The sequence below is a fragment of the Haloarcula sp. NS06 genome (assembly GCF_051122755.1).
GTDB lineage: Archaea > Halobacteriota > Halobacteria > Halobacteriales > Haloarculaceae > Haloarcula.
This window is the reverse complement of sequence record NZ_CP184843.1, coordinates 57,672-114,651: the sequence shown is the minus strand read 5'-3', so window position 1 is coordinate 114,651 and position 56,980 is coordinate 57,672. Positions and strand designations below refer to the sequence as shown.

At 56.9% G+C, this 56,980-nt stretch carries 55 protein-coding genes and 11 pseudogenes (2 of these 66 only partly in view); 31 read left to right on the top strand and 35 right to left on the bottom strand.

Annotated features, from left to right (window positions below):
* The 6 genes from ACODNH_RS02975 to ACODNH_RS02950 all read right to left on the bottom strand — a co-directional run.
* Positions 1-754, bottom strand: partial view of a hypothetical protein gene (locus tag ACODNH_RS02975; RefSeq protein ID WP_119712816.1) — the 5' end (the start) only. The gene continues 983 nt to the left of window position 1, outside the view; the window shows 754 of its 1,737 coding nt (coding positions 1-754); its start codon is at positions 752-754; its stop codon lies off the left edge, out of view.
* Between the two features lie 28 nt (positions 755-782).
* Positions 783-1,205: a hypothetical protein gene (locus tag ACODNH_RS02970; RefSeq protein WP_119712815.1), complete on the bottom strand. Its 423-nt coding sequence runs from the start codon at positions 1,203-1,205 to the stop codon at positions 783-785.
* A 6-nt stretch (positions 1,206-1,211) separates the two neighbouring features.
* Entirely contained in the window at positions 1,212-1,460 is a 249-nt protein-coding gene (locus ACODNH_RS02965) for a hypothetical protein (protein ID WP_049987855.1), read from the bottom strand.
* Positions 1,461-1,662: 202 nt separating this feature from the next.
* The gene (gene xseB, locus ACODNH_RS02960) at positions 1,663-1,845 is read right to left on the bottom strand and encodes an exodeoxyribonuclease VII small subunit (protein ID WP_119712814.1); all 183 of its coding nucleotides are present in this window, start codon (positions 1,843-1,845) and stop codon (positions 1,663-1,665) included.
* Between the two features lie 2 nt (positions 1,846-1,847).
* Entirely contained in the window at positions 1,848-2,900 is a 1,053-nt protein-coding gene (gene xseA, locus ACODNH_RS02955) for an exodeoxyribonuclease VII large subunit (RefSeq protein WP_119712813.1), read from the bottom strand.
* A gap of 76 nt (positions 2,901-2,976) precedes the next feature.
* The gene (locus tag ACODNH_RS02950; RefSeq protein ID WP_004048632.1) at positions 2,977-3,144 is read right to left on the bottom strand and encodes a DNA-binding protein; all 168 of its coding nucleotides are present in this window, start codon (positions 3,142-3,144) and stop codon (positions 2,977-2,979) included.
* Positions 3,145-3,280: 136 nt separating this feature from the next.
* Here ACODNH_RS02950 and ACODNH_RS02945 point away from each other — a divergent pair, with 136 nt between their 5' ends.
* Positions 3,281-3,577 (top strand): PadR family transcriptional regulator, encoded by a 297-nt coding sequence (locus ACODNH_RS02945; RefSeq protein ID WP_119712811.1) that lies wholly within the window; start codon positions 3,281-3,283, stop codon positions 3,575-3,577.
* Positions 3,578-3,630: 53 nt separating this feature from the next.
* A complete protein-coding gene (locus tag ACODNH_RS02940; RefSeq protein ID WP_434530236.1) occupies positions 3,631-4,518 on the top strand; it encodes a hypothetical protein in 888 nt (295 codons plus the stop codon).
* A gap of 321 nt (positions 4,519-4,839) precedes the next feature.
* On the opposite strand, the gene ACODNH_RS02935 is transcribed toward ACODNH_RS02940, so the two are convergent.
* The 5 genes from ACODNH_RS02935 to ACODNH_RS02915 all read right to left on the bottom strand — a co-directional run bounded on the left by ACODNH_RS02935 (position 4,840) and on the right by ACODNH_RS02915 (position 8,760).
* Positions 4,840-7,122 (bottom strand): copper-translocating P-type ATPase, encoded by a 2,283-nt coding sequence (locus ACODNH_RS02935; protein ID WP_434530235.1) that lies wholly within the window; start codon positions 7,120-7,122, stop codon positions 4,840-4,842.
* 131 nt (positions 7,123-7,253) lie between these two features.
* A complete protein-coding gene (locus ACODNH_RS02930; RefSeq protein WP_004594582.1) occupies positions 7,254-7,451 on the bottom strand; it encodes a heavy-metal-associated domain-containing protein in 198 nt (65 codons plus the stop codon).
* A gap of 147 nt (positions 7,452-7,598) precedes the next feature.
* Positions 7,599-7,994 carry a hypothetical protein gene (locus ACODNH_RS02925; RefSeq protein WP_004594583.1) on the bottom strand — a complete coding sequence of 132 codons (396 nt, stop codon included), beginning with the start codon at positions 7,992-7,994 and terminating at the stop codon, positions 7,599-7,601.
* 43 nt (positions 7,995-8,037) lie between these two features.
* The gene (locus tag ACODNH_RS02920) at positions 8,038-8,406 is read right to left on the bottom strand and encodes a DUF7521 family protein (RefSeq protein ID WP_434530312.1); all 369 of its coding nucleotides are present in this window, start codon (positions 8,404-8,406) and stop codon (positions 8,038-8,040) included.
* A gap of 3 nt (positions 8,407-8,409) precedes the next feature.
* Positions 8,410-8,760, bottom strand: coding sequence for an ArsR/SmtB family transcription factor (locus ACODNH_RS02915; protein WP_095638028.1), 351 nt, complete (start codon positions 8,758-8,760; stop codon positions 8,410-8,412).
* Positions 8,761-8,874: 114 nt separating this feature from the next.
* Here ACODNH_RS02915 and ACODNH_RS02910 point away from each other — a divergent pair, with 114 nt between their 5' ends.
* Entirely contained in the window at positions 8,875-9,435 is a 561-nt protein-coding gene (locus ACODNH_RS02910) for a DoxX family protein (protein WP_095638029.1), read from the top strand.
* 30 nt (positions 9,436-9,465) lie between these two features.
* A complete protein-coding gene (locus ACODNH_RS02905; RefSeq protein ID WP_049986209.1) occupies positions 9,466-9,864 on the top strand; it encodes an SHOCT domain-containing protein in 399 nt (132 codons plus the stop codon).
* Between the two features lie 11 nt (positions 9,865-9,875).
* Here the strand turns inward: ACODNH_RS02905 and ACODNH_RS02900 are convergent, their stop codons facing one another.
* Entirely contained in the window at positions 9,876-10,325 is a 450-nt protein-coding gene (locus ACODNH_RS02900; protein WP_095638030.1) for a universal stress protein, read from the bottom strand.
* A 184-nt stretch (positions 10,326-10,509) separates the two neighbouring features.
* On the opposite strand from ACODNH_RS02900, the gene ACODNH_RS02895 reads away from it, so the two are divergent.
* A complete protein-coding gene (locus ACODNH_RS02895; RefSeq protein ID WP_004594590.1) occupies positions 10,510-11,010 on the top strand; it encodes a CBS domain-containing protein in 501 nt (166 codons plus the stop codon).
* Positions 11,011-11,078: 68 nt separating this feature from the next.
* Here the strand turns inward: ACODNH_RS02895 and acnA are convergent.
* Both acnA and ACODNH_RS02885 read right to left on the bottom strand, forming a co-directional pair.
* Positions 11,079-13,861, bottom strand: a pseudogene (gene acnA / locus ACODNH_RS02890) (aconitate hydratase AcnA).
* 71 nt (positions 13,862-13,932) lie between these two features.
* A complete protein-coding gene (locus ACODNH_RS02885) occupies positions 13,933-14,130 on the bottom strand; it encodes a heavy-metal-associated domain-containing protein (protein ID WP_049938510.1) in 198 nt (65 codons plus the stop codon).
* A gap of 134 nt (positions 14,131-14,264) precedes the next feature.
* On the opposite strand from ACODNH_RS02885, the gene ACODNH_RS02880 reads away from it, so the two are divergent.
* The 7 genes from ACODNH_RS02880 to ACODNH_RS02850 all read left to right on the top strand — a co-directional run bounded on the left by ACODNH_RS02880 (position 14,265) and on the right by ACODNH_RS02850 (position 21,207).
* Positions 14,265-14,855, top strand: coding sequence for an AsnC family transcriptional regulator (locus tag ACODNH_RS02880; protein WP_049986206.1), 591 nt, complete (start codon positions 14,265-14,267; stop codon positions 14,853-14,855).
* A gap of 94 nt (positions 14,856-14,949) precedes the next feature.
* Positions 14,950-17,556, top strand: coding sequence for a heavy metal translocating P-type ATPase (locus ACODNH_RS02875; RefSeq protein WP_004594598.1), 2,607 nt, complete (start codon positions 14,950-14,952; stop codon positions 17,554-17,556).
* 17 nt (positions 17,557-17,573) lie between these two features.
* Complete coding sequence (locus ACODNH_RS02870) at positions 17,574-17,798, top strand: DUF7123 family protein (RefSeq protein ID WP_004594599.1); 225 nt, start codon at positions 17,574-17,576, stop codon at positions 17,796-17,798.
* The gene (locus ACODNH_RS02865) at positions 17,795-18,796 is read left to right on the top strand and encodes a DUF63 family protein (protein ID WP_004594600.1); all 1,002 of its coding nucleotides are present in this window, start codon (positions 17,795-17,797) and stop codon (positions 18,794-18,796) included. The genes ACODNH_RS02870 and ACODNH_RS02865 overlap by 4 nt, the downstream gene beginning before the upstream one ends.
* Positions 18,797-18,824: 28 nt before the next feature.
* Complete coding sequence (locus ACODNH_RS02860) at positions 18,825-20,000, top strand: NAD(P)/FAD-dependent oxidoreductase (RefSeq protein ID WP_434530311.1); 1,176 nt, start codon at positions 18,825-18,827, stop codon at positions 19,998-20,000.
* Positions 20,001-20,319: 319 nt separating this feature from the next.
* The gene (locus tag ACODNH_RS02855; protein ID WP_004594602.1) at positions 20,320-20,853 is read left to right on the top strand and encodes a DoxX family protein; all 534 of its coding nucleotides are present in this window, start codon (positions 20,320-20,322) and stop codon (positions 20,851-20,853) included.
* Positions 20,854-20,859: 6 nt separating this feature from the next.
* Positions 20,860-21,207, top strand: a complete 348-nt coding sequence (locus ACODNH_RS02850; protein ID WP_434530310.1) for a hypothetical protein — start codon at positions 20,860-20,862, stop codon at positions 21,205-21,207.
* A 205-nt stretch (positions 21,208-21,412) separates the two neighbouring features.
* Here ACODNH_RS02850 and ACODNH_RS02845 read toward each other — a convergent pair whose 3' ends face one another.
* Complete coding sequence (locus tag ACODNH_RS02845; RefSeq protein WP_434530309.1) at positions 21,413-22,411, bottom strand: universal stress protein; 999 nt, start codon at positions 22,409-22,411, stop codon at positions 21,413-21,415.
* A gap of 456 nt (positions 22,412-22,867) precedes the next feature.
* Here ACODNH_RS02845 and ACODNH_RS02840 point away from each other — a divergent pair, with 456 nt between their 5' ends.
* From ACODNH_RS02840 to ACODNH_RS02805, 8 genes are all read left to right on the top strand, one after another.
* Positions 22,868-23,362: a DUF411 domain-containing protein gene (locus tag ACODNH_RS02840; RefSeq protein ID WP_004594605.1), complete on the top strand. Its 495-nt coding sequence runs from the start codon at positions 22,868-22,870 to the stop codon at positions 23,360-23,362.
* Positions 23,363-23,414: 52 nt separating this feature from the next.
* On the top strand, positions 23,415-23,786 hold the full coding sequence (locus ACODNH_RS02835) for a hypothetical protein (protein WP_004594606.1): 372 nt from the start codon (positions 23,415-23,417) through the stop codon (positions 23,784-23,786).
* Between the two features lie 135 nt (positions 23,787-23,921).
* Entirely contained in the window at positions 23,922-24,674 is a 753-nt protein-coding gene (locus ACODNH_RS02830) for a class I SAM-dependent methyltransferase (RefSeq protein ID WP_244621435.1), read from the top strand.
* 349 nt (positions 24,675-25,023) lie between these two features.
* Positions 25,024-25,164: a YHS domain-containing protein gene (locus tag ACODNH_RS02825; protein ID WP_011222411.1), complete on the top strand. Its 141-nt coding sequence runs from the start codon at positions 25,024-25,026 to the stop codon at positions 25,162-25,164.
* A gap of 59 nt (positions 25,165-25,223) precedes the next feature.
* On the top strand, positions 25,224-25,826 hold the full coding sequence (locus tag ACODNH_RS02820; RefSeq protein WP_434530308.1) for an AsnC family transcriptional regulator: 603 nt from the start codon (positions 25,224-25,226) through the stop codon (positions 25,824-25,826).
* 216 nt (positions 25,827-26,042) lie between these two features.
* Positions 26,043-26,666, top strand: a complete 624-nt coding sequence (locus tag ACODNH_RS02815) for an ABC transporter ATP-binding protein (RefSeq protein WP_004594610.1) — start codon at positions 26,043-26,045, stop codon at positions 26,664-26,666.
* 209 nt (positions 26,667-26,875) lie between these two features.
* Positions 26,876-27,397 (top strand): ABC transporter permease, encoded by a 522-nt coding sequence (locus ACODNH_RS02810; RefSeq protein ID WP_244515092.1) that lies wholly within the window; start codon positions 26,876-26,878, stop codon positions 27,395-27,397.
* On the top strand, positions 27,394-28,146 hold the full coding sequence (locus tag ACODNH_RS02805) for an ABC transporter permease (RefSeq protein WP_004594612.1): 753 nt from the start codon (positions 27,394-27,396) through the stop codon (positions 28,144-28,146). Before ACODNH_RS02810 ends, ACODNH_RS02805 begins: the two co-directional genes overlap by 4 nt.
* Before the next feature lie 284 nt (positions 28,147-28,430).
* Here the strand turns inward: ACODNH_RS02805 and ACODNH_RS02800 are convergent, their stop codons facing one another.
* The 8 genes from ACODNH_RS02800 to ACODNH_RS02765 form a co-directional block, all read right to left on the bottom strand.
* Positions 28,431-29,177 (bottom strand): plastocyanin/azurin family copper-binding protein, encoded by a 747-nt coding sequence (locus tag ACODNH_RS02800; RefSeq protein WP_004594613.1) that lies wholly within the window; start codon positions 29,175-29,177, stop codon positions 28,431-28,433.
* A 19-nt stretch (positions 29,178-29,196) separates the two neighbouring features.
* Positions 29,197-29,505, bottom strand: a complete 309-nt coding sequence (locus ACODNH_RS02795) for a thioredoxin family protein (RefSeq protein ID WP_004594614.1) — start codon at positions 29,503-29,505, stop codon at positions 29,197-29,199.
* Positions 29,506-29,628: 123 nt separating this feature from the next.
* Complete coding sequence (locus ACODNH_RS02790; RefSeq protein ID WP_434530307.1) at positions 29,629-29,982, bottom strand: SHOCT domain-containing protein; 354 nt, start codon at positions 29,980-29,982, stop codon at positions 29,629-29,631.
* Between the two features lie 3 nt (positions 29,983-29,985).
* Positions 29,986-30,402, bottom strand: a complete 417-nt coding sequence (locus ACODNH_RS02785) for a DUF302 domain-containing protein (RefSeq protein WP_004594616.1) — start codon at positions 30,400-30,402, stop codon at positions 29,986-29,988.
* A gap of 95 nt (positions 30,403-30,497) precedes the next feature.
* Positions 30,498-30,851: an SHOCT domain-containing protein gene (locus tag ACODNH_RS02780; RefSeq protein ID WP_004594617.1), complete on the bottom strand. Its 354-nt coding sequence runs from the start codon at positions 30,849-30,851 to the stop codon at positions 30,498-30,500.
* Positions 30,852-30,908: 57 nt separating this feature from the next.
* Positions 30,909-31,229, bottom strand: a complete 321-nt coding sequence (locus ACODNH_RS02775; protein ID WP_004594618.1) for a hypothetical protein — start codon at positions 31,227-31,229, stop codon at positions 30,909-30,911.
* Positions 31,230-31,397: 168 nt separating this feature from the next.
* Positions 31,398-31,997 carry a helix-turn-helix transcriptional regulator gene (locus ACODNH_RS02770; RefSeq protein WP_011222408.1) on the bottom strand — a complete coding sequence of 200 codons (600 nt, stop codon included), beginning with the start codon at positions 31,995-31,997 and terminating at the stop codon, positions 31,398-31,400.
* Between the two features lie 125 nt (positions 31,998-32,122).
* Positions 32,123-33,517: a permease gene (locus tag ACODNH_RS02765; protein WP_004594620.1), complete on the bottom strand. Its 1,395-nt coding sequence runs from the start codon at positions 33,515-33,517 to the stop codon at positions 32,123-32,125.
* 328 nt (positions 33,518-33,845) lie between these two features.
* Between ACODNH_RS02765 and ACODNH_RS02760 the strand changes: the two are divergent.
* A pseudogene (locus ACODNH_RS02760) lies at positions 33,846-35,312 on the top strand (amidohydrolase family protein).
* Positions 35,313-35,340: 28 nt separating this feature from the next.
* Here ACODNH_RS02760 and ACODNH_RS02755 read toward each other — a convergent pair.
* Entirely contained in the window at positions 35,341-35,865 is a 525-nt protein-coding gene (locus ACODNH_RS02755) for an ArsR/SmtB family transcription factor (RefSeq protein WP_004048660.1), read from the bottom strand.
* Positions 35,866-36,066: 201 nt separating this feature from the next.
* Between ACODNH_RS02755 and ACODNH_RS02750 the strand changes: the two are divergent.
* From ACODNH_RS02750 to ACODNH_RS02740, 3 genes and pseudogenes are all read left to right on the top strand, one after another.
* Positions 36,067-36,282: pseudogene (locus ACODNH_RS02750) on the top strand (heavy-metal-associated domain-containing protein).
* A gap of 4 nt (positions 36,283-36,286) precedes the next feature.
* Positions 36,287-38,204: pseudogene (locus tag ACODNH_RS02745) on the top strand (heavy metal translocating P-type ATPase).
* Positions 38,205-38,232: 28 nt separating this feature from the next.
* A complete protein-coding gene (locus ACODNH_RS02740) occupies positions 38,233-38,886 on the top strand; it encodes a hypothetical protein (protein ID WP_434530306.1) in 654 nt (217 codons plus the stop codon).
* A gap of 32 nt (positions 38,887-38,918) precedes the next feature.
* On the opposite strand, the pseudogene ACODNH_RS02735 reads toward ACODNH_RS02740, so the two are convergent.
* Positions 38,919-39,821 (bottom strand): annotated as a pseudogene (locus ACODNH_RS02735) (site-specific integrase); the annotation flags it as partial.
* Between the two features lie 149 nt (positions 39,822-39,970).
* Between ACODNH_RS02735 and ACODNH_RS02730 the strand changes: the two are divergent.
* The 3 genes from ACODNH_RS02730 to ACODNH_RS02720 all read left to right on the top strand — a co-directional run bounded on the left by ACODNH_RS02730 (position 39,971) and on the right by ACODNH_RS02720 (position 42,326).
* On the top strand, positions 39,971-40,435 hold the full coding sequence (locus ACODNH_RS02730; protein ID WP_434530305.1) for a hypothetical protein: 465 nt from the start codon (positions 39,971-39,973) through the stop codon (positions 40,433-40,435).
* 472 nt (positions 40,436-40,907) lie between these two features.
* Positions 40,908-41,459, top strand: a complete 552-nt coding sequence (locus tag ACODNH_RS02725; protein ID WP_434530304.1) for a hypothetical protein — start codon at positions 40,908-40,910, stop codon at positions 41,457-41,459.
* A gap of 396 nt (positions 41,460-41,855) precedes the next feature.
* Positions 41,856-42,326, top strand: coding sequence for a hypothetical protein (locus ACODNH_RS02720; RefSeq protein WP_434530303.1), 471 nt, complete (start codon positions 41,856-41,858; stop codon positions 42,324-42,326).
* 215 nt (positions 42,327-42,541) lie between these two features.
* On the opposite strand, the gene ACODNH_RS02715 is transcribed toward ACODNH_RS02720, so the two are convergent.
* Entirely contained in the window at positions 42,542-42,901 is a 360-nt protein-coding gene (locus ACODNH_RS02715; protein ID WP_434530302.1) for a hypothetical protein, read from the bottom strand.
* Between the two features lie 284 nt (positions 42,902-43,185).
* Positions 43,186-43,554, bottom strand: a complete 369-nt coding sequence (locus tag ACODNH_RS02710; protein ID WP_434530301.1) for a hypothetical protein — start codon at positions 43,552-43,554, stop codon at positions 43,186-43,188.
* 1,867 nt (positions 43,555-45,421) lie between these two features.
* Between ACODNH_RS02710 and ACODNH_RS02705 the strand changes: the two are divergent.
* Both ACODNH_RS02705 and ACODNH_RS02700 read left to right on the top strand, forming a co-directional pair.
* Positions 45,422-46,248 (top strand): annotated as a pseudogene (locus ACODNH_RS02705) (IS5 family transposase).
* 19 nt (positions 46,249-46,267) lie between these two features.
* A pseudogene (locus ACODNH_RS02700) lies at positions 46,268-47,937 on the top strand (transposase).
* 257 nt (positions 47,938-48,194) lie between these two features.
* On the opposite strand, the gene ACODNH_RS02695 reads toward ACODNH_RS02700, so the two are convergent.
* The 4 genes from ACODNH_RS02695 to ACODNH_RS02680 form a co-directional block, all read right to left on the bottom strand.
* The gene (locus ACODNH_RS02695; protein ID WP_434530300.1) at positions 48,195-48,395 is read right to left on the bottom strand and encodes a hypothetical protein; all 201 of its coding nucleotides are present in this window, start codon (positions 48,393-48,395) and stop codon (positions 48,195-48,197) included.
* Between the two features lie 19 nt (positions 48,396-48,414).
* Complete coding sequence (locus ACODNH_RS02690; RefSeq protein WP_434530299.1) at positions 48,415-49,368, bottom strand: Fic family protein; 954 nt, start codon at positions 49,366-49,368, stop codon at positions 48,415-48,417.
* A gap of 1,199 nt (positions 49,369-50,567) precedes the next feature.
* Positions 50,568-51,200, bottom strand: coding sequence for a hypothetical protein (locus ACODNH_RS02685; protein WP_434530298.1), 633 nt, complete (start codon positions 51,198-51,200; stop codon positions 50,568-50,570).
* A 158-nt stretch (positions 51,201-51,358) separates the two neighbouring features.
* Positions 51,359-51,868 carry a hypothetical protein gene (locus ACODNH_RS02680; protein ID WP_434530297.1) on the bottom strand — a complete coding sequence of 170 codons (510 nt, stop codon included), beginning with the start codon at positions 51,866-51,868 and terminating at the stop codon, positions 51,359-51,361.
* Between the two features lie 270 nt (positions 51,869-52,138).
* Here ACODNH_RS02680 and ACODNH_RS02675 point away from each other — a divergent pair.
* Positions 52,139-53,816: pseudogene (locus ACODNH_RS02675) on the top strand (transposase).
* Between the two features lie 189 nt (positions 53,817-54,005).
* On the opposite strand, the pseudogene ACODNH_RS02670 reads toward ACODNH_RS02675, so the two are convergent.
* Together ACODNH_RS02670 and ACODNH_RS02665 are read right to left on the bottom strand one after the other, a co-directional pair.
* Positions 54,006-54,308, bottom strand: a pseudogene (locus tag ACODNH_RS02670) (PadR family transcriptional regulator); the annotation flags it as partial.
* Between the two features lie 104 nt (positions 54,309-54,412).
* Positions 54,413-55,138 (bottom strand): hypothetical protein, encoded by a 726-nt coding sequence (locus ACODNH_RS02665; RefSeq protein WP_434530296.1) that lies wholly within the window; start codon positions 55,136-55,138, stop codon positions 54,413-54,415.
* A 192-nt stretch (positions 55,139-55,330) separates the two neighbouring features.
* On the opposite strand from ACODNH_RS02665, the gene ACODNH_RS02660 reads away from it, so the two are divergent.
* On the top strand, positions 55,331-55,819 hold the full coding sequence (locus tag ACODNH_RS02660) for an ArsR family transcriptional regulator (protein WP_434530295.1): 489 nt from the start codon (positions 55,331-55,333) through the stop codon (positions 55,817-55,819).
* Positions 55,820-55,882: 63 nt separating this feature from the next.
* Here the strand turns inward: ACODNH_RS02660 and ACODNH_RS02655 are convergent.
* Both ACODNH_RS02655 and ACODNH_RS02650 read right to left on the bottom strand, forming a co-directional pair.
* Positions 55,883-56,714: pseudogene (locus ACODNH_RS02655) on the bottom strand (type IV toxin-antitoxin system AbiEi family antitoxin domain-containing protein).
* A gap of 122 nt (positions 56,715-56,836) precedes the next feature.
* Positions 56,837-56,980, bottom strand: a pseudogene (locus ACODNH_RS02650) (IS1595 family transposase); its annotated part runs 668 nt beyond the window's last position; the annotation flags it as partial.

Here is a 56,980-nt window from a genome sequence, read left to right as displayed (position 1 = left end):
GCGATTCGGTTCGGTACGTGACCTCGACATCGGTCTCGTCGCCTCGGTCGATTCGCGTGGTCTTCTTCAACCGGACGCTGATCTCGGCTTCAAGCGTGAGGTTTGCACTCCAGTCATCCTCGATCTGGTAGTCGAGGGCCGGCGTGTGCGAGCCGTCGCGCTCGACGATGGTTTCGCCGTCCTTCTGCAATCGAACCTCCTCGACCTCGTTGCTCGTGAGCGACCACTCGATCGTCGTGTTCCCCGAAGAGCTTCCGTTCGGGACGCGAACGCGATAGTCGACGAACCCCCGCATCGTGCCGTTCGGCGCGATATAGAGCGGTGTGTCACCCGACTCCAAGTGACCTCGCGTCGACGGCTGTACTGCGAACACCGTGGCGTGGGCGTCCTCGATAAACACGCCATCTTCGAGCGACGCGTGGCGCGGATGCACGGACGTATCCGACCCACCGGCTTCGAGATCAGCGAAATCGTTTCGCGTCCACGTTGCAGCTGTCGCCGGCGGGCGCGTGAACGTGATGTCCGTCCCGTTTGCGAGCTGGTGCATCGCGGTCCGGCTCTCGCCGTAGCGCTGCTGGTACTCTTCCTGGGTGATGTAGTTGTCCGCGTCGCGAGACCACAGCGTCGCTGATTCATTCTCAGTGAGCCCATTTCCCTCCGTGCCTGGCCGTGGCGGGCTTGCAGTGACGAGACCTGTGACTAAACTCGTCACGAACAGGGCGGCCATTAGCACGGAGAGCTCTCGTTGTGTCATGGGGGCTCGCGACGGGGATGGTAGTCGCCTACCAGGGGGCGAGGTCGACGCACTGCGCCAGCGGGAGGTTCATCATCGATCCAGCGACGGTGTAGAGTGGGCCGAGGGCGACGAGGACGACCGCGGACTTCATCGCCGACCGTTTGTGCCGCTTGAGGCCCTTCTTCTGCTCGGGCGTGATCGTGAACATCTCGATAAGGGAGTCAGCCTGCCACACGACTGCGAGGCCGACAATGCCCAGCGCCGTGGTAAGCTGGAAGAAGCCCTCGATCATGCTGGGAAGGTTGTCCGCACTACAGACGGCATTCGTCTGTGCGGCGGCGGGTTCCACAGCGAACAGGCTCAGGGCGACGACGATGAACATAGCTTGCCTGGGAAGCCTACTCGATGCCGTGGACTGGCTTTCAGCGCGATTCGAAGCCGTCTCGGAGGGCGTATTGTCCTGTGACATAGCGGGTTACTCCTCTGCGTCGTCGACGAGTGCTTTCAGATCAGCGTAGCGGTTGGTCTCGTCGACGATCTCGTCTTTCGTGTAGCCCTGTTCGCGGGCCCGTTCGAAGAGATCTCGAAGCTCGTCGGGGTCGACGTCGCGAAGCTCCATCTCATCTCGGAGGGCGCGGCGATAGAGGGCGGAACCGTTGATATGGCTGTTCCACGTCAGGTACAGATCATCGATGTCTTCGATGGTGACTGCCCGTGTGATCATATGTGCGGGGTGGGTATGCACCGGTTGAGCCCCGGTCCATGGTGGTGCGATCGCTAGAAGATCGGTATATGCTTTCTGGCCACCAACTGGCGCAAAAATCTAAAGTAAATTATAACCGGAGAGTCCGTTCACCTTGCAAAGGTACCGTTAACCAACAACGGGGTTAGATGCCGTTGTCTGTTGGTTAAGGTTAGGATGGCCTCTACTCGAGTTCCACGACCTCTCCACGCCCGTTGTCGAGGATTTCTCGCACCTCGGCCAAGAGTTCCTGACCTTCCTCGTGGAGCCTTGTCCCTTCATCGAGGTCACACTCGTCCGCATCGAGCTGCTCAATGATTTCTTCGACACGGGCCAGCCGGTCGTGGATCTCTTGGTCGTTTGCCACGCTTAGATCACCCCCAACCAAAGCCCAGTGATGGCCAACAACAGCAACAACAGCACAGCGATTGCGGCCTTGTAGTAGACCGGCGGGAGGCCCTCGGGTACGGCCGCCTCGTCGACTGCTTCAGCAAGCTCTCGTTCATGTTCGTGCTCCTGCTGGAAGGTTTCGTACGCAGCGTCGAGTTGCTGTGCCAGCGGCTTGACCTCGCCCGCGAAGAACTCCTCGCGGGAATTCACGATATACTCGCCAGCGGCCGTCGGCGTGATCGTTGCCACATCCGCGACCTGATCTGCGATTAACCGGTCGTCAGTATGCCCGATCGCCGTGACGGTCGGGGTGTTCGCGGTGAAGATAGCTTCCGCGACCCGCTCGGTGTTGAACGCCTGGAGGTTCGAATCACTCCCGCCGCCACGGCCGACGATGATTGAGTCGACGTCCTCGGAGCGGTCCAGATGATGGATGCCGTTCGCGATGGACGTGGGCGCCTCCGACCCCTGGACGGTGGCGTCCTTCACCAGGATGTCGACGGTAGGGTCCTGTTCGTGAATCGCGTTCTGGATGTCATAGCGGGCATCGCCACGGAGGGAGGTTACGACCCCAACCCGCTCTGGGAACGCCGGCGGGCGCTGTTTCTGCTCGTCGTCGAACCAGCCACGCTCTTCGAGTTCACTTCGCAGTCGTTCGACAGCAGCTGCTTGATCGCCGTCGCCGACGACGATCACCTTCCACGGTTTGAGGTCGATTTTCCCACCTTCGGTCCAGTAATCGATATCGCCTTCGAGGATGACTTCAGTCCCGTCCTCGAGATCGACGTCCATCTCCCGGTAGCGGTTCGCCCAGATCATACAGGGGAGCTCGGCGCCGCCGTCGGTGAGCGTGAAGTAAAGCGCCGTACTGTTCTGGTGGAGGTCAGTGACTTCGCCAATACAACGGACGCCGTTGAGGGCAGGCGTGTCCTGGACGACCGACGCGATCCGGTCGTTTAGCTGTGACACGCTGAGAACCTCTTTCGCGTCGGGGTCGACCGCCTGCCGTTCGGTATCCGGTGCGTCCGCCATCTCCGTTTCCTAACTTCTGTACAGGAACCTCAAAAAGCTACGTTCGAGTGACGGGGGTTGGCTACGCTAAGCGGGCCTACAGGTCGCGGGGCTGGACCGTCTTCCGGTCATTCGCTTCGGCACGCTCTGCGGCGTCGTCGAGCAGTTCGGCGACCTCTTCGTTGAGGGCGTCGTAGAAATCTGCCGAGACGTTGTGGTCCGAGAGTGCGTCCTTCACGGCTGCTTTGACGATTAGGTCAGACATTCCATCGCGGACTTCTCTTGTCCGCTATATAAATGTTCGAAGTTCATAAGTGGAATTTCCACCCTGTCGTATCGGATATTCGCCTCTGAGTACCAGAGAAAACATATGCCACCCCTCAAAAACGGGAAACAGACAGATGCACGATCTGACTGGGTTCCAGCGGGACATCTTGTACGTAACCACCGGGCTCGAGGAACCACACGGGCTCGCAATCAAGGACGAACTCGACGACTATTACGAACAGGAAATCAACCACGGCCGCCTCTATCCGAATCTCGACGACCTCGTCGAGAAAGGACTGCTCGAGAAGGGTGAACTCGACAAGCGGACGAACGTGTACACGGTCACGCAACGCGGATTGCGGGAGATCGAGGCGCGACGTGAGTGGGAAAGTCAGTATTTAGAAGACGTGAACGCACCCACTCCGTCGTAGAATCATTATAAAAGCGGGACTGCTTTACCCACTTCCCACGAATCCACAGTAAGATGGCTCGGCTCGTCTTCTATCACCACCCACAGGCCGAGAATTTCTCACTCAAATATAGCTCGGCATCGGTAGCAGAAATCCGGTCTCAGCGAGAGCAATCTGACGAGTCGACAAAGCTCATCGGGTACCCCTTCGAAGCTCCAGTCTATGCGCTCTACGAAGGCGATTCAGAGATCGAATCTGCCCAAGACATCGACTTCGATCAGGAATGGCTGAGCGACCGTATTCGTGACCTCCCCCGTGCTGGGCAGGTTGTCGCATTCCGATTAGTAGAGTTGCTCGAAGCCGCGGTCGATGTTCGAGATGAGGATGAGTTCCGGCTCTACAAGGAGTTCGAACCGCAAAAGGTCCAGCAGGCACTCGATCACGTCTCCTGGGGAGCACCACTTCCGACCGTCTCTGGAGAGGTGATGTCGAATTTGATCCTCCGTCATTCCCTCCCGAATGCGAATCATCGAACTGGCATCGCGATGCTGCAGTTCTGTATTGAGAGTGTGGACCCGGATTTTGAGATGCCACGAACGCACGTCGACGACGATTCCTGGCGAGAGTGGGTCGATCCCTATATCGTCGATTCCAAACGGCTCATCACGGTCCGCCGGAACAACCTCCGTTTCAAGCAACTCGAAGAGTTGGACGTCGACCTCGTCGAACGGAAAGATGGGATCCAAATCCGATTAGCCGAGTTCGAGCTGGATATGCACTGGCGAGAAGCCCTCACAGAGTATGCTGGGCAGCACGAATCTCACTGTACGGACTTCGCGCAGGCAGTTCTCGAACGAGCAGGACGGGACGATCTACTTGACCGTCAAGGACCAACGAAACAAGAGTTCATCACGTATCTGGAGAACGGACTGGTCGAACGGGACTTCAGAGAAATGTTTTGATCAGTCGCGAAGCTCGGCGACCGACTGACCAACCTCACGGACGTGTTCACTTCGCTCGAGGTCGAGTTCCTCGGCGAGGTAGTCAACCGTCTCTTCGAGGCTCATATCGGAATGAAGTCCGTCTAACGGTATAAACCTAGTGCTGGCGCAACAATGTCGCCCATCAGAGGAAGCGTCTGTGTATACCGAACTACGTACCCCTCGGGAAAACTGTGGAATCGGTGACCGCGTAGCGATACCCACCGAAATTACGCAGTGTCGCCATTTGCTGTCCATCAACCGAACTCAATTGAAAGTAGCTCCGAAGCGATCGAGAGCGTTTCAGTCTGCAGGTTGTGCGTCGGTCGCTGGTGTCCCGCTTGGAAGCTCGGGGATGGACAGGTCCACGCGTCGGAGCAACTGTGCGTTGATGGCGACGATGACCGTACTCAACGACATCAGGAGCGCACCCACAGCGGGGGAGAGCAGAATCCCGATCGGTGCCAAGACGCCTGCTGCGAGCGGAATCGCGAACACGTTGTAGCCGGCCGCCCAGACGATGTTCTCCTGCATCTTCCGGTAGCTCGCCTTGCTGAGTTTCACGAGCCGAACGACGTCCATCGGGTTGTTCTGGACGAGGATGACGTCCGCCGACTGGACGGCGACGTCGGTGCCGCTCCCGATCGCGATACCGACGTCGGCCCGCGTCAGCGCCGGCGCGTCGTTCACACCATCGCCGACCATCCCCACGAGCTTCCCTTGGTCTTGGAGTTCCTGGACTTTCTCGTCCTTATCCTCGGGGAGGACCTCCGCGAACACCGTGTCGATGCCCAGTTCGTCGGCGACGGCGTTGGCGACATCCTGGGAGTCCCCAGTCAACATCGCCACCTCGATGCCTAGATCGTGGAGCGCGTCGACGACGCGGAAACTCTCCTCACGGATTACGTCAGCCATCGCGAACGCGGCAATCAGCTCGCCTTCACGAACAAGGTATACCACCGTCTGAGCGTTCTGTCCCGCCTCGTCAGCGAAGCGGCGGAGATGGTCGGGTATCTCGCTATCGAGTTGGGTTAACAGGTTTGGCCCGCCGACGTACACCTCATTTCCGTCGACGTTCGCACGGACGCCCCGGCCTTTGATCGCCTCGAAGTCGGTCGCGTCAGGTGCGGTGAGGTCCTGCTCGTCGGCGGCCTCGCGTATGGCTCGCGCGATCATGTGTTCGGAGTCGCTTTCGACGGCTGCTGCCAGCGCGAGAGCGTCGTCCTCTTCCACGCCCTCGACGGTCGCCATGTCGACGACGCCGTGTTCGCCTTCGGTGAGCGTCCCCGTCTTGTCGAAGATGATGGCGTCCAGGTTCCGCGCCTCCTCCATCGCGATACGGTCCCGGACCAGCATCCCGTTGCGAGCCGCCAATGACGTGTTGATTGCGACCACTAGGGGGATGGCGAGCCCGAGTGCGTGCGGGCAGGCGATGACGAGCACTGTGACGACGCGCTCGATGACCGTTGCGTCGAATGAGACCGCGAGCGTCCACGCGATTGCTGTCACGACTGCCGCCGCGAGGGCGACGTAGAACAGCCAGCCTGCCGCTCTGTCGGCCAGTACCTGTGTCTTGGATTTGCTCTGCTGGGCTTCCTCGACGAGGCGCATGATTCCCGCGAGCGTCGTCTCCTCGCCCGTCGCACCGACGCGCACGCGGAGGCTGCCGTCGCCGTTGATCGTCCCACCGATGACCTCGTCGCCGGGGTCTTTCGAGACCGGTTTCGATTCGCCCGTGATCATGGACTCGTTGACGTCGGAGTCTCCCTCTTCGACGACGCCGTCAGCAGGGACACTCGCACCCGGCCGGACGAGTACGAGGTCGCCCTCGGAGAGTTCACTCACCGGGACCTCCTCAGTGTCGCCGCCGTCGGTAATCCGCTCGGCGGTGTCCGGCATCAGCTTCGCCAGTTCGTCGACCGCACTCGAGGCCCGTCGCACCGACCGCATCTCGATCCAGTGCCCCAGCAGCATAATGTCGATCAGGGTGACGAGTTCCCAGAAGAACGCCGACTGCGTCGGGAAGACCACGCTCGCGAGGCTGTAGACGAACGCGACGGTGATCGCCATCGAGATGAGCGTCATCATCCCCGGCGACCGATCTTTCAGCTCCGGTACCGCCATCTGGAGGAACGGCATCCCACCGTACGCGAAGACGATGACCGCGAAGACGGGGTTGATCCACTCGCTGCCCGGGAACGCGGGGACGGAGAACCCGAGCCACTCCTGCAGCATTTCGCTGTATAGCAGGACTGGGATCGACAGGAGCGTCGAGACGAAGAAGCGCCGGCGGAACATCTGCTCGTGGCCCTCGTGCATCCCGCCATGCCCCTCACCGTGGCCCTCATGGGAACCGTGGTCGTGTCCTTCGCCCTCGTGCCCAGCGTGCTCGTGCTGCTCGTCGAGCACAGTCTCACTCTCCGCAGCAGGGTGTGCCTCTTCTTCCAGTAGCTCCTGTTCTACCCGCTGCTCGTCCGACTCGGCGTCCGATTCATCCTGCTCGCCGTGTTCGTGCTGGTGACTGCTGTCGTCCTGCTGGTGTTCCCCTCCAGGGGGATTCTCATTTGTATCTTTGTGGTCGTCCATAGCCCATATTCTCTGTAGAGGTGGATCCGCTGGCCCCCTGAATCTTCCCCACTGAACTGTACAGCAGGACCAGCGTAGCGAAGCTTCAAAGACAACGGTTGGCCGTTGTCTCGGAGTGGTCCGCGCGATTCTCAGGCGTAAGCGGTGTACCCGGCGTCTTCGACGGCCTCCACGAGAGCTGTGACATTTGCCTCACCATCGACGCTCGCCTGTTCGCTCTCCCTGTCGACGGTCACGTCAGTCACGCCGGATACCTCTTCGAGGGCCTCTTCGACCGTCTGCTCACAGTGACCGCACGTCATGCCTTCCACGATGATCGTCGTCGTCATACAGGGATACACACGGCCTCCTCTCTTTAGCGGATTTCCCCTTCGATCATACTGATATCGTGGGGCTCAAACTTTAGATTCAAAGTGATACCTGCGGCCGTAACGAACTTAGACATCGGATGCGCCAGGTGTCAATAGCGAGAAGGCTCAAGTATCGTTGTGACGCTCCCTGTACGTCTTCGCCGCTAAAAAGACATAGAGTGCGCCGATAGCCCGAATGCCCAAGCGGAATCGCTCGTTCCATTCTATCGACTCTGGACGCTCGTACAGGAACGCGGTGGCAAATCTCTGATACAGGTCGGGAAATAAGAGGACTATCGCGCCGAACACGCCGGTAAGATTCATCAGCAACGCGTATGCTCGCCCGTTAAAGAGTGAAAGCGCAGCTATCAGAACACCCTCCGACCGGACTGCTGGACGTATCCACCCTCTCACTGTTCCCTCGTCTGGATTCGAAATCGCGAGTTTCTCGAAGAGCTCGACGATTTCGTCCGGGAACAGCGCTGAGATAGCGCCGAGGACACCGACGAGTGTTCGAATCATACGATATGGTACGACCGATATGGATATAACTCCCACTGCGACGCTACACTATCGAGAACGAGGGGAGTCCGAACAGTAGCGGCTTCGAACCGGGCACGACGCGCAGAGGCCGCTTGTCGAATGGGCGTCCTGAATCCTTATGGATTGGGGCATACAGGGCGTAGAGGATAGACAGCATCCCGGCTGCGGTGACGAGTGCTGCGACGAATCCTGCTTCGAAGATCGACACCTGGAGGAGTTCGAAGAGGACGCCTTCAAGGAGGCCGCCAAGCCCGACCAATGCGAAGCCGGCGGCGACGTACAGGAGTAACTGCGTGTGATGTCGTTGGTACCCGCGATAGGCCTGATATGCGATGACCAGTGCTAACGCGGTCGTGAACAGTTTGCCGATGACGAATAGCGTGTGTTCCATAAGTCAGTCTCCCCGCATCTCCTCGAAGATGGTCGTAATCCGGTCGGCGGGGTCCGCCCGGACATCGATCTGGACATCGAAGCCCTCTGCCTGGAGGAGGACTTCAATACGTTCGAGACGAGCCTCGTACTCGCTGTAGTGCCGTCCTCCGGGGTCGACGTGCGTATACTCTTCGAGGAGGCCCTGCTCGACGAGGCGGGTGACACGGCGCGAGACGGTCGGGCGTGACATGTCACATTCATCGCTGAGTTCCTTCGCAGACAGTCGGTCGGTCTTCGTCGCCACGAGGATGTCGCGAGCGTACTCGTCGTCGAGTGTAGCGAAGATTTCCGACGGGTCGGACTCCTCGGTCACACGTCTCTACTCGCGACAGGAGCGTAATATAGCCCGCCGATTTTCTGACTCAGAACGCCGGCTCGCCGTTATATCGTCTCTGCCTCCGTACTGATAGTTGAAGGTGCAATAACTATGTCCACACTCGACTCCGGCATGAATCAGCTCGAGAGCAGAGTCGGCGGTCTGACCGTCGGCGGGAAAGTTCACAGTCTCAGTGCGTGGTTCGTGCTCGCGCTCCGTCTCATGATGGGCTACGCGTTCGCGTACTCTGGGTTCACGAAGATCACCGGCGAGTTCGGCGCTGGCGGCTACCTGTCGAACGTCGCGGCGACGAACGGGAATCCGCTCGCGGGCCTGTTCGCGTGGATGGGTAGTACGCCGTGGTTCGTCGAGTTCGCGAACATCGCCGTCCCGTGGGGCGAGCTGTTCATCGGCCTCGGCCTGCTCGTCGGCGCGTTCGTTCGCCTCGCGGCGTTCTTCGGCGCGCTCATGATGCTCATGTTCTACTTCGGCAACTGGGACATGGGCCACGGGTTCATCAACGGGGACTTCGCGTACATGCTCGTGTTCCTCGCGGTCGCCGCGTTCGCTGCGGGCCGCATCCTGGGTCTCGACCAGTACATCGAACAGTACGAGATCGGCGGCGAAGCGCTCGTCGAGCGCTACCCCGCCCTCGAATACATCCTCGGCTAACCACGCCGAACTCTCTTCAGGAGTACAATAATGCAAAATCCAATTCAAGCACGCGGGATTCGTTCTCTGGGACTCATCGTCATCGGAGCACTGACGCTAGCCGTCATCATTGGAATGACTCTGACGCACGCTGCTGTTCCAGATACAGTGATGTGGGACTGGCATGACGGGATGTGGAATGATGGTCACATGGCCGGGTGGGGAATATGGAGCTGGGGGATGATGTTGATCGGTTTGCTGTGGATGGCACTTCTGATCGCCCTTCCCGTCTACATCGTCTACTGGCTGACAACGCGGTCGCCATCGGACGGCCCCACCGAGGATAGCGCACTCGCTGTCCTCCAGGAACGGTACGCTCGCGGCGAAATCGACGACGAGGAGTTCGAACGCCGGCGCGCCCGACTCACGCCTGACGGCGGCCGTTACTGACTGTTCTTCCCCTATTCGTCGACTTCCGTCTTCACGACGGTCGCTGGGCGGGTCGTCAATCGAAGGACGCGGTCGGTCACGCTTCCGAGCAAGGCCCGGTATTCTTCCGGCCGGTGTTTCGTTCCAAGTACAAGTAGATCCATATCTTCGACATCAGCATACCGTACAATCGTCTCAGCCGGTCGGCCGTGCTCAATTGCTTTGACAACATTGACACCGACCTCCTTCGCTTTATATTGGATGTCTGCGATTGTTTCCGTTCCAAGTTCTTCGAGGCCATGTTCTGGGCCCTCGGCTTCATCAACGTACTCGTCACCGCTGTATGCTGTTACGACGTCCTCATCGACTACATACAGAACATGAAGATCGGCATTATGGGCCTCTGCTAGCGCGATAGCATGGGATTCAGCTTCCTCAGAAGCAACTGTCCCGTCAGTCGAGAGCAAAACCGTATCGTACATTTCTCTTTACTTATTGAGACTAGATTATAAAAGCCAGCGCTCTTGGATAGTGGCGTAGCTGGTAACACTTTTTGTAACTTCACAAAGTTTGGAGATTGTCGTCTCTCAGGGTTGAAGAGTGGAGGATTTCTATGACGACCAGCTGATGCTAAGCTATTTCCTGTTATGAGTCGTACTGATTAGCATGGGTACCAGACCAACTGACCTCCGGATGGACATTGGTCGTATTGCTGATGAGTCGGTCGCCCGTGTCACGCCTGACGCCACGGTTGCCGAGATCGCTCACACGATGATCTCCCAATCGCGGTGTGCCAGGTACGTGGTCGTCGAAGAATCCGATCAGATCTCTGGTATCATCACCGATCGAGACCTGATTGCTAACCTGCTCACCGAGGAAAGCGAGTTAAGTGTGCTCACAGCCGAGACGAGTGGAGACGACGTACGAGCTGCTGACGTGATGACGCGTGACCCACTTACTGTGCCAGCAGATGCTGAGATTCCAAAAGTCCTGAGACAAATGAACGAAGCGGGTGCTCGACACGTCCCGGTTGTTGAAGACGGGAGCGTTATCGGGATGATCACTCTGGACGATTTAATTACGCATGTTGCTGGTGAGAGCGCACACGTTTCAGCTCAGATGGATAACGTAGCGGGCATCATCCGAACAGAGTCTACGCACGATTGAAACGCTAATTTGGACTCAAAGTTTTTCGTGTTGCTTGTGCTTCCAGAAATAGAGTCAGTTGAGAGAGATTATCGCATGAGGAGCCGTCTAAGGACGTAGTGGAGGATGCCGCCGTGTTCGATATAGGTCACGGCGGCCGGCGTGCCGACCTGTGCTGTGACCGGGAACTCGACAGTCGACCCGTCCGCGCGCTCGGCGATAACGGTCAGTTCGTCCATCACATCGAGCCCGTCATCGAGGCCGTGGATCGTGAAGATCTCAGACCCATCCAGACCGAGAGATTCCCACGAGTCGCCATCATCGAACTGCAGGGGGAGCACACCCATGCCGACGAGGTTGTCGCGGTAGATGCGCTCGTAACTCTCGGCGATGGTTGCGCGAACACCGAGTAGGTCCGTTCCTTTCGCCGCCCAGTCCCGGCTGGAGCCGGTACCGAACTCTTCGCCTGCCATCACGACGAGCGGGACTCCCTCCTCGCGGTAGCGCTGGCTGGCTTCGAACACGGTCGTCTGCTCGTCGGTTGGGTGGTGGATCGTATAGCCACCCTCGACATCGTCGAGCATCTCGTTCTCGATGCGGACATTGGCGAACGTTCCCCGCATCATCACCTCGTGGTTGCCCCGGCGCGCGCCGTAGGTGTTGAACTCGTGCGGCTCAACGCCGTTATCGAGCAGCCACTGGCCGGCAGGGAGGTCAGATCCGAAGGGGCCAGCAGGGCTGATGTGGTCGGTCGTAACGGTATCGCCGAGTGTCAGCAGGCAGCGTGCATCCTCAATATCGGCGACGCCGGGTTTCTCTACCGGGAAGTCCTGGAAGAACGGCGGCTCTCGGATGTATGTCGAGTCGTCGTCCCACTCGTAGACGTCACCAGTGGGCGCGTCGAGAGCAGCCCACCGCTCGTCACCCTCGAACACAGAGGCATACTTCTCCTCGAACATCTCAGGAGAGACGTTCTCGTGGATTGCTGCCTGCACGTCCGCTGCGTCGGGCCAGATGTCCGCCAGATACACCGATCCCCCTCCTCGTCGGTGCCTAGCGGCTCGTTCTCGAGATCGACGTCCATCCGCCCTGCGAGGCCGTAGGCGACGACGAGCGGCGGGCTCGCGAGGTAGTTCGCGCGGATCTTCGGGTGAATACGCGCCTCGAAGTTCCGATTCCCGGAGAGGACGCTCGTCGTCCAGAGGTCGTGGTCGTCGATCGCTTGCTCGATGGGATCAGGAAGTGGTCCGGCGTTCCCGATACAAGTGGTACAGCCGTAGCCGACGACCGCGTACCCGAGCTCTTCGAGATACGGAAGCAGGCCCGATTCCTCGAGGTACTGCGTGACGACACGACTGCCGGGTGCGAGACTCGTCTTGACGTACGGCGGGACATCTAAACCTTTCTCGACGGCGTTCTGGGCAAGCAGACCAGCAGCGATCATCACCGACGGGTTCGAAGTGTTCGTACAGCTCGTGATGGCGCTGACGAGGACGTCTCCGTGTCCAATTTCCACTGTCTCACCGTCGAGGTCGACCTCAACGCGTTTGGTTAACGGGTGCAGTTCCGATTCGGGTTCGACCTGAACACCGCCGTCGGTCTCCGCACCAGCTGCACCACCTTCGCCGAGCCACCGCTGTAGGGCGTCTTCGTCGACATCATCGAGGTCGTCTTCGAACTCCCCGTGGAGAAGTCCCCGGAAGCTCTGTTTCACGTCCCCCATCGGAATCCGGTCCTGTGGCCGCTTGTGTCCGGCGAGACTCGGCTCAACAGTCGAAAGATCGAACTCGACCACCTCGGTGTATTCCGGTTCCTGTTCTCCGAATAGCCCTTGCGCTTCGAGGTACTCGCGAACAAGGTCGATGTGGGCGGGGTCACGCCCGGTGAGTTCGAGATACTCGAGCGTCTGCTCGTCGACCGGGAACATACTGATCGTCGAGCCCTGTTCGGGCGCCATATTGGCGATCGTGGCCCGGTCGGGGACTGTGAGATTCTCCACACCAGGACCGAAGAACTCGACGAACCGGTCGACGACGCCGACCTCGCGGAGCCGTTCGGTGATGTGGAGCACGAGATCCGTCGCCGTCGCGCCCTCGGGTAATTCGCCTTCGAGGCGGACGCCGACGACCTCGGGAAGTTTCATCGTGACCGGCTGACCAAGCATTGCCGCTTCCGCTTCAATGCCGCCGACGCCCCAGCCGACCACACCGATGCCACCGATCATTGGGGTGTGGCTGTCCGTGCCGACGAGTGTGTCCGGCAGGAGCCATTTCTCACCGTCTCGCTCGCGGGCGTGGACGATCCGGCCCAGATGCTCGAGATTCACCTGGTGCACGATGCCGGTCCCCGGCGGGACGACGTTGAAGTTCTCGAAGGCGTTCTGCGCCCACTTGATCGCGCGATACCGTTCGGCGTTGCGCTCGTACTCCAGTTCGACGTTCTTCTCGTAGGCGTCCTCGGAGTCGAAGTAGTCGACTTGGACGCTGTGGTCGATTACGAGATCAATAGGGATCTCTGGTTCGACCAGGGTCGGGTCCCGATCTTTGCGGTCGACTTCGGATCGAAGGGCCGCCAGGTCGACAACTGCGGGCACGCCAGTGAGATCCTGTAGGACGACTCGTGATGGAGAGAACGGAACCTCTGCGTCCGGTACGTCTGGCTTCCAGCCAGCAGCATTCTTGACATCCGCTGCAGTAACAGTTTCGCCGTCGGCGTTCCGGAGCACCGACTCAAGCAGAATACGGATGCTCACAGGGAGCGTGTCGAGGTCACAGAGCCCCTGCTCTTCGAGTGCTCGAAGATCGGCCATCTTGTACGTCGTCCCGTCGACGTCGAGCTCGCGGACGGCATCGAACGGAAGTGTATCAGTCATAGTATCTACACCTGGGATTGGCAGTCGTATCAATCCCTCTCCGAATCCGATTCGACGAGAATCGGGATTTGTTACGCAGAGGCATCGTATCCAGCGTCTTCGACCACAGTCACAAGCTCATCCCGTTCAGCGGACCCCTCGACCGTCGCGGATTCTGAGTCACGATCCGCAGTAGCGGACGTAACCCCCTCAACTTCTTCGAGTGCCTCTTCGACGGTCTGCTCGCAATGTTCACAGGTCATTCCTTCGACGGTGATTGTCTGAGTCATATCCATTCGTAGATAGGGGCGAGTATTCTATGTGGTTTTCTGCTTAGAATCCAATGTTGTCGCAGCCCTAGATCACCGATTTCGAAGGTGTGTTGTGGGCAACAATAATGTATCCTGCGAGACGAAGCGGTCGTATGCGCAATTTGGATGAAACCGACTTAGAAATCCTCTCGTTACTCGCTGATGACGCCCGCCGCCCGTTCAGCGATATTGGCGAGGAGGTCGACTTGTCGGGGCCAGCCGTTTCTGACCGGGTAAAGCGATTACAGGAAGCTGGCATCATTAACAACTTCACGATTGACGTCAACCGGGCTCATCTCCGAGCTGGTGTACCGGTATTTATTCAGGCCGAAATCGGCTCAGCGTCGTTGGAGGCCGCCCGCGAGCGGGCTCGAGAGTCAGATGGCGTTGAACACGTCTTCACGACCTCCGAAGGAGATCTTTGGTTCTATGCCCGTGTTGAAGCCCAGAACGTACGTCAGTGGGTAGATGGACTCTTTAACGAGATCGATGTAGCAGATTACACCGTCACACTAATTGACGAGCTTGAATGGACGCCGTCCGTTGATGGCGTCGAATTTGCACTCACCTGTGCTGAATGTAACAATACCGTTGATAATCAAGGTGAAACGACGAGAATCGACGGAGAGATCTATCACTTCTGTTGTCCGTCCTGTCTCACACGGTTCGACGATCGGTATCAGCGACTCGAAGAGGGAGCGTAACGCTGTCTTTGGAATCCAAATTTTCCTGCAGTCGAAACCCCGCCTCTCGAAGCAGTAAATCGCCTAAACCTAGACCCCGTATAGTAGAACAAGCATGACAAGCCAAACAATCCATCTTGATATCACGGGAATGTCCTGCGCCAACTGTTCGGCGACGATCCAGGACACTCTCGAATCGCTCGACGGGGTATCGGAGGCGGATGCGAACTTCGCCACCGACGAGGGTTCCGTCACCTACGACCCTGAAGAGGTATCGCTCAAAGAAATCTACGACGCGATCGACGAGGCCGGGTACGGCGCAGTCTCTGAGACGGTAACGATTGCCATCTCCGATATGACCTGTGCCAACTGCGCCGAGACCAACCAAACCGCTCTTGAAAATATTCCGGGCGTCGTTAATGCGGAGGTCAATTACGCAACCGACGAAGCACAGGTCACCTACAATCCTGCGGAAGTATCTATTGGTGCGCTGTACGATGCTATCGAGGAGGCTGGCTACTCGCCCGTCCGCGAAGATGGTGCCGACGAAGAGTCGGGCCAGGACGCACGAGATGCCGCCCGTCAAGCCGAAACTCGGAAACAACTCAGGTTGACCCTCTTTGGGGCAGTGTTATCGGCACCGTTGCTCTTCTTCCTCATCGACAATTATCTGCTCGGTGGCGCGATCGTCCCTGAAGCCGTCTTCGGTGTGGAACTTGGCTGGGTTGAGTTCCTCCTCGCCACGCCGGTACAGGCGATCCTCGGCTGGCCGTTCTATAAGAACTCGTACAAGGCGATCGTGAAGAACGGCCGCGCCAATATGGACGTGCTGATTGCGATCGGTTCAACAACGGCCTATCTATACTCTGTGGCAGTCCTTGCTGAACTCATTGCAGGTGGACTTTATTTCGACACGGCAGCCCTCATCCTCGTGTTCATCACGTTGGGTAACTATCTCGAAGCTCGGTCGAAGGGCCAAGCGGGTGAGGCCCTCCGAAAGCTCCTCGAAATGGAAGCCGAAACGGCGACCATTGTCCGCGAGGACGGCAGTGAAGAAGAAGTTCCACTCGAAGAGGTCACAACTGGTGACCGGATGAAAATTCGTCCAGGTGAGAAGATTCCCACAGACGGTGTCGTTGTCGACGGTCAGTCTGCCGTCGACGAGTCAATGGTCACTGGCGAATCTGTGCCTGTCGAGAAAGAGGAGGGCGATGAGGTCGTCGGCTCGACGATTAACGAGAACGGCGTCCTTGTCGTGGAGGCGACGAAGGTTGGAGAAGACACGGCCCTCCAACAGATCGTCCAGACAGTCAAGGAGGCCCAGTCGCGCCAGCCCGACATCCAGAATCTCGCCGACCGCATCTCCGCGTACTTCGTGCCTGCGGTCATCGCGAACGCCCTTCTCTGGGGTGTCGTCTGGTTCCTGTTCCCCGAGGCTCTCGCTGGCTTCGTCGACTGGCTCCCGCTGTGGGGTCAGGTTGCTGGCGGCCCGGCCCCGGTCGGTGGGACCGTTTCAGTCTTCGAGTTCGCGATAATTGTCTTCGCGTCCTCGATCCTCATCGCCTGTCCCTGTGCGCTGGGGCTGGCGACGCCCGCAGCGACGATGGTCGGGACGACGATTGGTGCCCAGAACGGCGTCCTGTTCAAGGGCGGTGACATCCTCGAACGCGCAAAAGACGTCGACACGGTCGTCTTCGACAAGACGGGCACCCTCACGGAGGGTGAAATGGAACTCACCGACGTGGTCGTCTTTGATAGCGATGGAAATGTGGTGACTGACGGTGGCGAGCCGACCCCAGATGGTGGACAGCTCAGCACCCGTGAGCGCCTCTCAGAGGATGATGTGCTTCGACTGGCGGCGATAGCTGAAAGCGGCAGCGAACACCCGCTCGCCCGTGCAATCGTCGAAGGGGCCGAAGAACGCGGCCTGGACGTGACTGAGCCTGACGACTTCGAGAACGTTCCGGGCCACGGGATCAAAGCAGTCATTGGTGACAGCGAGGTGCTGGTCGGCAACCGCAAGCTGCTGCGGGACAACGGGATCGACCCCTCTCCCGCTGAGGAGACGATGGAACGCCTCGAGAACGAGGGGAAGACGGCGATGCTGGTCGCCTACGAGGGGGAGCTCGTGGGTGTGGTCGCCGACGCCGACACAGTGAAGGAAAGCTCCAAGCAGGCTGTCACAGCACTCCAAGAGCGGGGAGTTGACGTGATGATGATTACGGGCGACAACGAGCGAACTGCCCGTGCGGTCGCTAAACAGGTGGGTATCGACCCGAAGAACGTCCGCGCAGGAGTCCTTCCTGAGGACAAGTCCAACGCGGTCGACAGTATTCAAGACGAGGGCCGGCAGGCGATGATGGTCGGTGACGGCGTCAACGACGCTCCGGCACTCGCGGTCGCACACGTCGGGACAGCAATCGGCTCCGGCACCGACGTCGCCATCGAAGCTGCAGACGTCACGCTGATGCGAGACGACCCGCTCGACGTGGTAAAGGCGATCCGAATCTCAGACGCGACACTCCAGAAGATCAAACAGAACCTCGTGTGGGCGCTCGGTTACAACACGGCGATGATTCCGTTAGCGTCGCTCGGCCTCCTCCAGCCCGTGCTCGCTGCAGCAGCAATGGCGTTCTCGTCGGTGTCGGTGCTGACGAACAGTCTCCTGTTCCGGCGGTACACCCCCGATCACGACTACAAGCTCTTCGGATTTCTTCGCTAACCGTCACCTCTAGATCAATGTCGAATATTTCCCGGCACACGGTTCGAAGGTACCTCGTCGAGACAGCCAGTAGCGAACCGACATACCTCCGGGCTCGCGAGATTGCCAGCGACCTCGACGGATCTCCCAAGGCAGTCGCGCAGTATCTCAGCCAGCTCCAGGACGAACTCACAATCGTTTCACTCGAACAGTGGGGGCGCTCGAAAAGCACGACGTGGCGATTGGAGGTGAACGGGTCGTGAGTACTGTCACCCGCCGCGTCGAGACTGTCCTTCCGGAGACCGGCTCACGCGAGTGGTGGGCGCTGTACCTGCTGGCCCCGCTCGTCCTCCTCGGTGGGGGCATCCTCGTGTTTCCGACGTTGGTCTACGACCGGTTCATCTGGCAGTATCTCTGGGGACCAGTCGTCGCCGATGCGGCCGGTCAGCCAGTCACGCACGAGGGGGTTCGTGCTGTCCAGGGCTACAACGCGGTGAACACGGTAATCTACCTCGCGGCAGTCGTATACAGCCTCCCCGGACTACGTGCGTATCTCGACCAACTCGACGTCACGTTCGACGCACGACTGGCCTACGGGTTCGCTCCGATCATCATCGCAGGTGGGGCGATGCGCGCCCTCGAGGATCTCGGGCTGCTCGGGGACTACGCGGTGTGGTTCATCACGCCATCGATTTACATCGTCGTCACCGCTGTCACCATCCTCGCGCTCGGTGTCGGTGCACTCTTGCGTGACCAAAATATCGGATCTATCCCGCTAACAGTCGGGCTCGTCGGGTCGGTGTGGGCTGTCGGGGCCGTCTGGTGGGCTGTTTGGCACGGCCTCTCGACATCGACCCCACTCCGCCTATGGGTTCCTGTCGCGACGACGGGGATAGCGCTCGGCGTAACCGCACTCTACTACTGGGGCGCGAGTTTCGTCAATATCACACACCTTCGACACCCGCTAATTCTGCTGGCCGTTTTCGGCCAGTTGTGGGACGCTGCGCAGAATCTCATCGGTGTGACGTTCCTCGGCTACTCCCCAAAGCTGGTCGTGACGAATCTCGTGTACCAGGCGACTGGATTCTCCGGATCGACGTTCGTGCTGAAACTCGTCGTGACTGTCGGCATCGTGTGGTATCTCGCCGATGCGAAAGAGGAGATGAATCACACGTGGTGGTGGCTTATGACGTTCTTCATCGGAGCGATCGGACTCCCGATGGGCGTTCGTGGGTCACTTCGGATGCTGTTGGGAGCTTAACGATGGCCTCAAAGATTGGCAAAAACCGATGACACGAACGTCCAAAATTGCGGTAATAGGTGGAGGGATGGCCGGGCTTGCAGCAGCTGCTGGATTCGACGACGCTGGATTCGTCGTCAAACTATATGAGCGGCAGTCCTACGATAGCAAACGCGTTAATTGCGGAGAAGCGATGACAGCGGTATCGAAGATCCCACTCGAGCCGACTGTAGAGAACGGCTTTCTCAATCCGCTGCCAGCGATGGAAGTGGAGGTGTATGACGGAATCGACGCCGATCGCCACCGCACTGGAGCCGGCACCTTTCCTGCTGCGGATACATATATAACGGACCGAAATGTCGTTGAGCAGTCCTGGGCAGAACAACTCTCAGAGAAGGGTGTTGACATCCACGAAAACCAGTCTATCACACGGACAGATTTCCACGAGTTCACCGATGAGTATGATCTCGTCGTTGATGCAACCGGTCAGCCATCACTCTCTAGTAAAGCGCTCGGAACAACCAACGAGTATTCAGGATATATGGTAGCGCTTAACAGTGATGTCGAAGGGGACTTCACCGAGTTGTACCCGAACAGCCGGATAATTCTGGAGAACTATACAGGGTACTCGTGGGCATTCCCGAAGACATCGCAACGAGCCAACGTTGGTATCGGCTGGACGGTCAGTGACCGGCCTAGTGATTATATGAAGGCATTGAGGGAAGCCTGTAAGCGGAATGGGTGGCCAGTCCCGTCGCAGGAACGGACGAACGTCGCAATCATTCCCGAGGGACCAAGCCTTGATCCCGACAGAACCTATCTACCGGAGCATTCCGTCGTACGGGTGGGTGATGCTGCAGGTATCGCAAACCGACTCACCGGAAAGGGGATCTCACAGGCCGTTGAATCGGGATTCTTGGCCGCAGAGTTGGCTAACAGCGGCCAATTACACAATTTTCCTGACAGTTTATATCAGAGGATGAAAACGGAGTACATTTTCGCCACAGTTGTGAGATACTTTCTTGAAACTCGTAATCCCAAGGTTCTGGGAGCAGCAATTCGTGCCGCTGCCGGGATCGATATTGAAGACGTTGACCGGTCTCCGAGTACAGTTCTACTGCGTCTCCTCCGCCACCCTGTTTTGTTTGCCCGTATTTTCTCGAGACGACGAGTTTTAAACCGTGTCTATGGAGGAATGACTAACCAATGGGAGTTGATTAATTGACATCCGCTCGAGTTAAATTCTCAGAATCTGTTAGCTACTGGGAGGATCGGTAAGTACAGAGGATTAAATCAGCAAATGGAGTCCCTCAAGCGAATTTTCCGAGATCCAGAATTCGGTGGGCTCGGCTTCATCAGTGTTCCCGCTTACACGCCCCAGCACACAATCAGTCCGTAGAGGGTGACCGAATTCCTTCTTGAGAATCATCCAACTCACCTCGGATATCCGCGTTCCTGAAATGAGCCCCGACTCTTAGAAATCACGAACACCATCAATCTTTTTTACTACATCTGACAAAATCAGCCGTGAGGTGAAGTATGCCATGTCAACTCAATCCATCCGTACGAATTTTCTCGGAACCGAGACGTCGTTCTCGGTCTCGGGAGCCTGGTTGTCGTATTGGATCCTGCTGCTCCGGCTGACCGCCGGGTGGTGGATGCTCCACGCTGGCCTTGACAAAATCTGGGCGTGGCCCTTCGACGCCAGCTGGTTCGTCGGCGGAGCCGCTCAGGGCACGATTCTCGCCCCCTTCGTCACGCCGTTCAGCGACGGCATCCTGTTGGCGTTCGTCAACGTGGCGGTACCGCTTGGGCAAACCGCCATCGGTCTCGGGCTGATACTCGGTGTCCTCACGAGGACCGCCGCCTTCTTTGGTGCCTTCATGATGCTGTTCTTCTACTTCATCAACGGCTACGGTGGCGGCTGGGCCAACGGTATGGTCACGGGTGAACTCCTTGGGATCATGGTCTTCGGAACCATTGTGGCACTTGGAGCGGGCGGCGTCCTGGCAGTCGATAACCGCCTGCGTGAGATGGAACTGTTCGAGAACACGCGATTACGGAAACTCCTCGGGTGACTACCAATGAGTGACTTATCAACGGCAGACCAAATCGCCATGTACGTCGGCGGTGGCCTGGTTGTCTTGGGCGTCGTCGTGATCGGCCTGCTCGACATGCTACTGGGAGCCGGGCACCCAGTCGATAGCGAGGGAGCAATCGAACACGCTGCAGTGGTCCCCATCGACATTAGGGCGGGCATCATCCTGCTCGGCTTGGTGATTTGGGGACTCGTCGCCGTTTACAAGTTTGCCGCAGGGTCGGCACCGTCGGGATCGACTACGGGCCAAACCCCATCCGGCATGGACGAGCTAGTTCAACAACTCAGTCCGTGGAGCCATTTGCCAGTTAACTTTTCGCGTTGCTCGCACTAACGTCCATCTGATGCACCTAAACGTGAAGACAAACACGATTTTCAGGAGTAGCCCTGTCGTTTCTTGGTTTTCCTTCTGGTCAGTACGCGCGCTTTATTCAGCAGAACGAACTTAACACTCTTTGGTTTGGTAGAAGAAACGGGGATTAATACGCAATTAGAATTTCCGAATTTAAGACTGAAATTAGTATATTACAAATAATATTTCAATATATCCTTGACTTCCGATTCTGGTTTGTCTTTCGAAGAAAGGTGTACGGGTGTTTTTTCAATTCAGCTGTCCTTCGGTTAATCGTTAGAACGGGGTAATCTGCTTCCTCGATCACTTGAGCTGCGACGCTTCCCTGTAATAGCCGACGAATGCCAGTCAATCCTCGTGTCCCCATTGTAACAAGGTCGATGTCAGTCACCTCAGTGTATTTGAGAATCTCCTGCTGAGGTTGACCAAAGCTCAACGTAGTTCGGACAGGAACGTCCAAGGTCGCTGCCTTCTCCGTAATGTCCTCCAAGAGCCGAGTTCCCCGCTGTTCCCAAGAGTCAGTGACCTCTTCCCACGTGAATCCAGGCCGACTCGAATAGGACTGTTCGGAAATGATAAAAAGTCCATGTAGGGTTGCATCATACCGTTTAGCAATTTGTAGCCCATGTTTGAAGGCCACAGATGCCTCGTCGTATCCATCCGTAGGCACGAGAATATCTGTGAACTGACTAGTAGATAACTCTCCTACCGGATCAGAGGGATCCATATCAGGTATCGTCAAGACAGGAAGAGAGATATTTTGAATGATGTGGCTGGAGACGTCTCTCCGGAGAATTCGTGCTAATCTAGTCTGTGTAGGTTTCTGGTGGACAAGCAAATCGATATCATTCTCCTCAGCGTATTCCCGAATAACACCTGGAGAGTGCCCACTATCCACTGCTGGTATCACATTGAGTCCGAGCGAGTGGGCCTGATCCACCACGGGTTCAATTACCGCTGCTGCGTCCCATTCCTCTTGTTTAGTGACTTGATCGGATTCCACCTCCGTGCGTTCCTCATCTTGAATATATAACACGTGGAGAGCCGCATCATACGTTTCTGCAAGTGATAGGCCATATTGGACCACTGAGTCCCTTATATCAGCTCCGTAGAGTGGAATGAGGATCTGGTTGTACAGGTTGATGTCCGCACCTTCTCGAACTTCTAGATGGCTGGGGGAGTTCATACATATCTATACGTAACGACGATTTACCGTGCTTTCTGTTAAGAATCGAAACCGGGAGAACAGTCTCTGGGGTGGTGACTTGAGGCTTTTATCGCAAGTAACTCGCTATAGCACGTCTATTTCGAAAAGAGTGGAGACGTCGTTTGGAGTCGCATCAGTTCGACGAGAGCGTATTTCCCACAGTTTCGAGGAGTGAAGTGTCGGAGTCGGTGCGACGAGTCATGCTCTGGGTCATGTTGGGCGCAATTTAAGGCCGATATGCTCGTTGACGGAAAACCGTCACGGCAGCACCCTCGACCGATGAGGGTCGCCACATAGAGACGAATACGGGACTCTGACCTTTGGGGTTTCCTCCTCAGAACTGAAAGTCACCTTCCCCGTCGTGCTTGAATCCGTTCTCAATACACAGGAAAGGTCGACGTACAATTGAATACTTCCGAGCCAAGTGACGAGCATATGGAACGGGCCGTAACTCGTCGCGAACTACTACGGGTCGGTGCGACGACAGTCGCACTCGGAACCGCCGGTTGTTTGGGGTCATCGAGTGGGGATGAGTGGGATATCGAGGGAACGCTAGCGGTGACGAACGCCCAACAATACAGTTCACCAGGCTGTAGCTGTTGTGGAAAATATGCGTCGTACCTGCGGGAACAGCTCGACACGACGCTCGGGGAAACCGAAACCGAGGACGTGACGGATCTCAAGCGCCAACACGGTATTCCATCGGATCTACAGAGCTGTCACACACTCGTCCTCGACGAGTACGTCGTCGAAGGACATGTTCCTGCCGAGGTTATCGCGACGATGCTCGAGGAAGAGCCGGCGATTGACGGCATCGCGTTGCCCGGGATGCCGGCTGGATCGCCGGGGATGGGCGGGACGAAGTCCGACACATTCACCGTCTACAAACTCGGCGGCGGAAAGACAGGTGACGTGTACACCGAAATCTGAACAGAAAACACCTGGTCAAGATACTTTGGGACGGCAGTCGACACCCTAAACAATGATTCGACGACTCCTCCACGATCTCGGATACGTGCTTGCATACGTCCTTTTCCTCGGCGCGAATACGCCAGAATCGGTCGTTACCCGTCTTCGCATCGCCTATCGCCTTGTCGGTGTCCGGATCGTCGAGACGCCACAGGTTGATTCGGTCGAACGGACGATCTTCCTGTGTCCGTACCGAAATCTGGGCACTACGTGGGTTAGGGAGAAGTGGATCTGTCACGACATCCTGGACCGCGTCGACGACGGATACGTGACGTATCTCCGACGGCACAAGGGAATCGACTACCAGCGTCCTCGCGGGTGTGCCGACCTCGCGTACTGCGACGAATCCGAGTACTGCTATTCGGAGGTTTCCGAACTCGAGTAGGTGGCCGATGGATCAGAGTACTCTCCGCCACCGAATCACCGACCAGTTTTCTTACCGCGGCGAGCGAGCCGATATCTGGCGGGCGTTCGACCTCCTGTTCGATACTGACGAGTTCCTCAATCTCGGCTACTCGGAGTGGTACCAGCCACATATAGCCGGTTCGAGTCAACGTCGCCTCGTCACGGAAGTCGGCTCAAGGGTCGCGTCGCATCTACCCACAACCGACGGAGTGCGCCTCCTCGATGTCGGCTGCGGTCGGGGGGTCCAGCCCTCCACCTCGCCTATCAGTTCGGCTTCAACGTCACTGGTGTCGACCTCGTTCCGTACAACATCCAGATGGCAACCGAGAACGCACGGGGTAAGCACCTCGATTCCGAGTTCATCATCGGTGACGCGACACAACTCCCGTTTACCAGGGACTCGTTTACCGCGTGTACAGCCATCGACGCACTCGTATACCTCCCCGAGCGGAATCGCGTTTTCGCTACAGTCGCAGATACCCTCGAACCCGAGGGGGTTCTCGTAGTCTCCGATCTCGTGATGCAGTCAGACGTGACTGAAACGGAACGGAGATTGGTCGATTCATTTGCGGATGCGTGGGATATGCCGTCCTTGGGTACTGTTGAAGGATACAAAGCTGCTCTCGACGAGACGAGCTTTGAGCTCAAAGCGGTCGAAGATATCACGAAACACAGCGTCGGACGCTTCCGAAAGTGGACGACGCTGTACCTCCAGCTACTCACGAGCCCGCTCCGGGCTCTCATTGAACGACTGTTAGGAGCGTATGATCTCGATCCCCCAGCGATTACTGAGCAGGTACGGAAGGCTCACCACGCGCTGCCGTTCCTGCGACACGTTATCTTCGTTGCGGAACTAGAGACTACTTGACTGCTACTTGCACGGCGCAAGAAAGAATCGGATCGTCACGTCGACGCTTGAGCATCCACGAATTTGGATGGACCTGTGGGGTCTTCACTGCTCGTGATTGTCGTGTGGTGGATCGTGACCCATAGGTTTAGAATTGGTTCAGACTCCAGTATTTATATAGGACACAGATAGGAATCCGTTGGTATACTCGAACGATAGTTCGGGATTGTGAGGTACTAACCGTTGATTGTGGAGTCAGAAAAGCCAAACCGTGCAGCACGGCTCAAATCGCTATGTATCCCGACTTTGGATTGCTAAGAACAAATTGCTTGATTCAGGCCCTCGTACCATTGATGTGGGGTGAAACCGAATGGCAACTGATCCAGTCTGTGGAATGGACGTCGATGAAAGTGATCCGGCGGCCACAGCTGAGTACGACGGTCAGACGTACTACTTCTGTGCCGAGGGCTGCAAGGAGACGTTCACCTCGACACCGGAGGAGTACGTCTAACCGTCACACCCCACACCTGCGTCGTAGCTCCCCCACACCCACCCCCATTCCGCCTTTCGATGACCCAACCAGAACTTGACGACACGGATCGCGAAATCCTCCGTCTTTTAGCGGAGAACGCGAGACGACCCTACAGCACTATTGCTGAGGCTGTAAATCTTTCACCCCCGTCCGTTTCAGCACGCGTCCGTCAGTTGGAGCAAGAAGATGTCATTCGTCGATTCACCGTTGATCTCGACCTCACACAGTACGAAAACCGGATACACGTCATGGTACGCCTCCAGCCTGAGCTCGGAAAGACGGATTCTCTTCGAGAATCGATCCTCGAGACCCCAGCCGTAGAACACGTATTCACAACTGCGGTGGGCGAAATCGTAGCTGTTGCGACGCCGCCGCGGAATACAGTCGGAAACTGGGCGCAGCAATATCTACCACTGACTGACGTGCGGCGATACGACGTACAACTGCTGTCGAACGCTGCTCAATCAGCGTATGCCGAGGGGACTGAATCCGCACTCAAATGTGCAAATTGCGGAACCACTGTCGGTGAAGACGGACTAGCCACCCGTGTCGGTGGTTCACTCCAGCAGTTTTGCAGTGAGAACTGTGAAACAACGTATAGGGAACAGTATACAGAAAGTCAAGAGAAATCTGATGCTTAGAGTCTAGCATTAGCTGTATACTCAATTCCTGATTGCTTACGAGTTTGCTGCAAATAGTTTTGATTTGAAACAGTAATCGCAGTGAATTAGAAGCGTGTGTATACACCTATGGAAGCGTCCACAACCACCAAAGGAGAAGCTACAAGCAACAAGGTACTCGTCCGTGCTAATGAGATTGAAAAAACGTACGGATCGAGTTTTCCATTTACGCGGTCAGTGACCGTCCTCACCGATGCCGATCTCGAAATTCGGACGGGGGAAATCGTCGGGATCGTCGGCGCGAACGGGTCGGGCAAATCCACGCTCATGAACATCCTCGTCGGTGTCCTCGAACAGGATTCCGGAACAGTCGAACGGACGGGAACCGTTGGCTGGTGTCCACAGGAACCACTGCTTTACGACCGCTTGACGGTCGGAGAGACGTTCCGACTGTTCGGTTCCGGATACGGAATGACCGCCGAAGAAATCGACGAGGCCAAACACCGCTTGGCGTCGAAACTCGATTTCGAGCAGTACCTTGACTACCGAATCGACCAACTCAGTGGTGGAAACCGGCAGAAAATCAATCTCAGTATCGCCCTGATGCACGATCCGGACGTCCTCATGCTGGACGAGCCCTACACTGGATTCGACTGGGAAACGTATCTCACGTTCTGGGATCTCGCCGAGGAACTCGCTGCCGACGGAACAGCTGTCACGATGATTTCACACCTGATCGAAGAGCAAAGTCGTCTCGACCGCATCTATGAGGTTCGTGACGGACAGGTCTACGACGTGACTGACCAGGAAGGCGAGACTGATGCAACGGCCAGTGAACGGGGGGAAGAGACCGATGAATAGGGTTTGGACGGGGATTCGGGCGAACGTCTCCACCTTCCTCAGAACCCCCCTGAATGTTGTCCTAGCACTTCTCCTTCCGATTGTCGTTATCGAAGGCTGGGGACAAGCAATGGCTGGGTTACCAAGTATGCCGACGGTCGAGGCGATTCCGATCGAGCTCAGGTCGCCTTCTCGGAGCGATATTCGGGGTCGCCATCATTGCCGGCCTGATGGGACTCGCGCAGATGATTAGTGCGCGTGCAGCCGATCGGCGACTCGTTCAGACAGGCTATCCACCCCGAACACTGCTTGCGACTCGATTAGCGGCGCTCGGAGGAGTGACCGTTGTCGTGGCTGCCGTAAACTACGGCGTTCTCTGGCTGACGATTTCACCGGGAGCCCCTGTCCTGACGTTCGTATTCCTCGTACTTGCCGGCCTCGTCTATGCGTTTCTTGGCGCACTCGTCGGGGCGCTCCTTCCACGACTGTTCGAAGGCTCGCTCGTCGTGGTGTTCCTTGCAATGATGGATGCGTTCCTCAGTGGCGACAGTCCGCTGGCCGCCGACGTTCCCGAGTTCGTGGAATACTTCCCGCTCTATCATCCAAAGGAACTCCTTCAGGAGGCGATGTTCCAAGGCACATATACGACGGGTGATCTCGGCTTCGTCGCCGGATACCTCCTAGTCCTGCTTGTACTCGTCACCGCAGTGTTCGGAGTGACGATGCGCACCAGTGGTGGGTGGTCCGCATGAGTCGTACGACAACGGCGTTCACAATCGGCATCAAAGAACAGGCGCGAAACTACGTCCTCGTCGCTCTACTGGTCGTCCTACCGGTCTCGTTCATCACGTTGGCGTTCGCAGTCACCCAGGACGTCGAGATGCCGGTTCGGACGCTCGTCGACGGTGAGACGGTGACGGTCATGCGAGGGATGCCTGAGGTCCACGGCGTGATTATGACGCCGATTACGAGCGCCCTCATCGCCGGACTCGCCGGGTTGTTCCTGATGCGAGAAGCCAAAGACACGGACGGTCGTCTGGCAGTCGCCGGCTATCGTGCACGACAGGTAATCACTGCCCGGTTTGGGGTTCTCGCAGCAATTACTCTCATCGTCACCGGTGTCTCAGTTGGTGTGATGCTCGTCGATTTCCAGCCTGAGCATCTCTGGTGGTTCGTCGCAGCGATGCTCGTCGTCTCGGTCACGTATGGTCTCATCGGGATGCTCGTCGGGGCCGTTTTCGACCGCCTAGCCGGGATGTGGCTAATGCTGATTCTCCCGATGCTCGATATCGGACTCTTCCAGGATCCGCTGTTCATCCAGTCCGAGCCCGAATGGTGGATGAAACTACTCCCCGGCTATTGGCCCGTCCGTGTGATGGTCGATACCGGACTCACAACGGACGTAGATACGACTCTCTCATTGGTGTGGGCTACTGGATACCTCCTCCTCGTAGCTGTCCTCACAATCGGCGTCTACTACCGAATTACACAGGAGAAGTAAGATCAGGCCAGTAGACTACTTACTCCGGTAACTGTAGGGGAGAAGACCCAAACAGCACTATATCCAGCTTCGCTCAATTGGATAGTTTGACTCGGATTTCACTACGACCGTCTGATCGGGCAAACGGTTCGGTGGACTCTGGTTGCTGCTGTGTCCCTCGTTCTCTGGGCACCGATGAGTGCGGCTTACGTTCCGCGGAGAAGTGCCGCGGCGTAGGAACAGGTCTTCGAAGGACTCCTGAGCGAGGGACCTCAGGCGTGTAGAAATGGCGACGACACCGCGCCTTACCGAGATGGGTCTTCACTCCCAGTCTCCAACCGTTCACGACGCTTCTGGAACTCTTCTTCGTCGATCTCGCCTCGTGCGTAACGACGTTGGAGGGTTTCCATAGCGGAATCGTCACTCTCTGGAGGTGCATCGCCTCGACCCATTGCCCAGTAGAGGAAGCCGCCGACCAGCCCCAGCATCCCGAGTGCCCCGCCGACGAACGGCAGCCCACCGAACCATCCACCGTTCCGGCCGTGCATCATCCCTGGACCCATCATTCCGCCATCGGTACTCCCACTGCCGTCGACGTCCGAGCCGACGGCAACGGCGCCGTTCTGGACGATCGTTTCGCTGTCTGGGACCTCGCCGTCCGGGATCGGGCTGTCTTCAGCTGGACCGCCAGGGCTACCAACGACGATGCGACCGACCATGCCGACCGTCTTGTGAGGGATGCAGTAGTAGTCGTACGTTCCGGGCACCTCGAACGTGTGCTCGAAGCTCCCCTGCGAGATGGTCCCGCTGTCGAAGGCGGTGGCGTCGGCGGGAACGCGGTCCGGATAGGCCGTCGCCGAGTGAGCTCCGGCTGCTATCTCGAAGCGGACGGTCGTGCCAGGTTCGACGTGGAGCCCGATCGGGTCGAAGTAGTTGTTGCCCATCTTCACGACGGGCGTTTCCTGTGCGGCGACTGGTTGGGTGAATCCCGCACTCGCGACTGTGCCAGCACCGAGCGCTCCCAGGAACTGGCGTCTACTGTAGTCTGTCATTGTAGCTGGTTGGCTTCTGTTATCCACGGATGATGCTGGCGAGCCGGTTCGTGAGTCCGGGCGATTGCTGGCCGGCGCTCTCGATGGCAGCCTCCAATTCGTCCCGGTCGACGATGCCGATGAACTCGGCCGTCTGTTCCCCGTTTGCATACACGAGCGTCGTTGGCGTCTTTCGGACACCGTACTCCTCGGCCGTCTCCAGATCGGTCTGGATGTCGACCTCCCGGAACTCGACATCCGGATACGCATCTTCGATACCCTCGTTTTTCTCTCGCTGCGTTGCGCACGCTCCACAAGTCTCCTGTGTGAACAGGATAACTTCCGTCATAGTAGCTAGTATGGTCTTATGCTTTTAGCACACTTCTATTCACATCCGAAAGCTGTGAGGGTAACAGATTTCGGATTCCAAGGGGCCGGACGCGAGTAACGCCGGAGGTTGGTGGTCGGACCGTCACTCCGAGCGTTCGAGCTTGTTCCGACGCGCCTCGAACTCTTCCTCGGTGAAATCTCCGCGGGCGTATGCCATACGCAGCTCCTCCATTGCGGGATTCCGCGACGACTGCGATGCCGTCACGCGACGGAAGACGAGATATCCGCCACCGAGCAGGAGGAGGAGGAAGACCAGCTGGACGAGCATCCCGACGAGTGGCCACCAGCCGCTGGTCGTCCCGTATCCACCCATCATTCCACCGTATCCCATCATCCCGCCGAATCCCATCCCCATCGTGAGCAAGGGGAGGACGATGATCGCCCCGAGGATGAGGAGGACGATGGTTGTGGTGTCGAGTTGGTTTGATGATGTCATGGTTCAGATCTCGGTCGATGATTCGAGTTCGTCCGCGACGCTGGCGAGAACGCGTTCGAACCGGTCGTGGACCTCGTTCGCGATCGAGTCGAGTGCCTCGTTGTCGGCGATGCCGACGAGCTGTTGTGGGTCGACGGCACTCACCATGACCTCGCCGCCGTCGGTTTCGTAGACAATGACGTTACACGGGAGGAGTGCGCCGAGTTCGATCTCTTCGTTCAGGCCCTCGTGTGCCAGCCCCGGGTTGCACGCACCGAGGATGCAGTACTGTCGAAACTCCTCGCCGAGTTTCTCCTCGAGCGTCGCTTGGACGTCGATGTCACAGAGGACGCCGAATCCTTCGTCTTTGAGCGCCGCAATCGTCGTGTCGACGACGTCGTCGAACTCACCGGTGACTGAAGTCTGTATTGTGTATTCCATGAAGTATCATACCCCGTCTACGGGGTTAACGGTTGGGTGCCGCAACGGCGGCCGTTGGGAATATGATGTATCGGCTGGAACAGCAGCTGCTCCAGTCATCCGGTGCGTTCGAGCTGTTCTCGCCGCCGATCGAATTCGTCATCCGAGAGCTCTCCGCGGGCGTAGCGCTCACGGAGAACCGACAGCGACTGCTCTTCGTTCCCACCGGAGCCTCGATTGAGGAGCGCATAGACAATGTAGAGCGGAACGGCGATGAGGAGCCCCATCCAGAGGAACCCCCAGAGCCCCATCGCTCCACCGAAGAGGCCCCAGCCGCCCCCCATCATGCCGCCGCCGTAGCTCCCACTACCGTGGGCAACAGCCGGTCCAGTCGCCGCAACTAGCAGCGGGACGGCGAGGATCGCGAGTCGCCGAGCAGTGCGTCCGATGTGAGTGGTGAGTTGCGTCATTATCTTGCGTTGGTGAGTTGTGGTGTTCGATTGGAGCGATCGAAACGGCCAGAGCCGTCAGCAGTGGCCCTGCCCGTACATCCCGCCGTTGTAGCCGTCGTCAGCCCCGTCGTGGTATTCCCCGTCAGCCATGTCCTGGGCCATCTCGTCGACGGTCACACCCATGTGCGACTCCATCCACTCGACGCTACCCGGGCCCATGTGTTCGGTCATCTGTGCCTCCATCCAAGTGGCCCATTCATCTGCGGTGGCATTGTCCGTAGGCGCGTCGTCAGCGGTCGTTGCGTTGTCGTGTGCGCTGACTGCCGGTGCGGCGAACGCGAGTCCGACAATCGCGAGCGCCACGAGCAGCCACCGGCCGAGTTTGAAGTTGGTCATTGTCTCTCTCCTCGGTTACTCGTAGGCCTGCTCGGGAGTTATCGACATGGGTGTGAATCCATACAGGAGAACGTTCGAGAACGTCTATAACATCTTCTAACCGTTTTGCTCGAGGGAGACCGTTCATACCTACGGAATTCGAGAGGGAGAGCGCCCGATAGATAGCGACTATTTTCCCGGTTGTTGCTGCCGAAGGTCATCACTCGGATACACACGATAGGTCCGACCCTGTCGTTCCCGATACAGCAGACCTCGCTCCTCGAGTGAACTCACGGTCTGGCTTACTTTACTCTTCGAGAACTCAGATCGATCCCGAAGTTCAATCTGCGTGATTCCGGGGGAGTTCAGGACGGGTTCGAGGACGCGTCGTTCATCATCCGGTAAGAGATCGAGAACGCGTGCTTGGGGGTCCGATTCAGGATTGATAGACGTCGCCGGTGCAGCGTCATCATCCATCGACGTAGCTGTTGCCGCCGATGTCTGTGCAGGATCGACAGGCGCCGTTGTGTCGGCCACTTCTGGATCGGTGAGTTCTCCCCGGACCACGTAATAGACGCCACCGATAACGCCAGCAACCAGCAGGGTTCCAACCACGTACCAGAGGGGGTCTGGGCCGTGCATCGTTCCCATAGATGAACCCATCATTGACCCCATCGATTGCTCGATAGCCCGACGCTGTTGATAGGCCCGCCAACTGAGTACCCCGCCGGCCAGGAGAACGAACCCGAGAAGCACACCGACGACAGTATCTGCTCGACGGCGATTCATATGACAGCCCCGAGTTGCGGGATTTGACTATTCATACCGTCTATTTGAGCGCAGTAGGTGTGACAATTGCGGATTGAAACTGTGATGATGAACCCCATCACAGCGGATGAACCACAGTGCGATCATCAGTGGTCATGATCGTGATCGTGGCTCGATATTTGCGGGCTTTGATTAGTAAATTCCGTTGGTTCTTCTTCGAACGTACGCTTGCATTTCTTTGAGCAAAAATAGTACGTCGTCCCATCGTGGGACGCACTCGGGCCCTCATCGTCGGTTCGCATCCCGCACACCGGATCTCGATACTGACCTGGTGCGCCGAGTCCCCGCCGGTAGACATACAGAAGGAACCCGGAGAGCGCAAAGGCGATAATATTGAGGTAGAACGTGTAGTTGAGCTCGAAGTACGTCTGTTCAGTCGCCGTCTCGCCGCCCGCCAGATCTGGAACGATACCCAGCGCGTCGAACAGCAGCTCCATGAGGAAGCCGGTGAACGCCATCGTGACGAAGAAGACGCCGAGGATGTACAGCATCACCTTCCAGCCGTAGTACTTCCGGTAGACGTTCAGGACGGGCACGGTGATGAGGTCGGCGTAGACGAACGCGATGATCCCGGCGAAGCTGACGCCACCACCCCAGAGCGCGACGGCGAACGGGACGTTGCCCATACTGCCGACGAAACTGAGGACGGCGATGATGACGCCCATGACGGCGTTCTCGGCAGTCACGAGCAGGCCGTCGCCCTGAATGAACAGCGTGTTCCACACCCACTGCGGGACGAAGACGATGACGAACCCAGAAATAAGGAAGCCGGCGACGATGTCTTTCCAGATCATCGACCACTCCTTGCGGTACTGATTCCCGACCTTGTACCAGCCACCCCACGACAGCAACTCGTCACGCCACCCGCCGCTACTCGACGTCTCCTGGCGATAGGTCTCCATACAGCCCTCCGAGCAGAATTTGAGCGTCTCACCGCCGTCGGTCGTGAGCGTGTACTCGTCTTTCCCCTCCATCCCGCAGGTGGGATCTTCCGTGACGCCCGCCTGGCGGTCGCGCTCGTTGAGCTTCTCGCGGACTTCGTTAAACAGGTTTTCGGGAAGCGTGAGGTGGACGATGGCGGCCATGACGGCGATGAGAATCAGGCCGCCGAGCAGTTCCGCGACGAGGAACTCCCAGCCAAGCAGGATGAGAATCATCAGCCCTAGTTCGACGATGAGGTTCGTCGACGCGAACATGAACGCGAGGAAGTTCACCGCGTGCGCCCCCTTCTTGAACAGGCCCTTCCCGATGGCGACGGCGCCGAAACTACAGCCACTGCTTGCTGCTCCGAACACAGTCGCCTTGGTAAGTCCAGTTAGATCGCCCTCACCCAGCACCTGTGCCATCCGCTCCTTCGAGACGTAGACCTGGACGAGACTCGTAATCGTGAGGCCCATGATGATCGCCCACGCCGCCGTCCAGAGAAATCCGACACCGATACGAAGGGATTCAAGAACTCCGTCGATTATCGTCGCCTGCATAGGTGTATCATTGTAGGGATCATCTATTGCGGTTTTGGTTAGAATATACTGCCTATGAGGGTATCAGTACTATGGCATCGTAACCGTCGGCCATAGATGATCTATCGTGAAGAGGGGAAAACATTGCAAACCTCCACAAGCTCCACGGAATCCGACTTCAGATTCAAAAGGGGAATCTGATTAAATCACGCCGACGTATTAGAGGCTAATGGGACCAGTAGAGACCGATGATATCCCAAATGAGGGGAACACCACCTGGAAGAACAGCCTTCGCCGGCCTGCTCGGTTGTCCAGTACGGTAACTGTCACATCCACTTCCTAATTTACGATGGCTGTCGATCTGGCAATCCATGATGCACTCGTTCTCACAGCCGACGAGCGGAACCGCCTGTACGAGCGCGGCACAGTATGCATCACCGATGGCTGTATCGAAGAAGTCCGACCATCACGTGCAGGAGACGGAGAATTAGAAGCATCCACCGTTATCGACGGGAACGGGAAACTGGTGATGCCGGGGTTGGTGAACGCCCACACGCACCTGGAGATGACACCGCTCATCGGTGCGTTTAGCGAACTCGAGCTGACGGAGATGCTCGGGAGTGGGACGGCCTTGTTTAACAGGACTAGGGAACGGCGAATTCGAGTACCTCGTCGAGGCAGGCGTCGAGCTCGCAGCGCTCAATTTCCTCCTGGGCGGTGTCACGACCGTGAACTCCATGGACGCACGGCCTGCCGCAGGTGCGGAGACGTTCGGGGAAGCAGGGCTCCGCGGATTTTTCGGCCCGGCGATCTCGGACCTCTTCTGGGACCAACCAGTCGATCAGCAGTTCGCCCGTGCTCGCGAGTTCGTCGAAACGTACCACGACACGTACGACGGCCGAATCAGGGCGACGATCTGCCCGCACGACGACTGGTCGTGTACCCGGCAGCTGTGGGAACGGACCGCATCCCTCGCCGCAGAGTATCCGGACCTGCTCGTCCACACGCACTTGCTCGAACTCGAGGAGAGTAACACGATGGCACGAGCGAACGGTGGCGAGGACTCGGTAGGATTGCTCGACGACGTTGGACTCCTGGACGACCGACTGGTCGCTGCTCACTTCCGCCTCGGCGACGAAGAGGACATCCAGGGAACCGCCGAGGCGGACGCGGCTGTTGCGCACTGCCCGTCCGTCTTCTGTACTGGAATCCGGACGGGGAGACGCAGTGGACGCCCGTTCCCGAGCTTCGAGCCGCCGGCGTCGACGTCGGAGTAGGGATTGACGACCACTACTGGCACGACTCGTACAGCATGTTCGGTGAAGCGCGGCAAGCTCGGCTGGCGGCAAATCTCAAGCGTTCAGCCGGGCAGTTCGACTCGATGGAACTGATACGAATGCTCACTATCGAGGGCGCACGCGCGCTGGGGATGGGCGACGAGATCGGCAGTATCGAAGCGGGAAAGCGCGCGGATATTATCCTCCTCGACGTCGACAAACCGAAGTTCACGCCACTGACCAACGTTCCCGCACACGTCGTGAACAACGCGGTCCCGGCCGACGTCGAGACAGTGATCGTTGACGGCGACGTCGTCCTCCGGAATGGTGTGCCCGAGACAATGGACTCGGACGACGTGCGACAGCGAGTAAATCAGGCTGTCGAACGCTTCATGGACGAGACAGACTGGGAGTTAGACATTGGTGGTAGTGAACCGCCGACCAGCATCGAGACTGTACGGGACCTCCCAAAGCGTGGCCCTGCGCGACTCCTGACTCGCCTCGCGATGCAATCCGCGCGTGATCGGTTCTCCTTCTAAGACCCTGCCAGCGTAGGGGTGGTTCCCCTCAGGAATTTCTGTGGGCGCGAACGAACGCACGTCGCAGGACGGTCAGAAGAACGTACGTCTCGTACTTCTGGGTCTGGCAGTGCTCGCAGGGCTGCATATCCTCGACGATCTCCTCAATAGCGTCGTCGTACTCGTCGGTGAGCGTAGTGAGCGCGTCCGTGATCTGGGGCTGGGCAGCGTCGATCATCTCCTCGACGGCGGCGTCGGCCGAATCTGGTAGTGAGTACGAGAGGACGATCGTGTTCGCGTGGTAGTACTTCGTCGTCCCACCACGCCCCTCCTCGAAGCGAACGACGTCGACGAGGCCCGCATCCCGGAGCTCGTTGATGTGATGGCGGACCGTGTTCTCCGTCCGGTCGATGCCGCGATCGTCGAGGCGTTCGTGGACCTCGGTCGCAGTTAGGGCTTCCTCGGACAGAATGTCGAGGACCATCGCCCGCATCGGCTCGTCGATGGCGTCCGAAATCCGAGTGTCTCGCACCGCGATGTCGTCGAGACGGTGGTCGGTATCGGAATCACTCATACGAGGACTGAGCGCGAGCACGCGGGAAAAGGTAGCGGGGCAGGAGTCGGGTAGGTGTCTGTCGAGGTATCCAGTACAGGATGGACCCGCGATAGCGAAAGCCCTAGACGACCCGTTTGACTGTTCCAACGACTCGTATCCGAATTCAAACATATCATATAAAAAATACTTATTGAGGTACGGGCACTATCTCAAACTGTAATGAGCGACACAACCCAATTCCGCGTCCTCAACTTCGAACTGCCCGACCTGCGCGAGTACCGTCGAACGCGCCTGTCGAACGTCGACGGCGTCCAGCACGTCGAAGTCCACTACGCGACCGGCCGCGTCGAGATCGAGTACGACGACAGCGTCGCTGACCCCGACGCCTTCGCAGAGACCATCGAAAACCAGGGGTACACTCCCCAGCCCGCCTAACACTATGAACAAACAATCGATCACGCAGTACTACCGGAACCACCGGAAGGCCATCGTCACGGCGACAAGCGGCCTGCTGTACGGCGGTGGCTGGAGTCTCGGCTACCTCACGAGTTTCGAGATGGCAAGCGCCGCCATCCTCGTCCTCGCGACGGTCGTGGGTGGCTACGACATCGCCAAGACCGCTTACCACGAGGTCACCAACCGGACGCTCGGCATCAAGACGCTGGTGACGCTGGCCGCCATCGGTGCTATCGTCATCGGGGAGTACTGGGAAGCCGCCGCCGTCGTCTTCCTGTTCAGCCTTGGCAGCTACCTCGAAGGCCGGACGATGCGGAAGACCCGGACGGCACTTCAGGAGCTACTGGAGATGACGCCCGACACGGCGACCGTCCGTCGCGACGGGACACTCCAAAAGGTCTCCGCCCGCGATGTCGAAGAGGGCGAAGTCGTCGTCGTAAAGCCGGGCGGGAAGATCCCGGTCGACGGAACCGTCGTCGACGGCGAGAGCGCAGTCAACCAGGCGCCGGTCACCGGCGAGAGCGCGCCCGTCCACAAGGCCGACAGCGACGAGGTGTACGCCGGGACGGTCAACCAGGAGGGCGCTCGAAATCCGGACGACGGGAGCGGGATCGGATACGACTCTCGAACGGATCATCCGTCGCGTCGAGGAGGCCCAGGAGGCTCGAGTCGCCACGGAGAGTCTCATCGACCGGTTCGCGAAGTACTACACGCCGGCCGTCATTGCCCTGGCTATCGGCGCGTACGCGGTCACGCAGAACGCGATCCTGTCGCTGACGCTGCTGGTCATCGGCTGTCCGGGCGCGCTGGTCATCGGGCCACCGGTCAGCATCGTCTCGGCCATCGGTAACGCCGCCCGGTCGGGCGTGCTGATGAAGGGCGGCGAACACCTCGAACGCGCCGGCAAGATCGATCTCGTCGCCTTCGACAAGACGGGGACGCTCACGAAGGGCGAGACCACCGTCTCCGGTATCGAGGGGTTCGGCGTCGCCGCCGCCGACGTCCTCTCGCTCGCAGCGACCGCCGAGAAGAAGAGCGAACACCACCTCGCGGACGCCATCGTCGACATGGCCCGCGAACGCCAGACGGCTGCGACGGACGGTGGAGCGACGGTCGCCCAAGCGGACGATACGGACGTGGGGCGCAGGTCGGTCCCCGATCCCGACGACTTCGACGTGGTCGCCGGCAAGGGCGTCATCGCCCATGCCGATGGCCAGGAAGTCGTCGTCGGCAACCGCGCGCTGCTGGACGACCGCGACGTCGATGTCCCCGATCGGGTCGCCGACTACGTCCGCGAGCGTGAGGGGCGCGGCGAGACAGTCGTCCACGTCGTTCGGGACGGGGACATCATCGGCGCGATTGCGATGCGGGACGAGCTCCGGGAGGCCGCTCCTGGGGTCGTCGCGGCGCTCCAAGACGCTGGCATCGAGACGGTGATGCTCACCGGCGACAACGATCGGACGGCCGCTGCCGTTGCCGAGGAGGTCGGTATCGACGAGTACCGTGCCGAACTCCTCCCCGAGGACAAGCAGTCCGTCATCGAGGGCTACCAGGCCGACGGCCACGTCGTCGCGATGGTCGGCGACGGCATCAACGACGCGCCATCGCTGGCCACTGCCGATGTCGGCATCGCGATGGGTGCTGCGGGAACGGACACCGCTATCGAAACGGCTGACATGGCGTTGATGGCCGACGACCTCGAACGCATCCCGTACGCGGTCAAACTCAGCAAGGCGACGCGCTGGAACGTCCTCGAGAACGTCGGGCTCGCGGTGCTGACCGTGACCGTCCTCCTCGCGGGCGTGCTCACCAGCTACGTCACCCTCGCGTCGGGAATGCTGGTCCACGAGGCCAGCGTCCTCCTCGTCATCCTCAACGGGATGCGACTGCTCCGCTACTGACCACGAGACACGATCACAACCACAACTCATGACATCGAATTCGACTGCGACTGACACGACCCAGACGAGAACCAATTGGCAGGTCGACTACGACGCCGACCCGATCGAAATCCGCGACCCCGTCGCGGAGGCCCTCGGCGTCCTCGAACCGGGCGAGCCGTTCGTCGTCACCTACCGGGACGCGGTGAAAGAAGCCGGACACTCCTGTCCGACAGCCTCGGGTGCCTATCGGATCGTCCAGCTCGGGCTCGACGCCCTGTATCCCGACGACTATCCAGTCCGGAGCGAAATCGAGGTCCAGACGGCCGGCCCGCAGGACGATGCCGCGTACGGCGTGATGAGCCGCATCATCTCGTACGTGACTGGCGCGACCGGCGATGACGGATTCAGCGGGCTCGCCGGCGGCTATGGCGGCCGCCGCGACCTCCTGCGCTTCGACGCGTTCGACCCGGACACGGCGGACCCGACGTTCCGGTTCCGGCGAACCGACACGGACGAGACCGTCGAAGTGGCCTACCACGTCAGCGATGTTCCTGGCGGTGGACCCGCGATCGGGAACCTCCAGGGGATTCTCGACGGATCGGCAAGCGACCAGCAACGGGAGGCCTTTGCTGACGCCTGGCACCGCCGGGTACAGGTCGTCCTCAGCGACGACTCGCTGTTTACCGTCGAAGCAGTGTGAACGCGACGGTCTCCCCCCACACTCGAAATAAGTTACTGCGGTACACTATCGATCTTCTCGAGCGCCTCAGTTGCAACGTCCCTAGCTCGCCTGCCTCAATATGCGAATAGCGCTCACGAACCATCTCCTCAGAGTTGTCTAAGTACCGAGCAGCGACAGTGTACCCAAACGCGCGGACAAGCACCTCACCCATCCCTCGGCGACCACCGTGCGGGGCAAGATAATCGTGTTTCGGATGGTCGATGTCAATCTCTGCGGCCTCTGAGAGCCGTTGAAGATTCGATCGTGCGCCATCCGTCGTGATCGACGGCGGCCGGATATCCCCCTCAAGTGTCAAGAGAAGGTCGCGAGCGTACTTTTCACGACGCTCGGTAATCGATTCTGGGCGTTCCCCTCGTTCGGCTAGTTCTTCCTGGACGAGCTCTGCGAGCGTCCGTTGGTCGAATGTCGGAAACACCGGCCAGCGCTCCGTCGGCGGGTCCATCAGCTGGCGATAGCTTCGCAGCGGAGAGATTACCGGGTCGGGGAGACTGGCGGCGTCCCACTGCTGTTTCTTCCGGTAGACGTCCATACTCCCGTCGTCGAGCGAGAGGTCCTCCCAGCGGACGCCGCGCCGACGCGGGTCGTTCGGATCCCGTAGGAGTTCCCCGACCCGAACGGCGGTGTACGCGAGAACGAACACCAGAGCTCGGTCACGAGCCGCCTTCAGCGCCGCGTAGCGTCCTCGCTGCTTGTCGAGGGGGTCAGTTTCCTCCGGGAGTGTCGTGTACACCTCGACGGCGTCGCGGGCCCGTTCGTCGACGTGGCGCTGTTCGGACGTCCAGCTGCTGGTCGCCGGGCTTGCGGCCGTCGTCCTCCGGCAGTGGCGCCATCGCACTCGCCCGCTGCGCGTAATGCGCCTCGAGATAGCCCTCGTTGACGCACCAGCCACACCACCAATAGTTGAGACTGGCAGTCTCAATGCATACGAAATGAGATTCATGGGAATCTTGTCTGCATTAACTGATCAATCTGGATGCGTATTACCCAAGTGAGGTTTTGTCTTTTCGGCATGGGTTCATATTGGGAGCATGAATAAGAGCCTATGAAGCGCCGTCACTATCTTGGAATCTTATCAACTGTCTCAACAGGGATAACAGCAGGCTGCTTAGGTGGAAGTGGGTCCGAAGAGCCAGCCTGTTCCAATGGAAATAGCTGGTCTCCGAATGTCAGAGCGGATATTTTGACCCTTTCACCCGGGGATTCGGATGAGATCGATATTCATATTGATAGCCTCTCCAGGTTCCAATTGTTCGGACATTTAGTGCATGATTCACCCGCTATCGACTTGAGTTTTGACGAAGAGATGGTTTCTCCTGCACCTGATCGTGCATTAGATTCCTCACCACCCGTATGGAAGTGGGAAGAGTGTACCAGCGTCGATATTACTCTCCCAGTTTCTGCCTCTTCCGATGCACCATCAGGCGACTATGAATGGGGCTTCAGTATTTCCGAAGAATTCGGAAACCCTCATTCAAATGATTTCTACTACACAATTACTGTAGATTGAAATTAGACTTGCTACAGTGGAGAGATATACATCACCTGTACTGACCGAAGTTACTCACCACAGCGAGGCGGATTCTCATTAGCGGATTTGGAGTGAAACAGCCGTTCAGTGAGTGTGCGTACTGGACAGGTGGCGTGTAGTCGCCGACAGAAAACTTATCACCGGAAACGAATTTTACCGAACTACTGTGCCCTCCCGGCGAACGGTACTCCAGACAGGACTCGTCACGTGCAGCACGTATCTCGCGGGCTGTACCGCCCCAACCACGGACAACAATACCAGGACTCCCGCTTCATATACCGACTCCGGAACCTTTGGCGAAACTCCAGATGGACCGAAGTCGTATCCTGACCGCCCCGACAGCCTGAGCCCTGAAACCATCTCTTCGTACGTTCGAGAGTTCGAATATGCAAGAGTGTACAACTCGCTCCACGAATCCAATGCAGAGACCGTCTCAGTCGGATGTACGGGTGTGTACGATACTGCCGCTCATGGCGGTCACTACGCCCTTGCAGCGTGTGGTGGGTACGCTAATTACGCCGATGGGGCCCACGCCGACCACGGACAACGCCCGGCGGTCTACTTCGTCGGCGACGGGCTGACCGTTCGAGTTGAACGCCTCGACAATCGACACCGGAAGTACAAAGATGTGTTTTCAGCCGAGGAACCGGATGAGAATGTCGAACAACCCGGTGAGGGCTCATCGGCAGGCTATCGAGTGTATAATATGGATACACAAACTCATGAACTATCGGTGACCGTGGATTTTCTCGGCGGACTCACTCCTGCTGAGGCATTTTCCACTGAATACACTCTCGCCCCTACTTCGGGTATCTTGCAGGATAGTGTTACATACCGACGGGGTGAGTATCGCATTACTGCTGAGCTTGCGAACGGATCCAGTACAGCAACGCGATGGACAGTCACGAAGGACGAAAACTATGGTTGGGGCGAGACATCGATTATCGTCGACCCTGCAGGTGGACTCACGATTCGCAAGCCGCCGTTTGACAAGGTACGTTGACGAGATTGGACACCGATTGTTCCGATGGTCTAGCCCAGGTACCGAGGATACGAAGCGAACGGTGGTAACAATCTCGCGTCGTGTACTGATGCTCGTTCCTGTTTTCTAAGTGAGTTCAAGGCGCGTATCGAACAAAATTGGACTCAGGCAGCGGATATACCGAATATCTCTATTTTCTACGGTTCTGATCCATTCTCCTACGTTCAGATTAGGAATATATGCTCGTTTTGACTACAAAAGGAACGTACTTGGAGAAGTTGCGTGGATCATATCCCGAGCAGGAGGCCAACGGTGCCATAACGGATATAAATTCTTGCACGGAAGATGCGCTTGCAACCTCAGCTGACGTATTAGGAATTAGAAAACACACTTTATTCATTCCAGACAGGCTACAAAATGGGTACACCAGCAGGATTTCGATTCAGCGGCCGGGCTCTCATTATAATTGGAGTAGCAGCACTCGTCATATCTGGCCTACTCCTTTTCGTTGCCCCCGATACGGGAACCCAAGTTCTCGTCACGGAGGTGGATGAATCGGATGTCTCTCCCGATGACGAAGTGCTCAGGTACAGTAACCTTTCAGAGGGGAGCCAAGAGTTGTTCGACCAAGGACTTCGTGCTGATGAATTTATCCGGGTGTATCAGTCACCGCCAGATTTCGAGTATCCAACTGGAGACACATCGGCCACTGCCCTTGTGGAAAAAAACGGGACGGTATACAGTATAATCACCGCCTCAAGATGCAAGATCTGTGGCCTCGTGGATGCACTCGGCTACGGGGCTGGGCTCGCTGGGATAGTCCTATTAGCGCTCGGAGTGTATCGCCTGGTGAATGAGGAAGCCGACCCAACGGCTGACAATCGGTAGTGTATCCTTTTGACGCTTTAGTTTCAACCCGGAAATAGGTCTCGGCCACGGCCAACCTATGACATTTGTGGCCTTTGAGTTACAATCACTGTACTGACCGAAGTTACTCACCACAGCGAGGGGGGAATTCTCTTTAGCGGATTTGGAGTGAAACAGCCGTTCAGTGGGTGTGCGGATTGATTTGCATGTCAAACAGACAAAAGACGTGACGCTAGTCACTCTTCGATACTGAATTCAATCTCAGTCTCGTTTATCGAGACGATGATGTTCGATCCCATCCGGAGATCGTATTCTTCGATATTGAATGGATACTCCTGTTCACGTCCATCACCGAGGGAAATTGTGAGCGTATAGTCGCCAGTCTCTGTGATGCCTGGATACACATTTTTCCTGTTACTGGGATTGACCGCTGTTTCGCCTTCAAACACGGTTGAATCGCCTCTTACGACTGATACCGCCACTGTGGCTTGTTCCGGACTCTCATTATCGAGCACGACGAAGATGTCTTCTGCAACATCCGGGTCAGTCTCTGCGGAACAGCCAGCAAATGGAATCAGTAAGACCGAGAGCGACAACAGTGATCGTCGCTTCATCAACTGACGAGTGACCCGTCATCAGTAAATGTCTTGTCTGTACTGACCAGTTAGATGGATTCTTGAGCGTATTGTAGCCGACATTTCGCAGTGGTTATGAACTGCGAATCTCGACGCGCTGCTTTTCTCGAACCGCATTGCAATAAGACACTGCGTGGCCAGCATATGATTCGACACGACTCCAGAGCTGGAGTCCGAGTGGCAGTTTTGAATGAGATCGACGGGCAAATTGCAGCTAAACTCTCAAAGGGACACTCTACCGATACTCAGCCCTCTGTAGCGTCTGTTTCCCCGTTCCTGCGGCGGTACACCCCGCCCAGCAATAGGATGATCCCCGCGAGTCCGACCACGATGCCGACTGCATCCGCGAGAAGAACTGCCATGTAATTACTGAACCCAGTGCCTACACTGTATATCGTCCCGTTTTTCTCGACATAGGTATAGTCCATCTCGTCATCTGGATAGTTGAAATCTGGTGGTAATTGATGCACTCTGGTATATCCATTAGTACGGAGTCCTTGGTCGAACACGTCCTGGCCCCCTTCTGAGAGGTTATTGTACCTGAGTACCTCATCATCGGGAGATACCTGCGATTCATTGGCCGCTACAACGCGGACATCGCTCGACCTATCCACACCACCAATGAGTAGACCCGATATGATTAACGATACGACTGCAAACATAATGAGAGCGCGGCCACTGAATTGAAACCCTGCTGGTGTACCCATTTTATAGAATATCTGAAATCCGTCAGGAGAGATCTTTAGTGTCTTAACCCATCAGTCGTCTTATCGATTTCATGTCGCGTGCACTTTGGTATATTCTTTGTGGGGCCGGTGGTGGCACTGTTTAGCGACGGATATCATGCATTTCAGAGTGCGTGTTGGCCATAATCAATTTCGTACTGGTTTCAAAAATACGGGCTCAGTGTGTCTCCGAATGTAACTACCAGAAAACAGATACGTACAGAGAGAAGTCGCTTGAAGTATGAATATACGCCCGCTTCTTGCGGTCTTTCTCGTTATCAGTGCCGGCATAGTCGCTTCGGTGTTCTTGTTTCCCACTCTCTCGCACCTCAGTGGTCCGCCTGACGTAACGATATCTGACACGCCAGCGATTGATCCATCTGTTCCGGCCCCATACCAAGGAACAAAAGCTGAACCCACGACCGTTATCCAAGTTGATGGAGCCGGTGAAACGTTGCCAATTCAGATCTGGAATGATAGCCCGAGGAACCGAACCGTCTCTGTTGAATTGATTCATAACGAGAGTCACTCATCACTCGTAAGCCGAGAGAAACACTTCCGCCGAACGGGACACTTCGGCTTGAAATTCGGTCTCCGGGCTACCTTCTCAAAGTGACCGACGATTCAACACAGACAACTGGAACGTACCCAGTAACGACTGATCATTTCGACTGTAATTCCCGGTTTGCAGAAGTCCGTATTGATGACAACGGAAACATTGATTCCCAGACCGTTTCCACAGCTATGGGCTGCTAATACTGCTCACTATACTGACCGTAGCTCTTCACTACATTTATGCGGGTTATTATTAGCGGATTTTAAGTGAAACAGCCGTTCAGTAGGTGTGCGAACGTACCGCCGAATGTTCTACCAAATTCCGTTGATGTTCCCGGTATCAACTTAATACAGGGCCAGAATTCAGCGTGTAGCAGACCGATAACCGAGCCGCCTAATTTGGGTCAGTACCGTCTATGAACTGTACCGCAACGGCAGTTAGCAGGCGGAGTAGGATACGAAGAGTTCTCCATCATTTCGGATTTGTGCGAATGTATTGCCGAAGCATTCGCTGGTTTGGATTTGAGTGTTCTCGGTAGTGTTTAGGGCTGTGATGGTAACAGCGAAGATCTCGACTCCATTCGGCTCGGCCTCCGCAACATTGTATGCAGTGCGCTCCGAACCCGGTTCGAGAGTGTAGGTCTCGTTGTGGACTGTCGTGTTCGTGGCATCACGGATGACTCGCACGTGGACATCTACACTCTGGTTCCAGTTATTTTCCAACTGTACTGAGTGATTGGGGTCGGGTTGGTCATCCAAACAGGCCCATCCACACTCTGTCGTGGTTGCTGTTGGGCTTGTTGGTGGTTCAGTAGTCGTAGGAACTGTGTCGGTCGGCGATGACGGGTCTTCCGGGGCCGAAGCTGGCGATAGGCAACCAGCAGTGAGGAATAGCACCGCAAGCAGTACGGGAACCAATCGGGATGAAGAAGTCACATCGTCTGATCGCTCCAGCTAAAATGAAAGTCTTGTGTACATTCTCTATGGTCAGCTCGGGTTACTGCCAACATTCAGTAAGTTCGATATCCGGTTGTTAACTACTTATTCTGTACTGAGCAGTAAACGGATTCTTGAGCCTGCCGTGGCCAGCATCTCGTAGTGGTTGCGAGTTGTGATTCACAAGGCTCTGGTGAATCACCGGATAGCGTCGGCTTCGACCGTTGAGAACTAGGGGTATGAAGCGGGAAACCGCCGATGGTTCATGTCGAAAATTTCCCGCTTCACGAGCAAAGTCGTTCAGTTAGCTAAAAATGCTGTTGGTGAGCGAGGCGAAGCCGCCCGAAGGGGGTGGCGGCTTCGCCGAGTATGCGGTGGTGTCGCTGCACTGTCTGCGGGTTTACCTGGAAAAATCCTACCGAGAAGCACTTGATTTGCTGAGCGAGATGCCACAAATACTCGGGGAGATCGGCCTCGACGCGGCCGATCTCCCCGACCGCTCAACGACTAGTCAAGTGGTTTGACAGAATCAAGACAGCACTCTGGCGAGTGCTGCTGCGCCTCTCGGCGCAGGGGCGCGAGCCATCCGATCACGCCGCTGTCGACGCAACGTTCTTCGACCGAGAAAACGCTCAGCAAACACTACTGTCAGCGGACGAGATTACCGGGTTCAGACACTCAAAGCGACAGCTCTCGTCGACACAGAAAGCCAAGCCATTCTGGACGTTCACTGTACGACTGAGAAACGCCACGACACGCAGCTCGGCTGGCAGGTCGCCCTCCGCAACGCGGGCGACCTTGCCAGCCTCGCTGCCGACAAAGGCTACGATTGGATGGATTTACGCGAGAAACTTCGCGAAGAGGGCGTGAGACCACTAATCAAACATCGTGAGTACCGGCCCATCGATCACGCGCATAACGCGCGGATCGATGGGCCTCGGATACCGCCAGAGAGCGATGTGTGAGACCGTCTTCTCCACGATCAAGCGCACGCTCGGCGACGCCGTGCGTGCGCGAACTTGGTACGGTGAATTTCGTGAGCTTGTTCTGATGTGTGCTGTTCACAACATCAACCAATCGCTGAAACCGTGAAATCACGCTACGTCTGGCGATTCACCACGGCCATTCACAACGCACTGTCTTTCGACGAATCGCACAGCAGTCATACGCGGAATGGCCAGCATATGATTCGACGCCACTCTATGACAGGAGTCTCTCGCCGGCCTGGAAGAAGACATCCGTACGGTTGCCTCCACATGGTTCGACCACCAAGCTCACCGCTCCGTCGACGAGTTTGCGTCCCATTACCCAGTAGCGTATTTCCAGTTTCGCCCACACGACCGGTATTCTGGAGCAACCCAGTACGGGATGGCCCAACTGTTCCGATTGTTTCTGCTCAAAGAACTTCACGGCTGGACCCACGAAACGGCACTCCGGACGTACCTCACCCACCACCCAGAACTCTGTGAGCAGTTAGGCTTGGAGACAGTCCCGGACCAGTCGACGCTATGGCGTACATGGCACGAACGGTTCACTGCGGATCTTCGTGAGACAATTGAGGTAGCCGCCCGGACGATTCTGATCAAAGCTCAGGACGCGGGTGTGACTGTTCCGCGTGAACCAGAACGGCAGCTTCCCTTTCAGCGTGACGAGGAAGAATCAGACACTGGTGACCAAGCAATCCTCGACGAAGCAGCATCGATTACGGACCATGTCAGCCGTGTCGTCTTCCCAGCCTTCTCACTGAATCGGGACGACGGCTGTGAGATCCATGAGAACGCCTACTGGGACTTACAAACGCATCTTGGGCTTCGTGATGGGCTGGCTGCCAACGAAGGAGCCCGCAGCTTCGTCTATGAGACGACCCGGGATCGGACGCCGTTAGGACACGCCCACCGCGATCAGATTCGTAATCTCTCGATTGAACAGGTCCGAGAGATGTACCGGCGAGCCGTAAATCGATTACTCGATGAAGTTGCAGAGACAGAGGAGTTCTTCCGAGCTGGGATCGCCGCTATCGATATTACTGAAGCAGACCCGTTCAAAGGCGACAGAACCGGACACGAAGACGAAATCATCGGCACGAAGGAGAAAACCGATGAATACGCTTACCAGTGGGCGACGGTCCAGTTGGTCGGCAACGCCGTTCCAATCGTGCTGGATGCGCGCCCGGTCCGAAAGGGAGAGACACGACTAGAAATCGTCGAAGACTTGCTCAACTCTGCCGAGGACCTCGTTCACGTTGATAACGTATTGATGGACCGGGAGTTCGACAGCCAACACATTCTGGAGATGCTTAGCCAGCGTGGACTGTCGTATGTCGTCCCAAAGCGAATGCAGACGAGCGAGAAAGCCCAGGCAAAACGGTTGCTCCGACGTGATCAAAACCGGTACGAGACCGACCGCAAGCTCCATCTTGGGAAGAACGAGTGGCACGAGACGACGCTGGTCTACCGTCGGAAAGAAGACTCTGAGCACGACGACCACCGGCAATACTCGGTATTCATGACAAACACCAGCAGCGCCTATCTTACCGAGTATGGGTATCGCTGGGAGATTGAAAGCGGCTATAAATCGATCAAGCGATTCATGGCCGCCACGACCTCGAAGGACTTTGGCCTCCGGTTCTTCTACTTCGCATTCGCGTGTCTGTTGTACTCGATCTGGCGAGCAGTGGATTTGCTCGTGCAGGTTGAGTTGACCGGTGAGTACGAGCACTCGCCAATTGTGACGGCTGATAACACGCTGACGCTGTTGAAGAAGGAAACGGGAATCGGATAGTGAGGGGCTCTCTCCGTGTTAGCGCCGCGTCTGAGTGGCTACACTATCCAAAGTCTTGGAAATGCCTCGGATTAGTTTCCAGTTCAACAAGAATCCTCGTTTGGAGAGGGATCTGAAACAGATTCCGATCGTCGATTCGACCGAAACCGCGCATTACAGTCCCGTTAAACCCGCTGTAGTCTCAACTTCCAATTGAGCGCAGTAGTTGAGACCGGTCAGCTCAATGCATATGCCTCAAGCCCTCTCTGGTCAATCGTTCAGAGTTGGTCGATTGGCTTGTTAATGATCTCGAAGACTTCGCTTGCACGGTAGAACCGATTGCGCTCTTTCCCAGTGAGTTCTTCGAGTATTCCATCATCTTCGAGCTGTCCGATCAGTCGGTTGGCTGTGCTGTATTCGACATCCAACCAGTCGGCTGCTGTGTTCACGTCCAAGTACGGATCTTCGAAGAGCCGCATCACCAGTTCGAGGATATTCTCAGACCGCTCGCTCTGGTAGCGCTGTTGATAGTCTTCTCGGAGGTGAGACTAGCAGGTTGGCCCGCTGGTGGGCCTCATCTGCTTGCGACTGCACGCCACGCAGGAAAAACAGGAGCCACTCTTCCCAGTCGCCGCGTTGACTGACAGCCAAGAGATGATCAACATAATCTGACCGTCGTGCGTTGAAATAGGAACTCAGGTAGAGATACGGCTCGGGCAAAAGACCGTCACGTTGTAGGAGGAGACTGATCAATAGCCGACCGAGTCGTCCGTTCCCATCGAGAAACGGATGAATCGTCTCGAACTGGTAGTGAATCAGCCCGATTCGGAGGAGTGGATGTAAATTCGTCTCTTGGCTCGCATACTCGAGCAAGTCTTCGAGAAGGTCAGGGATCTCGTTCGGTGGTGGCGGAACGTACCTAGCGTCCTGGATGTATGGCGTACTGCCGATGAAGTTCTGGGTTGTACGGAGTTCTCCTGGGTTGGCCTCATCTCCACGGACGCCCGAAAGCAACCGGTTGTGCATTTCGCACAGCAGTTCGACGGTAATTGGATCGCCAGCTGTGATCGTATCCAATCCGTGCGTCAGTGCGTGCAGATAGTTCACGACTTCCTGAGTGCCCTGCTGTCTGTCTTCGTCAATGAGAGCTTCCTGCCCGGCCTCATAGGCGTAGATATCCGAGAGGGTAGCATGTGTTCCTTCGATTTGCGAGGATTCCAAGGCTTCTTTTCGAATGAACGGTTCGATCAGGATCTCTCTCGAGCCGACGCGCGGGCCGATACCGTGGAGTCGACCGAGTGCCTGTGTCGCCTCGGCCAGCGGTGTAATGAGCTGTTCAGTGTCGGTTGAGGGGGGAAGCGGGTCAGGCCGGAACGCCGAATACGTCCCCTTTGGTGTCGTCGTGGGGATAATTTCGCCAGGGGCCGTCTCGTCGAAGTCATCTCGCTCCATCAGTGGTATTTCTACAAATATGCCAGCCACTATTGGTATTTTCGGACCTAAATCAAAATAGTAGTGGGGCTGATTGTACCGTTACAACTACTCGGGGTTCCAGGAGACGGATTTGATACACAGCTTTCTCCCCCTGTCTTGCGAGTGAAACAACTGTTCAGTAAGTGTACAAATTGAATACAGATATGTTGGACTCAAGGGAGTCTTGTTTCTTCGATTCGCACCCCATCCGGTCCAACCAAAATCACCAGTCTCTGACGATCGGTAGCGAGAGTCCACGTCTCATTTCCAGTCAACGCCGAAGTCTGTGTGTGAATTCGATACGTTCCAGGCGTTGTAAAGACCGTATCGAGAACTACGCCATGCTCAGGCTGTACCGATACTCTATATTCACCTTGTGCAACTGCAGTAGATGAATTCAATACCGTGGCCGTGGTATTGATTCGGATCTCATTCTTATCGAAATTATAAATGGAGAGGGGAACTGACTGGAAACCTTGTGGCGATGTCGCGTTGTCCTGTATTGGACTGGCTCGCCTACCCGTCCGTTCTACACGAGTTGATCCCGCTGTATGGATTCGGTACATCACAGTGTAGGGATTGCTATCGGAAACCGAACCGTCATCATATGTCGTAGAGCTACATCGAACAAACGCATACTGGCTACTCGATGAGCCGGCTACAGAACGGCTATTACAACTAATTTCGATTCGATCAGGTGACGTCTCATTCAGAAGTCGGTTGTGTAACCGTGTCTGTTCAAGGGTTTCAGCGTATCTAAGAGCAGACGATTCGTTTATTTCGGATGGTGGTGATGGTGCTTCACGAAATTGCGGTTCATCTGATACAAGATCTGTTCCGAGGAAAACACCTGTCGTACCAACTAGCAAAAGACCAATCACAAGAAACCCATAGAACAGGCCCTTTTCCATAGAGAACCCTCTGATGTTGGGCAGTAATAACCATTGATTGGTCAAAGGATTATTTATCCAAGGTAGTACTGACGGGAGATAGGTTGTTCCGTGTTTTTCTGCGTGGTACAGTGGTCACTAAGTGGACTGTACTGACCGTAGCCCCTCACCACATTTAGTCAGATTGTCATAAGCGGATTTGGAGTGAAACAGCCGTTCAATAGGTGTGCAAACCTACGATACGGAGGGCTAAGCTGTGTTACTGGGTAGTCAGCAGACAGGTCGCCGTTAGTTTGCAGCCAATATATTCTTCTCTCTCAAATACGACCCCAGGAGTCCTACTAGGACAACAATAACGGCGAGGATGCCAAGTTTAACGAATTGCATTGGGGGAAGGAGTGGAAAGTCAAATTCGGGGCCAAGCAGGTGAAACGCGATTCCGGGGACAGTAATGAGTGCCTCAGTGCGAAGTCCCGTCAAACCCTCTGACGGCAGGAACGCAACTGCGGCAAGGAGAATCCCATAGATGATGAACGGCAGTTGGTAGAACAAGTAGACGAAGAAGAATCCACCGCTCGCACTCGTCCGAAGGCGATAGTACTGCTCCTCATAGACAACCACATACTGACCTTGGCCGGGGTTAATGTTGTCACCGAAGTTGAATGGCTCCGGAAAGTCTTCTTGCCCGTAGATTATGTGGTAGCCGTCAGGGGATTCGATAGCTCGTCGAACAGAATCTTGCGCGGAGTTTGGGAGATCCTCATACTGGAGTACCGGACTGTTTTTATTGATGTCGGATTCTTCGATGGGATTAGTACTGAGAGAAGCCTGCTGGCCCCAGTCTAACATTGTGATCGGAGCACCGATGAGTGAGGCTGCAACTAGGAGGGCAAAGATGGAAAGGACCAATCGATGATTCATGAGTAGGGTGTCTGGAGAAGGAGATAAATGTCTTGTCTGTACTGACCGTAGCTCCTACCACATTTAGGCGGGTTGTTAGTAGTGGATTTGGAGTGAAACAGCCGTTCAGTGGGTGTATTGACCATGGCAGCGACTAACCGAACATGCCGTTGCTGATCTTACTCCTCGACGCGAAACCCCTGTGCGGGCCCGGTAGGATATTCCGGGCCGATGATCGCGTCACAGCCGTCCACGGCGAGGGTCGCTTGGAGCCTGTCGGAACCGTCTCGGCGGAGTTGAACGTACCCGTCCCGAGAGCCCCGTGGGGCTTCGTCGACCGCGGCACAACTGGCTGTAAACCACGTCAGCGCCATCAGTTCGGTCCCGTCTATCGTTAGTTCGACCGTGTACTCCGTCTCCCGTGCACCGATATCCTCGAACTCAATACCGCGTTCAGATGGGAGTTCGTACTGGCCCTCGACGACGGCGTTCCCGTTCTCATCGCGGACACGAACGGTTGCGGTTTCTGTCGTGGTGGTGTAGTTTACGATATAGAGATCGTGTGGCCGTTCCGGCGTCTGTGACGGTGTGGAGGATTCTGTCTCGGGGTCGAGGGTCGACGTCTCCGTTTCGGTTTCTGTCGCGGTTGAGATTGGAGGGTTATTTTCAGTATCGTCACCAAAGCTCACCTCCATACAACCGGAGAGAGACAGGGAAAGTGCTGAGATAGAAAGCAATCGTCGACGATTCATACTGTTGCGTGGAAATGAGTGTGTAAATGCTTTGTGAGGGGTATGTGAACTGGTAGTAATTCAGTCAGATTACGAGAAGAGGTGCTATGTAGAGCATCTGTACTGAATAATGCTCACTCAAACTGCTTAGCGACATTGAGAGCTGTATATGTTTTTCTCTATTACCAGTCAGACGACTTTTTGGGCATATCGTGGCCAGTCTATCGCGTGGTTGCGAGTTGTGACTCTCAACGCAGTGTCTTTCGACGGATCGCACAGCAGTCATACGCTGAATGGCCAGCGTATGATTCGAAGCCACTCTATGACCAGAGTTCTCTCGCCGGTCTGGAAGAAGACATCTGGACCGTTGCCTCCACATGGTTCGACCATGAGGACCACCACTCCGTCGACGAGTTCGTATCTCACTACCCAGTAGCGTATGTCGAGTTTGGGCCACATGACCAGTATTCTGGAGCTACTCAGTACAAGATGGCCCAACTGTTCCGACTGTTTCTGCTCAAAGAACTACACGGTTGGAATCATGAAACGGCACTCCTCACGTATCTCACACACCACCCTGATCTCCGTGAGCAACTAAACATAGAGACAGTCCCGGACCAGTCGACGCTATGGCGTACATGGAACGAACGGTTCACTGCAGATCTTCGTGAGACAATTGAGGCAGTTGCGCGGACGATTCTCATCAAAGCCCAGAACGCGGGCGTTGCTGTTCCGCGCGAGCCAGAACGTAGCTTTCCATCGCAAGATGACGAAGCGAACAAATCAGACCCAAACGATCAAACCGTCCTCGACGAAGCAGCATCGATTACAGACCACGTCAGCCGTATTGTCTTGCCAGCCTTCTCGTTAGATCGTGGTGGTGGTTGTGAAATCCACGAGAACGCGTATTGGGACTTACAAACGCATCTCGGACTTCGAGAACGGTTGGCTGCTAACGAGGGGGCTCGCAGTTTCGTTCACGAGTCGAGCCGGGACCGGACGCCGTTGGGACACGCCCATCGGGATCAGATTCGTGATCTCCCGATTGAACAGGTTCGAGAGATGTACCGACGAGCCGTGAATCGATTATTGGAAGAAGTAGCGGAGACAGAGGAGTTCTTCCGAGCGGGGATCGTCGCTATCGATATTACTGAAGCAGACCCGTTCACAGGCGACAGGACCGGGCACGAAGACGAGATTATTGGGACACAGGAGAAGACCGATGAGTACGCTTATCAGTGGGCGACGGTCCAACTGGTCGGCAACGCCGTTCCAATCGTGCTGGATGCGCGCCCAGTTCGGAAGGGCGAAAGTCGGAAAGAAATCGTTGAGGATCTGCTGGATTCAGCCCAAGACGCTGTTCACATCGATAACGTACTGATGGATCGTGAGTTCGACAGCCAGCATATTCTGGAGATGCTCAGCCAGCGTGGACTGTCGTATGTCGTCCCAAAGCGAATGCAAACCAGCGAGAAAGCCCAGGCCAAGCGATTGCTCCAGCGGGGTCAAGACCGATACGAGACCGACCGCAAGCTCCATCTCGGGGAAGAACGAGTGGCACGAGACAACGCTGATCTACCGACGGAAGGAGGACTCTGAATATGATGATAACCGGCAGTACTCGGTGTTCATGTCCAATCGCGGTAGTAGCTTCCTCACTGAATACGGGTATCGCTGGGAGATTGAAAGCGGTTACAAATCGATCAAGCGATTCATGGCCGCGACGACCTCAAAGGACTTCGGACTCCGATTCTTCTACTTCGCGTTCGCGTGTCTCCTGTACTCGATTTGGCGTGCGGTGGATCTACTCGTACAGGTCGAATTGACCGGTGAATACGAACACTCACCAATTGTGACAGCCGACAACACGCTGACGCTATTGAAGAAAGAAACCGGAATCGGATAGTGAGGTTCTCCACCCGTAATAGCGCGGTGTCTGAGTGGCAACGCTGTCGGAAGTCGCCGAAATTCGCGCATGTCGTTGAAATTTCATAGGAATAGCCGTTTGGAGAGCAATCTGAGCCAGTTCCCGATCACTGAAACAGCCGAAACCACGCATTACAGTCCCGCTAAACCCGCTGTAGTCTCAACTTCCCTCTCCAAGAAACTCGCGGCCGTCTTCGGTGAGGCCGTAGAACTTCCAGGGATACCCCTGCCGGCGCTGGTCGTCGTCCAAAGCGACCTCCGTGACGATGCCGGCGTCGATCAGCTTCTGGATGTGCTTGTAGACGGTCGCATCGCTCACACTGGGATTGAGCTCCTCGAGTTCGTACATCGATGGGAGCTGTTGGGGGTGAGCGAGAATATCGCTGATAAGCGAAAACCGTGTCTGCTGTGTAATGAAGTGGATGACTTCCCGTGGCGTCGTGTCGTCACCGACACCCGAACCAGCCTCCATAACGATGTATTCGGCCGGGCGTAGCAAAGTAGTTTACCCGAGAGTAAACTACCGAGCCGACTCACTATGATGAGTGTACCGCCAAGCGAGTAGGACAGAATAATTCACTGGTCCTCACACTCTTCCCACTCCGGACGTGGTGTCGGGGACGGGAGTTCGTCAACCTTAGTTCGAAGTTCGTCCTTTGTCGTCCACGGGAAGCACCGTTCGTGGAGTTCGAATTTACGGAATTTGTTGAGATGGACCCAACTGTACGTTGCCGGCTCTTCGTCCTCATTTGTCCGGTCGTCGATCACATCCCACACCTCTTGTTCGTCGATGTCGAGACCGCTTTCTTGGGCGCGATCAACGAGCGACTCGATTTTTGCTTGGACGTCATCCTCCGACAAATCGTCTGCGAACGCAATCTCAAGGGCGGCCTGAACGACGTGCTGTGTCGAGTCAAAGTTCTCGTCAGTCGCCCACGCGTAATCACGTGGGAACACGTACGATTTGTCGAAATACGGTGGGTCATCAATCTCGCCCAATTCAGGCGCCTCCCCACCACTCTCCTTCTCGAAGACCCCGACGATGTAGTCGCTGTACGTCGCGAGCAACGAAAACATAATATCGAACGTATTGAGCCGGTCAGTCGGGAGTTCAAGGAGGTCACCCATGATGAACGGATAGGCACCGAGCTGCTTCGTGAGTTCGTTCTGGACGGCGCGAAGCCGGCGGATATAGGGGTCGCGATAGCTCCCCAAGATGAAATACGATGTCCGTTGACTCCAGAGATACTGGCAATTCACGCTGGGTGAACCGCCAGATTTCCCGTTTCTCTGCAGGCTCAAGTTCGATGCCCCCGACGGCCTCGTGAACAACGGTCATACACCGCTCCAGCATCCGGCGGCGGGCCTGGGTCAGTCATTAGCCGCCGATTCAAACCACACCACCTTATCCCTTCTGAATCACTTTGGTTTTTTCTGGATTAACCAACTTGGGTGACCCTAACTGTTATAGCGTCCTACCTCGTACCAGCACGTATGAGCGAAACCGACACTGGCGCGGCCGATGCAGGGCCGTTCGCGGAACAGCAACGGCTGTTCAAGCTGCTGTCCCAGGATACCCGCCATCTCATCATCCAGGAGCTGCTGGGCCATCCCGCCCATCTGATGTCGCTCGCCGAACTCGAGTATATGACCGGGAAGAGCCAGGCGGCCATCAAAGACCAGTTGGAGACGTTGATCGACGCCGGGCTCCTCGCACGCTACACGTACGATCCAAGCGAGGGGAAACGTGATCTCCCTGCCCAGTTCTACGGATTCACAGAGCGGGGGGTCGAGGTCCTCCACGACTACAAGTATCTCCGTGGGCTTCCGGTCGCACGTGCCCTCTACGAAAACACGCGCAAGACCGAGAAAATCGAGCGCCACGAAACGGCCCCTCGCCCGGAGCTTCCGGATGCCGTCGCGGAAGCCCTCGAGTTCGACGAGCCCGATCTCGAGGCCGTCGATGGTGGCACAAACCCATAGTTCGTCGTTGAACAGCACCGTTCTCGACGCTGCAGAGAAGGTACGCCGACTTCGTACCTAGGGTCAGGACTCCGTGGGCTCCAGCATGGCTGGCTCGACGTTGATCCGGAGGCGATACGTACTGTCGGTCGACCCGGTGTCGGGTCGCGTCGGGTCCAGTGAGGAATACCCACTCGTGAACGACGCGACGAGTTCCTCGCGGGCAGGGAGGTCGATGCCGAGCTGGTCGGCGAGGTAGACGATCCGCTTGGTCGCAGCGCCGTTGTCGAGGCGTTCGAGGTACTCGCCGACAGTGAGCCAGTCACAGCCCCGTTCGTCGGCAGTACGCAGCGCGGTTGCGAGTTCCCGAAGGCCACCACGGAACTCGGGGTGGTCCGCACAGTCGACCAGCGTCTTCTCCAGGTCGCTGACCTGTATGGTCGTACCCTCGATCGAGGTCTGGTCAACGCCGAAGAATTTCCGCCCGGTGACTGTCGTGACGCGGTACGAAACACCGTGGATCTCCCGGCTTTTCGCTCGGGTCGGCGTAACGACGTACACCGTCCGTGGGACCTGTTCGGTCAGCCCGTGGTGGCTGAGGGCGCTGTAGTAGCCGATGTACATCGGCTCGGCGACGTGGGCGGCGATGAGGTACTCGTGGGTGGTGTACATGCCTTCCTCGCCGGCTGCGAGTGGGATGATGAGGTATTGGCCGGGAAACAGTCGGTGGAGCCCAGCCTTTCTCGGTGAGCCGGGAGGCAATCTCGCGGGCGGTGTTTGGGGGAACCTCCAGCGTCGTCTCGATGTCGTCGACGGTGATGATCTGGTGCCCCGCGCCAGCGAGCTGTGCAAGGAGTCGACTTTCTCGAGTCGAGAGCCCTTGGCGTATATTTTGCGATTGTTCTATGACACTCATACCTGCGTTTCTTACATAGAATATAGTCTCATACCTGCTTTAGCCTTGCCTCATCCTTCTTAGCTTCCTTAACCAACACAAAATCATCCAATAGATATGTGTTGGTTAAGAACCGTCACTCATTATGTAGAATTGCGGAAAGCCCCGATAACGAGACAATCAACGATTGACTCGGCGGGTCACCCGCTAGGTTGAATGACCGAACGATGCCGAAGGTGTGAGCGGCCTGTTCCAAGCCCTGCTTGGACAGGCCGCGAAACTACCGC

Coding starts and splice junctions, on each gene's coding strand:
- ACODNH_RS02790 (WP_434530307.1), bottom strand. CDS start 29,982: ATGACATCATCAAACCAACTCGACACCACAACCATCGTCCTCCTCATC.
- ACODNH_RS02820 (WP_434530308.1), top strand. CDS start 25,224: ATGACCCAACCAGAACTTGACGACACGGATCGCGAAATCCTCCGTCTT.
- ACODNH_RS02770 (WP_011222408.1), bottom strand. CDS start 31,997: ATGAATCGCCGTCGAGCAGATACTGTCGTCGGTGTGCTTCTCGGGTTC.
- ACODNH_RS02740 (WP_434530306.1), top strand. CDS start 38,233: ATGACATCGAATTCGACTGCGACTGACACGACCCAGACGAGAACCAAT.
- ACODNH_RS02800 (WP_004594613.1), bottom strand. CDS start 29,177: ATGACAGACTACAGTAGACGCCAGTTCCTGGGAGCGCTCGGTGCTGGC.
- ACODNH_RS02870 (WP_004594599.1), top strand. CDS start 17,574: ATGTCGAATATTTCCCGGCACACGGTTCGAAGGTACCTCGTCGAGACA.
- ACODNH_RS02720 (WP_434530303.1), top strand. CDS start 41,856: ATGGGTACACCAGCAGGATTTCGATTCAGCGGCCGGGCTCTCATTATA.
- ACODNH_RS02695 (WP_434530300.1), bottom strand. CDS start 48,395: ATGCGGCTCTTCGAAGATCCGTACTTGGACGTGAACACAGCAGCCGAC.
- ACODNH_RS02840 (WP_004594605.1), top strand. CDS start 22,868: ATGGAACGGGCCGTAACTCGTCGCGAACTACTACGGGTCGGTGCGACG.
- ACODNH_RS02965 (WP_049987855.1), bottom strand. CDS start 1,460: ATGATCACACGGGCAGTCACCATCGAAGACATCGATGATCTGTACCTG.
- ACODNH_RS02885 (WP_049938510.1), bottom strand. CDS start 14,130: ATGACTCAGACAATCACCGTCGAAGGAATGACCTGTGAACATTGCGAG.
- ACODNH_RS02930 (WP_004594582.1), bottom strand. CDS start 7,451: ATGACGACGACGATCATCGTGGAAGGCATGACGTGCGGTCACTGTGAG.
- ACODNH_RS02935 (WP_434530235.1), bottom strand. CDS start 7,122: ATGGACGACCACAAAGATACAAATGAGAATCCCCCTGGAGGGGAACAC.
- ACODNH_RS02905 (WP_049986209.1), top strand. CDS start 9,466: ATGCAAAATCCAATTCAAGCACGCGGGATTCGTTCTCTGGGACTCATC.
- ACODNH_RS02925 (WP_004594583.1), bottom strand. CDS start 7,994: ATGATTCGAACACTCGTCGGTGTCCTCGGCGCTATCTCAGCGCTGTTC.
- ACODNH_RS02835 (WP_004594606.1), top strand. CDS start 23,415: ATGATTCGACGACTCCTCCACGATCTCGGATACGTGCTTGCATACGTC.
- ACODNH_RS02880 (WP_049986206.1), top strand. CDS start 14,265: ATGCGCAATTTGGATGAAACCGACTTAGAAATCCTCTCGTTACTCGCT.
- ACODNH_RS02900 (WP_095638030.1), bottom strand. CDS start 10,325: ATGTACGATACGGTTTTGCTCTCGACTGACGGGACAGTTGCTTCTGAG.
- ACODNH_RS02845 (WP_434530309.1), bottom strand. CDS start 22,411: ATGAACTCCCCCAGCCATCTAGAAGTTCGAGAAGGTGCGGACATCAAC.
- ACODNH_RS02805 (WP_004594612.1), top strand. CDS start 27,394: ATGAGTCGTACGACAACGGCGTTCACAATCGGCATCAAAGAACAGGCG.
- ACODNH_RS02910 (WP_095638029.1), top strand. CDS start 8,875: ATGTCCACACTCGACTCCGGCATGAATCAGCTCGAGAGCAGAGTCGGC.
- ACODNH_RS02730 (WP_434530305.1), top strand. CDS start 39,971: ATGAAGCGCCGTCACTATCTTGGAATCTTATCAACTGTCTCAACAGGG.
- ACODNH_RS02920 (WP_434530312.1), bottom strand. CDS start 8,406: ATGGAACACACGCTATTCGTCATCGGCAAACTGTTCACGACCGCGTTA.
- ACODNH_RS02775 (WP_004594618.1), bottom strand. CDS start 31,229: ATGACCAACTTCAAACTCGGCCGGTGGCTGCTCGTGGCGCTCGCGATT.
- ACODNH_RS02795 (WP_004594614.1), bottom strand. CDS start 29,505: ATGACGGAAGTTATCCTGTTCACACAGGAGACTTGTGGAGCGTGCGCA.
- ACODNH_RS02970 (WP_119712815.1), bottom strand. CDS start 1,205: ATGTCACAGGACAATACGCCCTCCGAGACGGCTTCGAATCGCGCTGAA.
- ACODNH_RS02780 (WP_004594617.1), bottom strand. CDS start 30,851: ATGACGCAACTCACCACTCACATCGGACGCACTGCTCGGCGACTCGCG.
- ACODNH_RS02940 (WP_434530236.1), top strand. CDS start 3,631: ATGGCTCGGCTCGTCTTCTATCACCACCCACAGGCCGAGAATTTCTCA.
- ACODNH_RS02690 (WP_434530299.1), bottom strand. CDS start 49,368: ATGGAGCGAGATGACTTCGACGAGACGGCCCCTGGCGAAATTATCCCC.
- xseA (WP_119712813.1), bottom strand. CDS start 2,900: ATGGCGGACGCACCGGATACCGAACGGCAGGCGGTCGACCCCGACGCG.
- ACODNH_RS02825 (WP_011222411.1), top strand. CDS start 25,024: ATGGCAACTGATCCAGTCTGTGGAATGGACGTCGATGAAAGTGATCCG.
- ACODNH_RS02660 (WP_434530295.1), top strand. CDS start 55,331: ATGAGCGAAACCGACACTGGCGCGGCCGATGCAGGGCCGTTCGCGGAA.
- ACODNH_RS02755 (WP_004048660.1), bottom strand. CDS start 35,865: ATGAGTGATTCCGATACCGACCACCGTCTCGACGACATCGCGGTGCGA.
- ACODNH_RS02860 (WP_434530311.1), top strand. CDS start 18,825: ATGACACGAACGTCCAAAATTGCGGTAATAGGTGGAGGGATGGCCGGG.
- ACODNH_RS02810 (WP_244515092.1), top strand. CDS start 26,876: ATGGGACTCGCGCAGATGATTAGTGCGCGTGCAGCCGATCGGCGACTC.
- ACODNH_RS02765 (WP_004594620.1), bottom strand. CDS start 33,517: ATGCAGGCGACGATAATCGACGGAGTTCTTGAATCCCTTCGTATCGGT.
- ACODNH_RS02875 (WP_004594598.1), top strand. CDS start 14,950: ATGACAAGCCAAACAATCCATCTTGATATCACGGGAATGTCCTGCGCC.
- ACODNH_RS02685 (WP_434530298.1), bottom strand. CDS start 51,200: ATGAATCATCGATTGGTCCTTTCCATCTTTGCCCTCCTAGTTGCAGCC.
- ACODNH_RS02945 (WP_119712811.1), top strand. CDS start 3,281: ATGCACGATCTGACTGGGTTCCAGCGGGACATCTTGTACGTAACCACC.
- ACODNH_RS02950 (WP_004048632.1), bottom strand. CDS start 3,144: ATGTCTGACCTAATCGTCAAAGCAGCCGTGAAGGACGCACTCTCGGAC.
- ACODNH_RS02850 (WP_434530310.1), top strand. CDS start 20,860: ATGAGTGACTTATCAACGGCAGACCAAATCGCCATGTACGTCGGCGGT.
- ACODNH_RS02785 (WP_004594616.1), bottom strand. CDS start 30,402: ATGGAATACACAATACAGACTTCAGTCACCGGTGAGTTCGACGACGTC.
- ACODNH_RS02895 (WP_004594590.1), top strand. CDS start 10,510: ATGGGTACCAGACCAACTGACCTCCGGATGGACATTGGTCGTATTGCT.
- ACODNH_RS02855 (WP_004594602.1), top strand. CDS start 20,320: ATGTCAACTCAATCCATCCGTACGAATTTTCTCGGAACCGAGACGTCG.